The 57,671-nt window shown below is 46.2% G+C and carries 46 protein-coding genes (1 of these 46 cut by a window edge); 32 read left to right on the top strand and 14 right to left on the bottom strand.

What is annotated here, in order from left to right:
- Positions 1 to 138 precede the first annotated feature (138 nt).
- The 11 genes from citZ to LOZ80_RS22010 all read left to right on the top strand — a co-directional run bounded on the left by citZ (position 139) and on the right by LOZ80_RS22010 (position 12,463).
- A complete protein-coding gene (gene citZ / locus LOZ80_RS22060) occupies positions 139 to 1,251 on the top strand; it encodes a citrate synthase (RefSeq protein WP_238166723.1) in 1,113 nt (370 codons plus the stop codon).
- A gap of 253 nt (positions 1,252 to 1,504) precedes the next feature.
- Entirely contained in the window at positions 1,505 to 2,803 is a 1,299-nt protein-coding gene (gene icd, locus LOZ80_RS22055) for an NADP-dependent isocitrate dehydrogenase (RefSeq protein ID WP_238166722.1), read from the top strand.
- Between the two features lie 52 nt (positions 2,804 to 2,855).
- A complete protein-coding gene (gene mdh, locus LOZ80_RS22050; RefSeq protein ID WP_238166721.1) occupies positions 2,856 to 3,797 on the top strand; it encodes a malate dehydrogenase in 942 nt (313 codons plus the stop codon).
- A 184-nt stretch (positions 3,798 to 3,981) separates the two neighbouring features.
- Positions 3,982 to 5,553, top strand: coding sequence for a DNA-binding protein (locus tag LOZ80_RS22045; protein ID WP_238166720.1), 1,572 nt, complete (start codon positions 3,982 to 3,984; stop codon positions 5,551 to 5,553).
- Positions 5,554 to 5,708: 155 nt separating this feature from the next.
- On the top strand, positions 5,709 to 7,025 hold the full coding sequence (locus LOZ80_RS22040; RefSeq protein WP_238166719.1) for an ATP-binding protein: 1,317 nt from the start codon (positions 5,709 to 5,711) through the stop codon (positions 7,023 to 7,025).
- Positions 6,997 to 7,890 (top strand): response regulator, encoded by an 894-nt coding sequence (locus tag LOZ80_RS22035; protein WP_238166718.1) that lies wholly within the window; start codon positions 6,997 to 6,999, stop codon positions 7,888 to 7,890. Before LOZ80_RS22040 ends, LOZ80_RS22035 begins: the two co-directional genes overlap by 29 nt.
- 286 nt (positions 7,891 to 8,176) lie before the next feature.
- The gene (locus LOZ80_RS22030; protein WP_238166717.1) at positions 8,177 to 8,980 is read left to right on the top strand and encodes a transporter substrate-binding domain-containing protein; all 804 of its coding nucleotides are present in this window, start codon (positions 8,177 to 8,179) and stop codon (positions 8,978 to 8,980) included.
- A 98-nt stretch (positions 8,981 to 9,078) separates the two neighbouring features.
- Positions 9,079 to 9,735 (top strand): amino acid ABC transporter permease, encoded by a 657-nt coding sequence (locus LOZ80_RS22025; protein WP_238166716.1) that lies wholly within the window; start codon positions 9,079 to 9,081, stop codon positions 9,733 to 9,735.
- Positions 9,732 to 10,454, top strand: a complete 723-nt coding sequence (locus LOZ80_RS22020; protein ID WP_238166715.1) for an amino acid ABC transporter ATP-binding protein — start codon at positions 9,732 to 9,734, stop codon at positions 10,452 to 10,454. The genes LOZ80_RS22025 and LOZ80_RS22020 overlap by 4 nt, the downstream gene beginning before the upstream one ends.
- 51 nt (positions 10,455 to 10,505) lie before the next feature.
- Entirely contained in the window at positions 10,506 to 11,876 is a 1,371-nt protein-coding gene (locus LOZ80_RS22015; RefSeq protein WP_238166714.1) for a sodium-dependent transporter, read from the top strand.
- Between the two features lie 152 nt (positions 11,877 to 12,028).
- Positions 12,029 to 12,463, top strand: coding sequence for a hypothetical protein (locus LOZ80_RS22010; protein WP_238166713.1), 435 nt, complete (start codon positions 12,029 to 12,031; stop codon positions 12,461 to 12,463).
- A 113-nt stretch (positions 12,464 to 12,576) separates the two neighbouring features.
- Here LOZ80_RS22010 and yfbR read toward each other — a convergent pair whose 3' ends face one another.
- Positions 12,577 to 13,179 carry a 5'-deoxynucleotidase gene (gene yfbR / locus LOZ80_RS22005; protein WP_238166712.1) on the bottom strand — a complete coding sequence of 201 codons (603 nt, stop codon included), beginning with the start codon at positions 13,177 to 13,179 and terminating at the stop codon, positions 12,577 to 12,579.
- 25 nt (positions 13,180 to 13,204) lie between these two features.
- Positions 13,205 to 14,344 (bottom strand): polysaccharide deacetylase family protein, encoded by a 1,140-nt coding sequence (locus LOZ80_RS22000; protein ID WP_238166711.1) that lies wholly within the window; start codon positions 14,342 to 14,344, stop codon positions 13,205 to 13,207.
- A gap of 76 nt (positions 14,345 to 14,420) precedes the next feature.
- Between LOZ80_RS22000 and LOZ80_RS21995 the strand changes: the two genes are divergently transcribed.
- From LOZ80_RS21995 to LOZ80_RS21985, 3 genes are all read left to right on the top strand, one after another.
- The gene (locus LOZ80_RS21995; protein WP_189007610.1) at positions 14,421 to 15,971 is read left to right on the top strand and encodes a fumarate hydratase; all 1,551 of its coding nucleotides are present in this window, start codon (positions 14,421 to 14,423) and stop codon (positions 15,969 to 15,971) included.
- Positions 15,972 to 16,092: 121 nt separating this feature from the next.
- Positions 16,093 to 17,889: a two-component system histidine kinase PnpS gene (gene pnpS / locus LOZ80_RS21990; protein ID WP_238166710.1), complete on the top strand. Its 1,797-nt coding sequence runs from the start codon at positions 16,093 to 16,095 to the stop codon at positions 17,887 to 17,889.
- A 96-nt stretch (positions 17,890 to 17,985) separates the two neighbouring features.
- Positions 17,986 to 18,702: a response regulator transcription factor gene (locus LOZ80_RS21985; protein ID WP_189007616.1), complete on the top strand. Its 717-nt coding sequence runs from the start codon at positions 17,986 to 17,988 to the stop codon at positions 18,700 to 18,702.
- A 35-nt stretch (positions 18,703 to 18,737) separates the two neighbouring features.
- Here LOZ80_RS21985 and LOZ80_RS21980 read toward each other — a convergent pair whose 3' ends face one another.
- Entirely contained in the window at positions 18,738 to 19,829 is a 1,092-nt protein-coding gene (locus tag LOZ80_RS21980; RefSeq protein ID WP_238166709.1) for a MerR family transcriptional regulator, read from the bottom strand.
- Positions 19,830 to 19,973: 144 nt separating this feature from the next.
- On the opposite strand from LOZ80_RS21980, the gene LOZ80_RS21975 reads away from it, so the two are divergent.
- On the top strand, positions 19,974 to 21,056 hold the full coding sequence (locus tag LOZ80_RS21975; RefSeq protein ID WP_238166708.1) for a Gfo/Idh/MocA family protein: 1,083 nt from the start codon (positions 19,974 to 19,976) through the stop codon (positions 21,054 to 21,056).
- Between the two features lie 107 nt (positions 21,057 to 21,163).
- On the opposite strand, the gene LOZ80_RS21970 is transcribed toward LOZ80_RS21975, so the two are convergent.
- Positions 21,164 to 22,039 carry an AraC family transcriptional regulator gene (locus tag LOZ80_RS21970; protein ID WP_238166707.1) on the bottom strand — a complete coding sequence of 292 codons (876 nt, stop codon included), beginning with the start codon at positions 22,037 to 22,039 and terminating at the stop codon, positions 21,164 to 21,166.
- A gap of 138 nt (positions 22,040 to 22,177) precedes the next feature.
- Between LOZ80_RS21970 and LOZ80_RS21965 the strand changes: the two genes are divergently transcribed.
- On the top strand, positions 22,178 to 22,951 hold the full coding sequence (locus tag LOZ80_RS21965) for a phytanoyl-CoA dioxygenase family protein (protein WP_238166706.1): 774 nt from the start codon (positions 22,178 to 22,180) through the stop codon (positions 22,949 to 22,951).
- A 105-nt stretch (positions 22,952 to 23,056) separates the two neighbouring features.
- Here LOZ80_RS21965 and LOZ80_RS21960 read toward each other — a convergent pair whose 3' ends face one another.
- Entirely contained in the window at positions 23,057 to 23,980 is a 924-nt protein-coding gene (locus LOZ80_RS21960) for a ketopantoate reductase family protein (protein ID WP_238166705.1), read from the bottom strand.
- 147 nt (positions 23,981 to 24,127) lie between these two features.
- Here LOZ80_RS21960 and LOZ80_RS21955 point away from each other — a divergent pair, with 147 nt between their 5' ends.
- Both LOZ80_RS21955 and LOZ80_RS21950 read left to right on the top strand, forming a co-directional pair.
- Complete coding sequence (locus LOZ80_RS21955; protein WP_238166704.1) at positions 24,128 to 24,679, top strand: TetR/AcrR family transcriptional regulator; 552 nt, start codon at positions 24,128 to 24,130, stop codon at positions 24,677 to 24,679.
- Positions 24,680 to 24,791: 112 nt separating this feature from the next.
- Positions 24,792 to 25,547, top strand: a complete 756-nt coding sequence (locus LOZ80_RS21950; RefSeq protein ID WP_238166703.1) for a DUF975 family protein — start codon at positions 24,792 to 24,794, stop codon at positions 25,545 to 25,547.
- Positions 25,548 to 25,623: 76 nt separating this feature from the next.
- On the opposite strand, the gene LOZ80_RS21945 is transcribed toward LOZ80_RS21950, so the two are convergent.
- A complete protein-coding gene (locus tag LOZ80_RS21945; RefSeq protein ID WP_238166702.1) occupies positions 25,624 to 26,415 on the bottom strand; it encodes an HAD family hydrolase in 792 nt (263 codons plus the stop codon).
- Positions 26,416 to 26,666: 251 nt separating this feature from the next.
- On the opposite strand from LOZ80_RS21945, the gene phnX reads away from it, so the two are divergent.
- From phnX to LOZ80_RS21910, 7 genes are all read left to right on the top strand, one after another.
- A complete protein-coding gene (gene phnX, locus LOZ80_RS21940) occupies positions 26,667 to 27,464 on the top strand; it encodes a phosphonoacetaldehyde hydrolase (protein WP_283214798.1) in 798 nt (265 codons plus the stop codon).
- A 2-nt stretch (positions 27,465 to 27,466) separates the two neighbouring features.
- On the top strand, positions 27,467 to 28,588 hold the full coding sequence (phnW, locus tag LOZ80_RS21935) for a 2-aminoethylphosphonate--pyruvate transaminase (RefSeq protein ID WP_443147077.1): 1,122 nt from the start codon (positions 27,467 to 27,469) through the stop codon (positions 28,586 to 28,588).
- A gap of 131 nt (positions 28,589 to 28,719) precedes the next feature.
- On the top strand, positions 28,720 to 29,826 hold the full coding sequence (locus LOZ80_RS21930; protein WP_238166699.1) for a putative 2-aminoethylphosphonate ABC transporter substrate-binding protein: 1,107 nt from the start codon (positions 28,720 to 28,722) through the stop codon (positions 29,824 to 29,826).
- A 128-nt stretch (positions 29,827 to 29,954) separates the two neighbouring features.
- A complete protein-coding gene (locus tag LOZ80_RS21925; protein WP_238166698.1) occupies positions 29,955 to 30,998 on the top strand; it encodes a putative 2-aminoethylphosphonate ABC transporter ATP-binding protein in 1,044 nt (347 codons plus the stop codon).
- Positions 30,998 to 32,719, top strand: a complete 1,722-nt coding sequence (locus LOZ80_RS21920) for a putative 2-aminoethylphosphonate ABC transporter permease subunit (RefSeq protein ID WP_443146970.1) — start codon at positions 30,998 to 31,000, stop codon at positions 32,717 to 32,719. The genes LOZ80_RS21925 and LOZ80_RS21920 overlap by 1 nt, the downstream gene beginning before the upstream one ends.
- Before the next feature lie 51 nt (positions 32,720 to 32,770).
- On the top strand, positions 32,771 to 33,556 hold the full coding sequence (locus tag LOZ80_RS21915; protein WP_238166697.1) for a DeoR/GlpR family DNA-binding transcription regulator: 786 nt from the start codon (positions 32,771 to 32,773) through the stop codon (positions 33,554 to 33,556).
- A gap of 407 nt (positions 33,557 to 33,963) precedes the next feature.
- Complete coding sequence (locus tag LOZ80_RS21910) at positions 33,964 to 34,299, top strand: hypothetical protein (RefSeq protein WP_238166696.1); 336 nt, start codon at positions 33,964 to 33,966, stop codon at positions 34,297 to 34,299.
- Between the two features lie 645 nt (positions 34,300 to 34,944).
- On the opposite strand, the gene LOZ80_RS21905 is transcribed toward LOZ80_RS21910, so the two are convergent.
- On the bottom strand, positions 34,945 to 35,502 hold the full coding sequence (locus LOZ80_RS21905) for a hypothetical protein (RefSeq protein WP_238166695.1): 558 nt from the start codon (positions 35,500 to 35,502) through the stop codon (positions 34,945 to 34,947).
- Between the two features lie 275 nt (positions 35,503 to 35,777).
- Between LOZ80_RS21905 and LOZ80_RS21900 the strand changes: the two genes are divergently transcribed.
- The 5 genes from LOZ80_RS21900 to LOZ80_RS21880 are packed head-to-tail and all read left to right on the top strand — an operon-like array spanning position 35,778 to position 39,975.
- Positions 35,778 to 36,419: a Crp/Fnr family transcriptional regulator gene (locus LOZ80_RS21900; protein WP_189007653.1), complete on the top strand. Its 642-nt coding sequence runs from the start codon at positions 35,778 to 35,780 to the stop codon at positions 36,417 to 36,419.
- A gap of 25 nt (positions 36,420 to 36,444) precedes the next feature.
- Complete coding sequence (locus tag LOZ80_RS21895) at positions 36,445 to 37,284, top strand: ABC transporter ATP-binding protein (protein ID WP_238166694.1); 840 nt, start codon at positions 36,445 to 36,447, stop codon at positions 37,282 to 37,284.
- Positions 37,217 to 37,972: an ABC transporter permease gene (locus LOZ80_RS21890; protein WP_238166693.1), complete on the top strand. Its 756-nt coding sequence runs from the start codon at positions 37,217 to 37,219 to the stop codon at positions 37,970 to 37,972. Before LOZ80_RS21895 ends, LOZ80_RS21890 begins: the two co-directional genes overlap by 68 nt.
- 17 nt (positions 37,973 to 37,989) lie before the next feature.
- Positions 37,990 to 39,027 carry an ABC transporter substrate-binding protein gene (locus tag LOZ80_RS21885; RefSeq protein WP_238166692.1) on the top strand — a complete coding sequence of 346 codons (1,038 nt, stop codon included), beginning with the start codon at positions 37,990 to 37,992 and terminating at the stop codon, positions 39,025 to 39,027.
- A 33-nt stretch (positions 39,028 to 39,060) separates the two neighbouring features.
- Positions 39,061 to 39,975 carry an MBL fold metallo-hydrolase gene (locus tag LOZ80_RS21880; RefSeq protein ID WP_238173073.1) on the top strand — a complete coding sequence of 305 codons (915 nt, stop codon included), beginning with the start codon at positions 39,061 to 39,063 and terminating at the stop codon, positions 39,973 to 39,975.
- Between the two features lie 77 nt (positions 39,976 to 40,052).
- Here the strand turns inward: LOZ80_RS21880 and LOZ80_RS21875 are convergent, their stop codons facing one another.
- Positions 40,053 to 41,747: a DUF2339 domain-containing protein gene (locus tag LOZ80_RS21875; protein ID WP_238166691.1), complete on the bottom strand. Its 1,695-nt coding sequence runs from the start codon at positions 41,745 to 41,747 to the stop codon at positions 40,053 to 40,055.
- Positions 41,748 to 41,902: 155 nt separating this feature from the next.
- On the opposite strand from LOZ80_RS21875, the gene LOZ80_RS21870 reads away from it, so the two are divergent.
- Together LOZ80_RS21870 and LOZ80_RS21865 are read left to right on the top strand one after the other, a co-directional pair.
- Complete coding sequence (locus LOZ80_RS21870; protein WP_238166690.1) at positions 41,903 to 42,181, top strand: hypothetical protein; 279 nt, start codon at positions 41,903 to 41,905, stop codon at positions 42,179 to 42,181.
- 830 nt (positions 42,182 to 43,011) lie between these two features.
- On the top strand, positions 43,012 to 44,769 hold the full coding sequence (locus tag LOZ80_RS21865) for a glycoside hydrolase family 2 protein (protein WP_238166689.1): 1,758 nt from the start codon (positions 43,012 to 43,014) through the stop codon (positions 44,767 to 44,769).
- Between the two features lie 62 nt (positions 44,770 to 44,831).
- On the opposite strand, the gene LOZ80_RS21860 is transcribed toward LOZ80_RS21865, so the two are convergent.
- From LOZ80_RS21860 to LOZ80_RS21835, 6 genes are all read right to left on the bottom strand, one after another.
- Positions 44,832 to 46,517 (bottom strand): DUF11 domain-containing protein, encoded by a 1,686-nt coding sequence (locus tag LOZ80_RS21860; protein ID WP_238166688.1) that lies wholly within the window; start codon positions 46,515 to 46,517, stop codon positions 44,832 to 44,834.
- Positions 46,514 to 53,224: a DUF7507 domain-containing protein gene (locus LOZ80_RS21855; RefSeq protein WP_443147076.1), complete on the bottom strand. Its 6,711-nt coding sequence runs from the start codon at positions 53,222 to 53,224 to the stop codon at positions 46,514 to 46,516. The genes LOZ80_RS21860 and LOZ80_RS21855 overlap by 4 nt, the downstream gene beginning before the upstream one ends.
- 107 nt (positions 53,225 to 53,331) lie before the next feature.
- Entirely contained in the window at positions 53,332 to 54,087 is a 756-nt protein-coding gene (locus LOZ80_RS21850) for a class I SAM-dependent methyltransferase (RefSeq protein ID WP_238166686.1), read from the bottom strand.
- A gap of 179 nt (positions 54,088 to 54,266) precedes the next feature.
- Positions 54,267 to 55,085, bottom strand: coding sequence for a carbohydrate ABC transporter permease (locus tag LOZ80_RS21845; protein ID WP_238173072.1), 819 nt, complete (start codon positions 55,083 to 55,085; stop codon positions 54,267 to 54,269).
- A gap of 73 nt (positions 55,086 to 55,158) precedes the next feature.
- Positions 55,159 to 56,088: an ABC transporter permease gene (locus LOZ80_RS21840; protein WP_238166685.1), complete on the bottom strand. Its 930-nt coding sequence runs from the start codon at positions 56,086 to 56,088 to the stop codon at positions 55,159 to 55,161.
- 63 nt (positions 56,089 to 56,151) lie between these two features.
- Positions 56,152 to 57,671 carry the 3' portion of an extracellular solute-binding protein gene (locus LOZ80_RS21835; protein WP_238166684.1) on the bottom strand. It continues 124 nt past the right edge of the window, so 1,520 of the gene's 1,644 nt are visible here — the last part of the coding sequence; its start codon lies beyond the right edge, outside the window — the gene reads right to left on this strand; its stop codon occupies positions 56,152 to 56,154.

The following is a 57,671-nucleotide window of genomic DNA, read 5'->3' as shown; positions in this document are numbered from 1 at the left end:
CAGGTAGATAGCATATCTTTATGATAGTGATAATGAAGTTTTATGTGTGCTTTTGTTCACTTACTAAGCAAAATACTTTATTATTAAGTTAGGAAAAAAGCAATTTTTTGCTAATAGAGTAGCTAAGGAGAGATTCCCATGTCTGCAACCAAAGGTTTAGAAGGAATTGTAGCCACGACCTCGTCGATTAGTTCCATTGTGGATGGAGTACTAACGTACCGAGGGATTGATATTGATGACCTCGCAGAAAATGCGACTTTTGAAGAAGTTATTTATTTGCTTTGGTTCGGCAAACTGCCAACGCAAACTGAGCTTGAGAAACTGCAAAGCGACCTGAACGCTTACAGCAAGGTGCCTGACGCGGTTATCGCTCAGTTAAAAGCATTCCCGAAAGATGTTAATTCGATGGCAGCTCTTCGCACAGCTGTATCTGCTCTTGCTCTGTATGATGACGAAGCTAATGACTTGAACCAAGAATCCAACGTGCGTAAAGCGATCAAGCTGCAAGCGCAAATTCCTGGTATCATCGCAGCATTCGCTCGTATCCGTGAAGGCAAAGAACCTGTAGCGTCCCCAGGGTATTCTTCCGTAGCTGCGAACTTTCTGTACCAACTTACTGGCAAAGAGCCGGATAAAGTGGCAATCGAAGCATTGGACAAAGCATTGGTTCTGCATGCTGACCACGAGCTGAACGCTTCCACATTCGCGGCGCGTGTTACTGTTGCTACATTGACTGATATCTATTCCGGTATTACGTCTGCTATCGGCACGCTCAAAGGACCTCTTCACGGTGGAGCGAACGAAGCGGTTATGGCGATGCTTGAAGAAATCGGTACTGTAGAGAACGTTGTTCCTTACATCAACGATAAATTAGAGCGTAAAGATAAAATCATGGGCTTTGGTCACCGTGTATACAAAAACGGCGATCCGCGTGCGAAGCACTTGCAAAAAATGTCCTATGAGCTTGGTAAATTGACGGGCAACCTGAAATGGTACGAAATGTCCATTAAAGCAGACGAGTTGGTATCAGGCCTTAAAGGTTTGAAACCAAATGTTGACTTTTACTCAGCATCTGTCTATACAACATTGGAAATCCCTCGCGACCTGTTCACGCCTATCTTCGCGATCAGCCGTACATCCGGTTGGGCTGCCCACATTTTGGAGCAGTACGAAAACAACCGCTTGATCCGTCCTCGTGCAGAGTACACAGGTCCGGTTAACCAAAAATATATCCCAATTAGCCAGCGCTAATTAGATCTTCACGGAAGCTCAAGGTGCGGGCAGTTCGGTACCCAACTCAGGTCGATTCTGGGGAGTACCGCGACTCCCGTCACTTTTTGTGTGCCTATGACTCTTCATATCTCTCTACGATGACGAGTTGCATTTGTGAAAAGGGTACTCGTTGTAGTAATGTAACTAGTGGACTGCTAAAAGAACGATGGCGTTTTGCACCAAAGTTTATTCATTTGTATTATTCTAAACAAATCCAAGGAGGAACTATTTCATGCCACAATTCGAATCCTACTCACTTCCAACTGAAGGTCAAAAAATCACCATTGAGAACGGTGTACTTCAAGTACCTAACAACCCAATCATCCCTTACATCGAAGGTGACGGTACGGGCCCTGACATCTGGGCGGCTTCCGTTCGCGTTCTAGATGCTGCTGTTGAAAAAGCATACAAAGGCGAGAAGAAAATCGCTTGGTACGAAGTTTTTGCAGGTGAGAAAGCTTTCAATAAATTCAACAACTGGTTGCCTAACGATACGTTAACAGCTATGCGCGAATACATCGTGTCCATCAAAGGACCTCTTACTACGCCAATCGGCGGTGGTATTCGTTCCCTGAACGTTGCACTTCGTCAAGAATTGGATCTTTATGTATGTTCCCGTCCAGTTCGTTATTTCGACGGTGTTCCATCCCCAGTTAAACGTCCTGAGTTGGTTGACATGGTTATTTTCCGTGAAAATACAGAAGATATCTACGCGGGCATCGAGTGGGAAGCTGGTTCCGACGCTGTTAAAAAAGTCATCAAATTCCTTCAAGACGAAATGGGCGTTAACAAAATTCGTTTCCCAGAAACTTCAGGGATCGGTGTTAAACCAGTATCTTCCGAAGGTACAGAGCGTTTGGTACGCGCTGCAATCGAATATGCAATCAAGCATGGCCGTAAAACATTAACATTGGTTCACAAAGGCAACATCATGAAGTTCACAGAAGGCGCGTTCAAAAACTGGGGTTACGAGTTGGCTGAGCGTGAGTTTGGTGACAAAACATTTACATGGGCACAATACGATCGTATCAAAGAAGCTGAAGGCGCTGAAGCAGCGAACAAAGCTCAAAAAGATGCTGAAGCAGCTGGCAAAATCATCGTTAAAGATGCAATTGCTGACATCGCTTTGCAACAAGTATTGACTCGTCCTACTGACTTCGACGTTATCGCTACATTGAACTTGAACGGTGACTACCTGTCTGATGCACTTGCTGCACAAGTTGGCGGTATCGGTATCGCTCCAGGAGCAAACATCAACTACATCACAGGTCACGCGATCTTCGAAGCTACGCATGGTACAGCTCCTAAATATGCTGGTCTTGACGTAGTTAACCCAGGTTCCGTTATCCTTTCCGGTGTAATGTTGCTTGAGCACCTTGGCTGGTTGGAAGCGGCTGAACTGATCTACAAAGGTTTGGAAACATCCATCAACAACAAAACCGTTACTTATGACTTTGCTCGTTTGATGGAAGGCGCGAAAGAAATCAAATGTTCTGAGTTCGCGAACGAAATCATCAAAAACATGGCTTAATCCTTTTCCACGAAGCGTATAACCAACCAAACTATTAGGAGGCACATCTCAAATGGCGATCCGTCGTAGTAAAATTACTGTCGTTGGTGCTGGGTTCACGGGTGCAACAACTGCTCTTATGCTAGCTCAAAAAGAACTCGGTGACGTTGTTCTTCTTGATATTCCACAATTGGAAAACCCTACAAAAGGGAAAGCACTTGATATGCTGGAAGCAGGTCCGGTTCAAGGCTTTGATGCTCAAATTACTGGTACTTCCAACTATGCGGATGCTGCTGATTCCGACATCGTAATCATCACAGCGGGTATTGCTCGTAAACCGGGGATGAGCCGCGATGATTTGGTTAACACGAATGCAGGTATCGTGAAATCCGTTTGTGAGAATGTAAAAGCAGTTGCTCCTAACTCCATCGTTATCATTTTGAGCAATCCGGTTGATGCTATGACTTATGTGGCATTCCAAGCTCTTGGCTTCCCTAAAAACCGTGTAATCGGCCAATCCGGTGTACTGGATACAGCTCGTTACTTGACATTCATCTCGCAAGAATTGAATGTATCCGTTGAGGATGTTAAAGGGGTAGTTATCGGTGGTCACGGCGATGACATGGTTCCTTTGGTTCGTTACACATACGCTGGCGGTGTTCCAATTGAGAAATTGATTCCAGCTGATCGCATCGAAGCTATTGTTCAACGTACACGTACTGGCGGCGGCGAAATCGTTAACTTGCTTGGTAACGGTAGTGCTTACTACGCACCAGCTGCGTCTCTTGTCCAAATGACAGAAGCGATTCTCAAGGATAAAAAGCGTATCATCCCTACAATTGCTTTGCTCGAAGGCGAGTACGGCTATGATAATTTGTTCATGGGCGTTCTTACGGTTCTTGGCGCTAACGGTATCGAGAGAATTCTTGACATCGAGTTGACTGCCGAAGAGAAAGCCGCTTTGGACAAAACAGCAGAGTCCGTTCGCAACGTAATTAAAGTTGTAGCGGGCTAATGAAGAAATCAAAGAAGAGTTGATCTCCTATTTACTAGGGGGTCGGCTCTTTTTTTGATTGAATGCATCGACATTTGTTTCTTTTGTAAAATCACGCAAAGGGGGTATTGCTAAGTCCACGACCTGTGCTACGATACAACTAAGCCTAATATTGGCTAAATATTCCATGTGATGGAGGGATTTGATGTTGAGAAGTTTGTTCGGAACTAAGAGTTGGAAAAGTCTCGCTTTAACAGTAACCTTGTCGGTGTCCTTGTTAGGGGCTGTTCCTCAGGCTTTCGCCGAAGGACCGAGTGATCCAGCGCCATCCATTACGCCGACTACGGCGAATGGCAAGAAAGTGCTTTTTGACAACACACACGGTCAAACGGCAGGTGCGGCGGATTGGGTCATTGACGGCGGTTTCTCAGATTTCGCCAATGCATTAGGAAATGCGGGTTACTATGTCAAAGAGCTGCGCAAAAGTACGCCAATCACGCTCTCTGATCTAACGGCTTATGATGTATTTGTAATTGGCGAAGCGAACATCCCTTACAAAACATCGGAGCAAAGCGCCATGCTGCAATATGTACAAGGTGGCGGCAGTATCTTTTTCATTGGTGATCACTATAATGCGGATCGGAACAAGAATCGTTGGGATGCTTCCGAAGTATTCAACGGCTATCGCCGCGGCGGCTGGGCGAATCCAGCAGTTGGTATGAGCACAGCAGAAGCGAACTCAGCGGCGATGTCAGGAGTGGCAAGCTCAGACTGGCTATCTACGAACTTCGGGGTTAGATTCCGCTACAATGCGTTAGGTGATATAACGGCTAATAATATCATCGCACCTGCGCAAGCTTTCAACATTACAAGCGGCGTGTCGACAGTCGCCATGCATGCTGGCTCTACACTCGCGATTACCGACCCTAATAAGGCCAAAGGGATTGTTTATTTACCAGCAACGACAACTAGTTGGTCAAATGCTGTGGATCAAGGTGTTTATAACGGTGGAGGCGTGGCGGAAGGACCTTTCGTCGCTGTTTCCAAAGTAAGCGCAGGGAAAGCGGGCTTCATCGGTGACTCCTCGCCTGTGGAAGATGCAACGCCGAAATATTTGAAAGAAGAAACAGGCGGTACCAAAACGACATATGCCGGTTTCCAAGAGCAAAATGATGCTGCCTTGCTAGTCAATATGGTAAACTGGCTGGCAACCAAAGAAAGCTATACAAGTTTAACGCAAGTATCGGGATTAACATTAAGCACTGCAACGACCCTATATACGTGGGAGCAGCCTGCCAATACGACGGAGCCGCAAACAGAGCCGTGGGCAACGCCTGCAGCAGGATACAAATGGTATGATAGTTCCACGTTCAAAGCGGGTTCATACGGTTATTCTTCCTCTACCAATACAACGGATCCTTTTGCTTTTGTTCATCAAGCTCAATTGCCGAATCAAGCTACGTTTCAGGTGAAGATAATTGTTAATGGATTAGCCGCTAATGGAACGACAACAGGCTATAATCTAGGCATTTACAACGGCTCAGGGACGCAAGTCGCGAAAATTCAAAACAGTGATGGCTCCTGGCCGGCCTCCTACGGATACAGCACTAGCTTTTCGCTAACTGCTGACAGCAGTGGTCATGCGGAGAAGATTGTCAGTATCCAAATCAACTCAACAGCTTCAGGCGCAGCCAACATGCGTTTGAGACAGAACACGACGGCTAAGTTCACAGAGGCGGTTACGATTGCCAATGTACCGGCGCAGCCGCTCCCTTAAAGGCTCTGCTTAAGAGCAGGCTGTAAAAAATATACCCTTGCGAATTCTGTTTAAGACAGAGGACGTAAGGGTATTTTGCTATAGGCTGCCTTTGAAGTTTCAAAGAGGTATGTTACTATAAGGCATTAGAATTTTAAAATAGGTGAAAAGCCAAGATGCAGAATGTCGTTAAAAGTGAAAGATTACAAATGTTGATTATCGCTATGGCGACGGCCATTAGCGCTCAATTCAAGATAAATCCGTTCAGCCATGATTTCTTTCGCATTGGGCTAGGCGTAAGTATTTTTTTGTTTTTTTTATTGCTCATGCCGCATTTGCCATATGTGAAAACGGGTATACTGACGGGGATTGCAAGTATGATCGTGCAGTCGGGGGATTGGATTACGCATGTTCATTCTTTCACACTTATGGAGAGTTTGCGCAATAATGTTGCTGCAGGATGCTACTATGTTGTTTTTGCAATTGGAATGAGCAAGGTTCAAGGGAGAACTAACGAACTTCAACCACTTATATTGGGTGGATATATTGCTGTCATCGACTTCTTTTCAAATGAAACGGAGCTCTTATTACGTGGCGTATTCATCGGCACCAATGCGTTCTATTTGAAAGAATGGTTCCTTATCTTGGGCATTGCTGTGGTTCGCAGCTATTTTGTAATTGGGCTGTATAACAGTATTGCCATCAATCAGATGCGGTCTCTTCACGCTGAGCAGGAAAAGCGGATGGAGCAGATGCTTAACATCAACTCAGGTCTGTACGGGGAAGTCTTTTATTTGAAAAAAGCAATGGATACGATAGAAGGCATTACCGCGGACAGCTATGATCTTTATCGGAATTTGAAGCGGGATCAATTGGATAGCTATGGTTTGCGTACGCTGCGGATCGCTCAGCAAATCCATGAAGTAAAGAAGGATTCCCAACGCATTCTGGCTGGTTTACTGAAGTTATTCGACAGTGAGGTAGCGGTCAATATGAGTCTTTCGGAGATACTGCACTTCGTTGTTAAGGGAAATCAAGAATATAGTGAGATGTTGAAGAAAAAGATCAGGATTGAAACAGAACTGACCGTTCATTTGGAAACTTCCGAATATGTGCCTTTGCTGACGATTATGAATAACTTGGTGGCGAATGCCGTTGAGGCAATCGAGAAGTACGGAACTATAGGCATTCAGATGTTTGAAAAAGATGATGATATGTATTTGATTATTACGGACTCGGGAAAAGGTATTCCCGATACGAAGAAGGAGCTTATTTTTGAACCGGGGTATACGACGAAATACAATGAAGAAGGGATCGCGGCAACGGGGATTGGACTTTCGCATGTACGCGATATTGTTCATTCCATGGGGGGAACTATCACGATTGCTGTATCTGAGCAAGCTAAGGAGACTCAATTTATTGTTCGTCTTCCCCAAACAATTCTAATAAAAGAGGGCAGAGTGGATGGCACTTTCGATCATAATCGTAGATGATGATCTCGTCTGCAGGAGTATGCTGCAAGATATTATTGAGGAATGCGGCATTGGCGAAGTAATAGGAATGGCAGAAGGCGGCATTGAGGGAGTTCATATGATCCTTAAATCGAAGCCGGATGTTGTATTGATTGATCTATTAATGCCCGATCAGGACGGTATTGAGACCATCAAACGCTTGAAAAGCATGGATTACAACGGAAAATTTATTATGATTTCGCAAATTGAAAACAAAGACATGGTCGGAGAGGCTTATCAAAAGGGGATTGAATTTTTTATCCATAAGCCGATTAACCGAGTAGAAGTAGAACATGTATTAAGTAAAGTAAATGATCAGTGGAAGTACGAGCGCTATATTACAGAGATCAAGCAGTCATTGGCCAAATTGGATATCACTGAATTAACGACTGTCCGGAAAGTGCGCAAAGTTCGTGATGTTGTGAAGCCGATTCTGATGGATTTAGGCATTATCGGGGAGATTGGCAGTAAGGATATTGTGGCCGTTATGGAGTATGCGATCGAACAGAGACAGGTAACCAGCTTCCCTCCATTAAAAGAATTGTACGAGTCAGTTGCTCATACCTATAAGCAAAGCCAGAAAGAAGTTGACAAAGAAAGCAAGGCGATTGAACAGCGCATTCGGCGAACGATTATGTCTGCTCTCAATCATATGGCGTCCATTGGACTTACGGATTACAGTAATCCTAAGTTTGAATATTATGCCCCGCTGTACTTCGATTTCCAGGATGTTCGGATGCGGATGAAAGTGATGGACGAAGAACAATCTCCCGAAAAAGGAAAAATAAACATCAAAAAGTTTTTACAAGTTTTTTATATGGAGACGTTGGAGAAGGTAAATCATTAAGAATGGAATTCATCTTTCGAGTCTGGAGGCAGTGGACTAGGAGGGGGAATTCCTTTTTTATTTCACTGTGATATATCATCACATCAAAAACATATCGGATAGAAATGTAATCGGATACAAATTTATGTAGATGGAATGAGACGATTTTCATGTAAACTATATTTTCATGTCGTGTGATTAGTTTTGTAGGATTCTGTATGTTGCTGTAGAGCAGGGGGTAGAGTGTATTTAGCAAGTGATCCAATCATTCGTACTTACAAATTAATTAGGGAAAAGGGGTTCTTATATGAAAAAAGGTTTATCAGTCTTATTGGGGACGGTTATCATTATATCTCTTACTGCATGTGGAAATAGTGCAACTACAGCTAATCCATCTAAGGAATCCTCGCAACCTGTTTCAACAACGGTAAAAAAATACACGTTTGGTACGGATGCGACATATCCCCCCTTTGAGTTCCAAAAAGATGGCAAGTACATCGGAATCGATATTGATTTACTGAATGCAATTGCCAAAGAAGAAGGTTTCGAAGTTGAAATCAAACCAATGAATTTCAAAGGAATTATTCCTGCAATTACGGCTAAGCAATTGGATGGCGCTGTAGCCGGTATCAGTATTACAGACGAACGCAAACAGGTTGTAGGACTTTCGGATTCCTATTATCAAGCGGGGCTTTCGCTAATTGTTCGTGAAGATAATACAACGATTAAGACACCTGAGGACCTCAAGGGAAAAGTCATTGCGATAAAAAAAGGAACTGCTGGATCTAAGCTTGCCGATGAATATGGCAAAAAATATGGTGCCCAAGTGAAATATTTCGATGATAGCCCGTCCATGTATCAAGAAGTAGCGAACAAAAATGCAGATGTTACTATAGAAGACTATCCGGTGATCTCCTACAAGATTGCCATTGATCCCAATTCCAAGCTGAAAATTGTAGGTGATCGTCTGAACGGTGACAACTATGGTATCGCGGTGAGTAAAGAGAATGAGGAATTGCTGAAAAAAATCAATGATGGACTCAAGAAGCTGAAAGACAACGGGAAATATGATCAGATCATCAACACATATATGGGGAAATCCACAAAATAGATCACACATGCGCTAACTTTCAGGCAACCTAAGTTTTTCCATTGGGTGGCAGAAGGTTAGCGCCATGATGAATTCAATCAAGGAAGGTTGGGGATCCGGTGACTTCATCGTTGCAGGTTATTGTAGATGCACTACCTATGTTGTTGAAAGGCGCTCTAATTACTTTCAAAATTGTTGTCATCTCGTTGCCGATAGCTTTTTTAATAGGCTTGATTACGGGATTGATGAATGTATCATCAAGTAAAATTCTACGAACGATAGCTACTTTTTATGTGGATATCATTCGGGGGACCCCCTTGTTAGTACAGGTCTTCTTTGAATATTTTGGCATTCCGGCTTTCTTAGGGATTCGAATACCCGCAGAGACCGCAGGCATAATTGCCATCAGTTTAAATGCGGGCGCCTATATCTCGGAAATTTTTCGTGCTGGAATTATCTCTATCAGCAAGGGACAGATGGAGGCGGCTCGCTCCTTGGGATTAAGCAAATGGTTAACGATGCGGTTGGTCATTTTGCCGCAAGCTATTCGCCGAATGATGCCTGCTTTTGTCAATCAATTCATTGTAAGTATTAAGGATACATCGCTATTGTCGGTCATTGGAATTAACGAATTGACACAGAGCGGGGAAATCATTATTTCATCTAATTATCGTGCTTTTGAAATATGGGGTGCTGTTGGCATCATCTACTTCGTCATTATCTATCTGTTATCCCGCTTATCCCGCGCATTCGAGAGGAGGTTCGCATCCCAATGATCGTCGTACAGCATTTGAAAAAGAAATTCGGGACGAATGAAGTGCTGAAAGATATTTCAACAACGATTCGAGAAAAAGAAGTGGTTTGTGTGATTGGACCCTCCGGATCAGGCAAGAGTACCTTTCTGCGATGCTTGAACCTGCTTGAGGATGTGACATCCGGTAACGTGGTAATCGGCGATGTCGAAGTGACTTCACCCTTAACGAATATTGATCAATTGCGCGAGAATGTAGGGATGGTGTTCCAACTCTTTCATTTATTCCCACACCTGACCGTTCTGGAAAACATCATGCTGGCTCCTAAACATATTAAAAAGAAAAATAAGCAGGAAAATGAGCAACAGGCATTGGGACTGCTTAAAAAGGTTGGATTGGCTGCGAAAAGGGATGTTTACCCTGATCAATTATCTGGTGGACAGCAGCAGCGTGTAGCGATTGCCCGGGCCTTGGCGATGAATCCGCGTGTCCTGCTATTCGATGAACCGACTTCCGCGCTTGATCCCGAGATGGTCGGCGAAGTGCTGCAGGTTATGAAGGATTTGGCTCTAGAAGGGATCACAATGATTGTCGTCACACATGAAATGGGCTTCGCTCGCGAAGTGGCAGACCGCGTTATCTTCATGGATGGGGGGTACATTGTAGAAGAAGGAACACCTTCCGAATTGTTCGATTCACCCAAGCATGAACGTACGCAAGCCTTTCTGAGCAAAATTCTTTAGATTTGAATGAATGACAATGTATCCAATAACGTTAGGAGTTTATTATTCATCATGAGCAACAATCATACAGCGGGACAAGTTGAGAGCAAGAAAAAAGGAACAGTCGAGCGCTTCACGAAATCTGGTTTTATTTTGGCTGCGATTGGCAGTTCGGTAGGGTTAGGCAACATGTGGAAGTTTCCCTATATTACAGGGAAGCACGGCGGGGCAGCCTTTTTCCTGTTGTTTATTATTTGTTTAATTATTGTAGGGTTACCCATATTGCTTGCGGAGATGACAATTGGCCGCGGAGGCAGAGGCAATGCTTCGGTATCTTTTTTTAATCTGACTGGTAAAAAATATTGGGGGGCATTCGGACTGCTGTCCATCCTCACTGCATTCATGATCATGTCCTACTATGCCGTAGTCGCGGGTTGGACGTTGCATTATACAGTGGAGTCTTTCAGCGGCCTGCTATTTCAAGAAGGCTCCGACTATAAAACCAAGTTTGTGTCCTTTGCTTCAGGCTACTGGCCGATCTTCTGGCAGGCTGTGGTTATGCTGATTACAGGCTGGATTCTAGCCAAAGGGGTTTCTGGTGGTATTGAGAAATTCAATAAAATTTTGATTCCCGGTTTTCTTGTCATCTTGTTGATTCTCATGGTTCGTTCGCTTACGCTCCCAGGGGCAGCAGAAGGTGTGTCCTTTTTCTTGAAACCGGACTTTTCCAAGCTGGATGCAGAATCTGCCCTAGTTGCTTTGGGACATGCGTTCTTTTCCCTATCCCTCGGGATGGGCTGTATGTTAACTTACGGTTCCTATGTAGAAAAAAGACAGTCGCTTGGCGCAGCGACGCTAGCTATTGGTTTCGGTGATCTGGTGTATGCCTTCATCGCAGGTCTTGTTATTTTCCCTACTGTGTTTTCCTACGGGCTTGAGCCAGGCGAAGGCGTAGGTTTGGCGTTCATGGCGCTGCCTGCAGCATTCTCACAAATGCCGTTTGGCTTCTTCTTCGGCGGTTTATTCTTCTTGTTGCTTGCTATTGCAGCGTTAACTTCCGCCATTTCCATTCTGGAAGTGCCCGTCGCGTATGCGATGTATAAATGGCAGTGGAGCCGCAAAAAATCAGCTATTATCTTATCAGTCGTTTGCTTCTGCGTGGGGGTTCCGGCAGGACTATCGGTTGGCGGCGTGCTGGGGGACTTTCATCCAGGAGGCAAAAGTATTTTTGATTGGATGGATTTTATAACGTCCTATGTGCTGATGCCATTCGGTGGTTTAGTCGTTACTTTATTTACAGGCTATGCATGGAAGAAAGCTGGCGAAGAAGCAGGATTGAAAGGCTTTTGGTATGCCGCCTGGATTTTCCTGCTTCGTGTGGTAGCTCCAATCCTGATCGTTTGCGTGTTCTTGCATTCGGTAGGGATAATCAAGTTTTCATAATCTCGAACATTCCTTATTCACTATAAATAGACACATTTATGTGTAGTTATCGTGAATTTGGTTTATTCATGGGATCGCTTTCTTGTGGTGAACATTCCAATTCGGGTATACTGAAAAGGAAAACATTTCATTACTATTGCGGAGGGTGTTTCATGTTTCAGACTATGATCTTTTTGCATGTTGTCAGCGCTCTATTGCTTGGCGCTTATGTGGTGTTCCCTTTCATCGTAGGACGTGCATCTGCGCTGTCCGGAGCAGCACAAGAGAGTTTTGCGGGCTTGCTTTCCACGTTTAACCGGGTTGGCCAGTTCTCACTGATTGTCAGTTTCCTTACAGGTGGCGCGATGATCAGTCAAATCGATCCTAGACCGTCTGTGCTTTGGATGATCTTGGCTGTCGTTCTTCTTCTGATTGTCGGAGCAGTAACAGGAATGATTGGTGGAAGAATTAAGAAACTAATCGCCAACGCCAAAGCTGGCAAGAGCACAGCAGCCGATGCTGCAAAAATTAAGACTTTCAGCTGGATCGCGGCTGTAGCGGTTATCCTGGCTGTTTTGTTTATGACAAATCCACAATTGCTGTCTTAAAAGACAGGGCTGTCCTTGAGCGCGTATTTCGGCTTGGTGGGCGGCTTTTTCTTCGGGTCGGTGCAAAAAACCTCAATTCCACAAAGAAGAGTGGAATTGAGGTTTTTCTGATGTTAGGTTTCATTGTTTGTTGGGGGATTCAGGGTGATCTCGTCCAGTGTTTTCTCGAAGGAGGCGCTCATATGCTCAAGGAAGTAGTCGACTTCCGGCATGTTCATGTTGCGCAAGCTTTCCAGGACTTGCTGTTTGGCGACGACGAATTCGCGATTGCCAGTAGAAAGTTCGGTTAAGCATTTGATATAGGCTTCGATCAAGTCAGCAGCTTTCACCCAACGATATAGTTCAGGATCAGGATCCTGGATTAAACTCCGATACGTACCGCTGATTTCCGGTGGGATAGTCTGGATTAAACGTTCGACCGCAACATCTTCAATTTCACGGAAGTTTCGTAGAATTTGCTCATTGTTATGCTTCACAGGTTGTGGAATATCTCCGGTCAGAACCTCGGAGGCGTCGTGGAACAAAGCGATGGAAACCACGCGATCTGTAGGCACATTGCGGCCGTAAACTTCATTGGCAATCGTACAGAGCATATGAGCGATTGTGGAGACGTAGAAAGAATGCTCAGCTACATTTTCTCTGCGCATGTTCCACATGAGACTCCACCGATCAATATATTTGAGACGGTATAAATAAGCAAAAAAATGATGATCCATTCCGTTTGTTGCACTCCTTTTGTTTCTATGATTTGACGTTCGGCGCCACCCGCGCTGCCACCTTGCCGGTGGCTGGGGTGTAGACGAGCGGCTGCCCGATCAGCGCGGCGAGATCGTCCAGCGCGATCGTGATCTGCCCGTGCTCACGCAGCACGGGCTCACGCAACTGCACGCGCGCGTCGCCGCGCGTTGCCTTGGTCGCATTCACCTGCAGGGTGAATGCCTCTTGCCCCAGGCGGAAGCGGAGCGTTCCGCCTTCGGCACTTGCGCTGCCGCCGAGCTGCGAGGCAGCGGCAGCCGCATCCACGCGCTGCTCGGCGCTGCCGGGCTGCGCGGTAACCCTGCGCTGGATCGAGCGGTGCAGCAGCTCCGGCGTGATGCCGGGGCTGCCCGCGTTGATCCGCGGGATAAGCAGATGATCGGCGCTGCGCGTCGCCATCTCCGGCGAGATCGTGAAGGCGTAGCGGATGCCCGCCTGCTGGATCAGTGCCGTCGCCGCAGGCGTCGTGATGCCGTACGGGTACGCCATCGCGTCGAGCGGTGCGTCCGTCAAGCCCGCAAGCTTGCCGACGCAAGCTTGCGTATCGGTCAGAACACGCTGCTGATAAGCGCTATCGCTTTCAGCATCCAACCGACCTACCAGAGCTGCCTCTCCGCTCGGCAGCTTATGGTGGAGATTATTGGTGTGACACCCAATATCGATAAAGTTCGTCGCGTGTGTCATCTCGCTGACTTGAGCTTTGGACATGGAAGGAATATAGGATCCCATCGGATTGGCGAGATCATTGGTTATCACGAAATTGACCGCAGGAATTCGCAGGCTTTTCAGAATCGGATAAGCGGCCGTATAAAAGCTCTGGTATCCGTCATCAAACGTAACCAGAACCGCATTGGAAGGAACCGATGCACCATCCATGTACATCTTGAATTCATTTAGTGAAATAAAATGATAGCCTTTGCTTAACAGGGATTGCAGCTGCCTCTCAAAAAGCGCAGTCGTGATCGTGCTGGAGCTGGTATCTTGATCATGAATGTGATGATACATGAGGACAGCAACCTGATCTTGATAATAGATATCTTGAGATCGCTTCGCCTGCAGCGGCGTAAGCAAGAGCGAGAGGCCAATAAGGCTGAGCAGAATCGTAATTGCGATTCTTTTGGACATGTCAGGGTATCTCCTTGTATGGTATAATAGTTTGTAATAATTATTAATTGCAAGTTGAGAGGAGTCATTTTCAGTCATGCAGCATTTCTATCAAAGCGTCTACGATTTAATTGTCGAAACGTCAACAAACCTTCCGGGTGATGTGCGCCGTGCCGTGCAAGCGGCTCAAGAGAATGAGGACAAAGGAACTCGCTCTGCATTATCCCTTTCCCGAATTGCCGATAACATTCATATGGCGGAATGCAATGTATCTCCGATTTGCCAGGATACAGGCATGCCAACGTTTATTATACACTGTCCGGTTGGAGCAAACCAAATTATTATGAAGAAGCAAATTCTCGAAGCTGTCGCCAATGCTACCAAAGCAAGCAAGCTTCGCACGAACTCCGTGGATTCCTTGACAGGAGCTAATAGTGGAGACAATCTAGGACCTGGTACCCCGGTTGTTCATTTCGAGCAATGGGAACGCGAAGACGTAGAAGTTAAGCTGATCCTCAAGGGCGGCGGTTGTGAGAATAAAAATATTCAATACAGCCTGCCAGCTGAGCTTGAGGGCTTAGGCAAGGCTGGGCGCGATCTGGACGGCATCCGCAAATGCGTAATGCATGCTGTATATCAAGCACAAGGTCAAGGCTGCAGCGCTGGATTCATTGGCGTAGGCATCGGGGGAGACCGAACTAGCGGTTACGAATTAGCCAAGCATCAATTGTTCCGTCATGTTGACGATGTGAACCCGCATCCAGAGCTTCGCAAAGTAGAAGAGTATGTCATGGAGCATGCGAACACGCTTGGTATTGGCACAATGGGCTTCGGTGGTCAAGTGACTTTGCTAGGTTGCAAAGTTGGCGTTATGAATCGTTTGCCAGCCAGCTTCTTCGTTTCTGTAGCTTACAACTGTTGGGCTTTCCGCCGTCAAGGCGTGATTTTGAACGCAGAGACAGGCGAAATTAATGGCTGGTCATACCCAAGAGGCGTGGAAGTTTCTTTCCAGGAAGCGTTCGAAGCAAGTGCAGAGGAAGCTAGAAATGTACCGCAAGATGAGCGTCGTGAAATTGTCTTGACAACACCGATTTCCGAAGAGCAGATCCGTAGTCTCAAAGTCGGGGATGTTGTCGTGATTAATGGAACGATGCATACAGGGCGTGATGCGCTGCACAGTTATTTGATGACCCATGATGCTCCGGTTGATTTGAACGGAGCGGCGATTTACCACTGTGGGCCTGTTATGAGCAAAGATGAATCCGGTGAATGGCACGTCAAGGCGGCAGGTCCGACCACAAGCATTCGGGAGGAGCCTTATCAAGGCGAAATTATTAAGAAGTTCGGTATTCGCGCTGTTATCGGCAAAGGCGGTATGGGTCCGAAAACATTGGCTGCTCTCAAAGAACACGGCGGTGTTTACTTAAATGCAATCGGTGGTGCTGCCCAGTACTACGCGCAATGCTTTAAGAAGGTAGAAGGCGTTGACTATATGGAATTCGGCATTCCTGAAGCTATGTGGCATTTGGAAACAGAAGGTTTCGCTGCAATAGTAACGATGGATTCTCACGGAAATAGCTTGCATGCAGAAGTAGAGAAGAACTCTCTTGAGAAGCTGTCTGCTTTGAAAGAACCTGTTTTCAAATAGAATAGCACGTCACCTTTACTTTATCTTTACAAAAAAATAACTGGATTAGGCACGAAGAAAAGGGTTACTATGAAGAGTAGCCCTTTTCTTTTTATTTCCTACTCCGGAGGTTAGCAGACAAATGACCAAGTTCCGTGCCAAACTTACCTTTATTCTGATTATGTTAATCGGCTGTTCGATGCTTATTGCCGGTATCTTCATGGCCAAAGTGCTGGAGGATTCACACGTCAAGTCTCTCCAAGACAATATGGAACGTGAGCTGCAGGTTATTCGAGTCACATCGGACTGGAACCGGATGGGATCCGAAAGCGATTTGGTCGCTTCTTACTCCGCACAAATTAAACGCATTAAAGAAGCCACCTACGAGCGTTTGACCTATGTTCGGGCGGACGGTAAAGTTTTGGGCGACTCGGATCAACAACCCGAGCAAATGGATAATCACTTAAATCGACCGGAAATTGCCGATGCGGCGATCCATGGAGTCGGTTATACAACACGCTATAGCGACACCCTCAAAGAGAAAATGCTGTATGCAGCCATAGCGGTCAAGAATGATGCCAAGGAGACCATCGGTTATTTGCGTATTTCTATGAGCCTCAGTCAAGTGGAGAAGTCGGTTCGCAGTTTGTGGTATTTCCTTGGGATTGGACTACTCTTATTGTTCCTCATAGCGGGTCTGGTCAGCTATCGGATTGCCAGAGGCATGACGCGTCCAATTGAAAGGATGACCAAGGTTGCGCAGCAAATTACGAATATGAACTATGAATCCCGGGTGCCGGCATACAGTAATGATGAGGTAGGACAACTCGGGCAAGCCATCAATCGGATGTCAGAGAGCCTGCAGCAGCAGATGGCGCGGATACAAGAGAATGAGCGCAGATTGCAAGGCGTCATGGAAAATATGATGAGCGGCATTATGATGATTGACCGGGATGAGCGAATCACGCTCCTGAATCCTTCGGCGGAATATATATTGGGTTTTTCATCCCAAGAATTGCTGGGCAAACGGTATAACGAAGCCAAACAGCAGATTGATTTCACGAAGCTTATTCAGGAATGCATTGAAACCCAGGATCCTATCCGTGATGAAATGATTTTTTATTACCCTGCTGAACGAATATTGGACATTCATTTAAGTCCGATTGCTCATGAAGATGAGGAATGGTCAGGTGTTCTTATTGTGATTCATGATATTACGGCTGTTCGTAGACTAGAGCGAATGCGCAGCGAGTTCGTAGCGAATGTTTCACATGAATTGAAGACACCGATTGCAGCAGTCAAAGGGTTTGCAGAGACGCTTCTTGCAGGCGCCCTCAATGATAAAGAAACAGCGGTTTCCTTTCTGCAAATTATTTTCGATGAAAGCGAACGGTTAAATCGACTGATTGGTGATATTCTGGAATTGTCCAAGATTGAATCCAAGCGGATTCCCATGAATTTTTCGCCGATTTACTTGCCGGAATTTCTCGATAGATCCTGCAGCGTTTTACGAAAAGAAGCCGAGAAGAAGCATATTGAGCTGACCTTGCAGGTCGACGATGATATGTATATTGAGGCAGATGAAGATCGGCTGCGGCAAATTGTCATTAATCTGCTTTCCAACGGGATTTCCTATACCCAGGATGGGGGCAAGGTCAAAGTCCGCGTAGAACCGCTGGATATGAATGCTGATGGCGACTATGAACGGCTGCGTTTGATCGTTTCGGATACTGGAATGGGAATTCCCAAGAAAGATCTGCCGCGTATTTTTGAACGGTTCTATCGGGTGGATAAAGCGCGTTCGAGAAGTTCAGGCGGCACAGGCTTGGGCTTATCGATTGTCAAACATTTAGTGGAACTGCACAAAGGGACAATACGGGTCGACAGCGAGGTCGGTATCGGGACGAAGTTCACGATTGAATTGCCTGTAATTCACTAATTTACGTAGGGATGATGAAACATTTACATTCTCTTTACAAAATTGTGGTACAGTAAGGGAGTGCAATGTTAATAAACTGTAAATGCGGGGGATCCCATGGCACAAAACATACTAGTCATTGAAGACGAGCCGACTTTGGCCCGATTGCTTTCGTACAACCTTTCCCAGGAAGGGTATCACACGAAGGTAGTCGATCATGGCGGCGACGGGCTTCAAGAAGCGATGCAGCAGTCCTATGATTTAATCATTTTGGATATTATGCTGCCAGGACTGAACGGATTCGAAGTATTAGCGAAACTAAGACAAAAGGGAAACAGCACACCCGTTATCATTCTAACGGCACGCAACGCAGAAGATGAAGTGGTACAAGGCCTTAAACATGGCGCTGATGATTATATAACGAAGCCCTTCGGAGTGGCGGAATTGCTGGCCCGAGTCTCTGCGGTGCTGCGAAGAACCCAGTCTGAGGAAGCAGCTGCGGATAAATTGAAATCCAATGAGAAAGTGATTCAAGCCGGTGAGTTGTTCATCTATCCGGAGAAGTATGAAGTGGTGCTGAAGGGGGAGTCCATTCCTCTGAGACCCAAGGAGTTTGAGGTTCTGCTCTATCTCGTACAGCGTCCAGGGGTAGTCGTAACGAGAGACGATTTGATGAATATCGTATGGGGTTTCGATTACATTGGCGGTCAGAGAACCGTAGACGTGCATGTGAGCTCGCTTCGCAAGAAGCTGGAAATGAATCAACAGTCGGTCCAGATCGATTCCATTCGTGGAGTGGGTTACAAGCTGGTAGCAAGTATGGTGAAAAAATAATGAGCCTAGGGTGCTGATCAAACAGCAACCCAGGCTCATTTTTGTGCTGTGACGACGTAGACATCTTGGCCAACTTGCTGTGAAATGGCATCCGTCGCATGCTGCTGCAGCCATGCCATCAACTCTGAATGAACCATGTAGAGTTCAACCTGTTCATGCATCATCGGCAGTTGAGCGGCTTGGGAGGAGATCAGATTACGGAGGAAAATCTCTTCGCTCTCAGGAGCTTCAAGCATATAGTCGGTAAGGCAGATGATGCCGCCAGGTTTTAATACACGCAGCATCTCTCGCCAAGCGAGCTCTCTTTGGGGTTCGGTGAGATGATGGAGAGCAAACGAGCTGACGACGACGTCAAATTCAGCATCCATGTACGGAATAGCGAGCACATTCCCGAGTTTAAGCTGGATGTCTGCAAATTTAGCCGCGCAAAGCTTGAGCATTTGCTGCGATTGATCGATTGCTGCCATAGTTAAGCCTGCTTGCTGCAGCTTGCCTGCTAAGTTGCCTGTACCCGTTCCAATATCAAGTCCTTTGCGGCCCGCATAAGGGGCTATCAGCTCGACAACTTTGGTTTGAGCTGCATCATAGGCTGTTGTCATAAGCGGATTTACACTAGCAATTGTGGAATCCGCACCTTTCATTTCTGAGGCCGGCACGGAGAGCAACTGCTCATCGAATTGTGAAGCTTTATGGTCGAAATCCCAATGATCGCGCCAGCTGGAGCGCAGCTCTCTGAGTTCTTTATTATGTTTGGCTAATTCATATAATAGCTCGGTAGGCAGCTGATCGCTGCTATCGGCGGCTTCAATCATCTGATCCATTGTTGCAATGATTTGCTTCATTTCTGACCATTGCTGGAATAGCATAGAGCGCTGTAACTGCAGCGCATTAAGGACTTCTTCCTGTCGGTTCAAATCGGTTTTCGCCAAGGTAAGACGTATATCTTCCAGCGTCATTCCTACCTCTCGCAGTGAGATGATCGTCTGCAGACGCCAGGCATCGTGATCCGTGTAAATCCGGTAGCCATTCTCCTTCTGTTTGGCCGGGGCGAGCAGCCCTTTCTGTTCATAGAATCGAATAGCTCTGGGTGTGATCCCCAGCTTACGGGAAATCTCGTTAATCAACATGAGTTGTCCTCCATCATGGCACAATCGGATACATTTTTCACCAGATCAGAAATATTATTTTTACTGATTTTTGGTATACTCTTATATAGTACTAGCTATAAGATGATGTGAAAAGGATCGAAGTATTACATTAGGAGGATCATCATGTCCAAAACGTATCGGATTGCCATTATTGGCTGTGGAGGTATTGCCAATGGCAAGCACATGCCGAGTTTAAGCAAGCTTAACAATGTAGAAATGGTCGCTTTCTGCGATATCATTTCCGAGAAAGCGCAAGAAGCCGCTGAGAAGTACGGAAAAGGCGAAGCACGTGTATATGAAGATTATCGTGAAGTATTGAAAGATAGCTCCATTGATATCGTTCATGTCTGTACGCCAAATGATTCCCATGCAGAAATTACGATTGCGGCACTGGAAGCGGGCAAGCATGTCATGTCCGAAAAACCGATGGCCAAAACAGCGGCTGATGCACGCAGAATGGTAGAAGCGGCTAAACGTACAGGCAAAAAATTGACGGTAGGCTACAATAACCGTTTCCGTACGGATAGCCAGCACTTGTATCAAGTTTGCGCTGATGGCGAACTTGGTGAGATTTACTTCGCTAAAGCCCATGCGATTCGTCGCCGCGCTGTTCCAACTTGGGGAGTATTCCTTGATGAAGAGAAGCAAGGCGGTGGCCCATTAATCGATATCGGTACGCATGCGTTGGATCTTACCCTGTGGATGATGAATAACTACGAGCCTAAAGTCGTTCTTGGTACGTCTTATCATAAATTATCGCAACGTGAAAACGCAGCGAATGCATGGGGCCCTTGGGATCCCTCCAAGTTCACAGTGGAAGACTCTGCTTTCGGTATGATCACAATGAAGAATGGCGCAACGATTATTCTTGAATCCAGTTGGGCATTAAACACGCTGGAAGTGGATGAGGCCAAATGTACGCTTAGCGGTACAGAGGGCGGCGCTGACATGAAGAATGGCTTGCGCATTAATGGTGAGAAACACAGCCGCTTGTTCACGACTGAAGTTGAACTGCAAGCTGGAGGCGTTGCTTTCTATGATGGCAAAGCTGAGCAGCCATCGGATTTGGAAATGCGTCTATGGATCGACGCGATTGAGAATGATACAGATCCGGTAGTTACACCGGAGCAAGCTTGTGTCGTTTCAGAGATTTTGGAAGCGATCTATGAATCAGCCAAAACAGGTAAAGCGGTCTATTTCGACTAATTTAGACGGACTTAGACTATTTCCTAGGAAATAAATAATCCCCTTTCTTTGATGAGGTTTCTCACATAGGAAGGGGCTTTTTCTGTTACTCTATGGTTTTAATTATGTCATAATGATCTTCCTTGCCATTCCTGATGACGGAATTTGCCAGGTGGCAGCTTTTTTTCTTCCATAAAAGTCCGAGAAAAATAATGAACAGAAGAAAAGCCGGTCCTCTCGGCAATTTCTTTAATGGAAAGCTCACTTGTCAGCAGCAAGTGGGCTGCTTGTCGTACCCGCTCACTGCGAATGAAATCGGTATAGGTTTCATGGATACCTGCTGAGAACAAACGGGAGAGATGACGCTCAGACACGTTGAGATAATTGGCGACATGACCTAGATGCAGAGGCTGCGATAAATTGTCGCGGATATATAATTTAGCTCGTTGTAGAAGCATACTCGTATTTTTGCGAGCAATGAAAGGTATACGATATTCCCTGCCAAATAAGCTCAGGAAAGAGATCAACAGTGCATAGGCAGTAGAACTAACAGCAGAAGAAGGAAGACTGTTCCTATCATTCCGCAGGAGGAGCGACTTCCATAATAGGGCTGTAGGATGATCATTCCCCTCATGGATGCAGACTTCGGCATGATCCATGAGATGACGGTAAGCCTCTCCCATAGCTTCGTTACTTTGTGAATCATCCAATTCAAAAGCTACAAAAACAATGGAGAGTCCTAGTTGTGTACGAATTTGATGTTGAATGCCTGGCCTTGAACAAAAGAGCGTGCCTGCTTGCAAGGCAAAATGTTGGTCCGCATCCGTGTACTCACCTTCCCCGCCGAGAATGTAGCAAACTTCAAAGAAGGAGTGTTTATGAGGTTGGTTTTCGAGCAAACACTCATCCACACCCCAGTATTGAATGTTGAAACAAGCGTCAGAGCCAGTTAGGAGCGCAGCCGTTTCATTCAACATGGAAGCCGTTTCTTTCCAACGATACATAGCTATCATCCTTCTTTGATAATGTCCTTATTTTACAAAAACTCGTCCTTTGGTGAGAAAGACGGCAGACTGCCAATTCCCTATAATTATAAATGTGAAAGCGCGTTATAAGCAATCAGGATGAAGGAGGAAAGGGATATGATCACACCGAAAGATGTACAATTTTATAAAGATAATGGCTACTTGCTAGTGAAAGGTGTATTCAATCAGCAAGAAGTGGAAGAGATGAGAAAAGCCGTAGAAGGAATCATTTTACGTGCTGCGCAGTCAAAAGCCGATTATAATTCAGCATGGCAAGGGGACTTCCTGCCTCCTCAAGAGCTGAAGAAGCTTGTCTTAAAAGGTTTTCATGATGTACATTATCATGATGCGTCCTTCATGCGAGCCGTCATTCATCCGAATATGACCGCTGTGCTGACGCAGATTATTGGACCTAATGTCCAATTGCACCATTCCAAGATGCTGGTAAAGCCACCGGAAAACGGCGCTGCATTCCCGATGCATCAAGATTATCCTTACTTTCCGCATGAGAAGCATACGATGCTCGCGGCAAGTGTGCATCTGGACCATGCAGATGAGGAGAACGGATGTTTACGCGTTATTCCGGGCTCGCATCAGGTAGGGTCCCTGCCGCACGTCGGTTCTTATTTTTTGAATCATAAGGAATATCCGATTACAGAGGGGAAGCCGTGTGTTGCTGAAGCTGGGGACGTGTTGTTTTTTAATTATTTGACGATTCATGGTTCTGAGGTCAATCGAAGTACAAGAACAAGAAGGAACGTTCTATTCCAATATCGGGAAGCAAGTGATTTTCCGACAGAAAATACGCATTTTGATTGGGGAATGGGATTAATGGTCAGCGGAGAGAATCCAAATTTCACGAAAGTGAAGCCTGATTTTAAAATTATTTAAGCAGACGAGTGTTCTGTGAAAATAAAGTCTTAGACTGGGTCCAATAAATAAAGCAGCGACAGAACAAGACTTGATAAATAAAGTCTTAGACTGCCGCTGTTGTTGTTACTTAACATGTATTTCCGATTTGATATCACTTTGACTTAAAAATTTCATTAAATCATTGCTCAGCTGCACAATCTCATTGTTAGCATTATTCGCATAATCCGGCAACATCATATCCCTAACCATTTTAGTTCGCAGCCATGTCATAAAGAAAAGATCCAAAAATAAGTTTGGGAATTTAAGCACCATTTTAAGCATTGGCGGATCAATTGAAACGCCAGCTTTTTGTATTGCCTTTAGATACGCTTTTAAAGTGACTGTTATTTTGCGTGCCGTCGTTCTGGTTCTGGCTGTTTTATTGTCAATTATCGTATTCTCAGCATACAAAACGCTCAACATGGCAATGTCTGATACGGAATGTGTGATAAGATACGCTTGCATATCCTTTTTAATAACGTAGGGAAGCTTTGCTGTTTTAAATAATTTTGCGAGGTTTTCTACGCGTTCTGTCACTACACCATTAATTTCTCCAAATGCAGTTGCCACTATAATCTTTGGTAGAGATCGAGCATGCAATACTCCGTCTTTAATCTGTCCGCCGAAGCCGGGAAAAGCCGGTATAAGTCTATCCCCTACGATATCCAGCCACGCAGAAAATCCAATTGAATTACTAGTCATCGTAACTATATGTTTGCTTTGATTATCTTTTAGCGCTAACAACGCTGATTCGGACCGATCATAACGAACGGTAACGAAAATAAAATCGTATACATCGTCATTTTCGAGCGTATCAATGACATTCACTTGTATCGATCTAACTGTGCCTTTTTCTTTATATTGCAGGCCATTTTCTCTTAATGATTTATATCTATTAGAATGTGCAAACAAGCTAACGTCAAACCCTGCTTCAATAAGCTTGATTGCGTAAATGCTCCCGATGACACCTGCACCAAAAATTAAAATTCTATCTTGTTTTGCTGACATTAAACCACCCCTACGTAGCAACTTTTCCTTTTGAATATCCGACAACATGTTGTATGATGTGATTATAAATCTTCATTATTCCTTGATCAACCATCAGTTTTTTATTATTTGTCGGATGATATTCATATTCGCTAGTAGGAGGGAAACATGAAAAAGCAACCCCAAATAACGGAGAAAACAAGACAAAGGCTTGTAGAAGTTTTTTGTGAGTTATATAGCCAAAAGCCGATTGAGAAAATTTCGATTCAGGAAATTGCGAATATGTCAGGATATAACCGCAGCACCTTTTATCAATATTTTACGGACATATACGAATTGTTAGACTCTGTTGAAAATGACTTATTGAATGACATGAAAAAAGAATTGGCGAATAAAGAGCTATCGATGCATACGGTTCAAGATTCGCTCTATTGTCTGGACAAAAGAGAACATCTCCTGGTTCTTAATGCCCTTTTGGGTGATTATGGAAGTGCCCGTTTTTTAAAACGCTTAAAAAAAGAAATCACTTTGGATCAATTAGAATTAAACGTTCCGCAAAACCATTCCTTAACGCCATACTTCATTGAGTTTTACCTGACAACTTCCCTTTCTTTATTTCGTCTTTGGCTCCAGCGTCAACAGGATTTATCGTCAGAAGAATTTTTTAAGTTAGTTGAGAACCTATATTCAAGAGGGATTACACCCTATTTTGAAGAGTGAGTCTGTCATTCAAACCAAATCCATATGTTTCTCCTTACAACAAGGACTTCTAATATTTCCCTTAGTGCAGTACGATAGATAGTGATGATGGTATCGTTAAGGGGGATGTTAGGTGTATTGGACTCGGAAAGAGCTAAAAACGCGGGCAAAGGATGTACTTCGAACAACGTACTGGAAAGCATTTCTGGTCAGCTTAGTTCTAGCTGTACTTAGTGGTGGCGTTTCCAGCTGCTCGTTTAATTCAAGTGGCGGTACATCTTTAAGTGTGCCGGGTATTACTGAGTCATGGAGCGATGTCGCGGAGAGCTCCGTACTGGCAATGGTGATTATTGGCTTTATCGTTTTGGCACTTATTATTGGATTATTGAGTATAGCTTTTCAGATTTTTGTAGTGGCTCCATTCGAAGTGGGGGTAAAGCAGTATTTTAAACAGGCTGCGCAGGGCGATGTCAATATGAATTACCTTATTTATTCGTTTAGCAAAGGGAACTATCTGGCTGTCGTCAAAGCGATGCTGTGGAAAAACTTCCTTACCTTTCTGTGGTACTTGCTGCTCATCATTCCGGGAATTGTCAAGACGTATGCGTACGAAATGGTTCCCTATCTGCTTGGCGATAATCCTCAGATTGGTACGAAAAGAGCCGTACAGTTAAGCAATCAGATGATGAAAGGTCACAAATGGAAGATGTTCGTTCTGGATGTTTCATTCATTGGCTGGTACTTACTCGGCACGCTGGCTTTAGGCATCGGTGTACTGTTCGTAATGCCATACTACAACGCGACTAAGGCAGAACTATACTTGGTTCTTCGCCAGCAAGCCTTACATGATGGGTTGACTACGGATAAGGAATTGAATGCATTTGTATAAAAGGGAAAGAGCAGTCTCCTATGTAGATTTATCTACTTAGAAGGCTGCTCTTTTTTTGTTAGCTAAGCCTCATCTGCTACGCCTGAAGGATGGCCAGCAATTCGCGCAAGGAGGAAATTTCATGAGTCGGAATTTGGTGAGCAGGCGCTATCCGTTGATGATGATTGATCCAAACGCTGCGCAAGCCTGCCTGCAAAGCGCCTATAATATCAGTGTTCAAATTATCACCGACCATCAGCGCTTCTGCTGAGGTAACATTCAGCAGCTTCAGGGCATGTTCGAAAATAGCAGGCGCCGGCTTTCCTTGACCAAACGTGCCTGAAATGAGGATATGATCGAAATAATCCGCTAATCCAGGAATACTATCTACTTTCTCCTGCTGTAGGTCAGGCGCTCCATTGGTAAGCAGCAGGAGTTTGTAGTTTGGATGCAAAGCATCCAGCACCTCGAAAGTAGCCTCGTACACCAGTGGACGCTCTCTGCGCTCTTGAGCGAAGCGCACAGCAAGCACTTGTCCTAATGCTGGATCATCAATACCTTGTTGGAGCAAGCTTTGAGTCCAGACATTTCTCTGGTAGAGAGGAGCAAGCTCTTCCAGTTCCCTGAAAGTCGGATGCTGGCTTGCATCAAAGCGTCCCCACAGTGCTTCCAAATGTGTGACTTCAATCATTTTGGCAAATTCATAACAGGTCATTTGAGCGAACAGTTGCTCGGAAATTTCGTGAACGGCATATTCAAGAGAAAGGGCATCCACGCCCACCCTTTCGTTGGCTAACAAGCAGGTAGCTTGAAAGGCTTCTTGAATGCTTTGCTCATCCCAAAGTAACGTATTGTCTAGATCGAAAATAATGGCTTTGATGGGTTCCATACAGGTTGTTCCTCTCATGTGTAGTATCCCTAATTTGCTTGAAAAACAAAAGGAAGTCAACAAATTTTAATAGAAAAGTAGTAAAAATTATGTAAATTAACACCTATAAAACAATTAAAACAAATTAAAAGAATATAAATACACAAAATTTACATGGATTTAATCCTGCGATTACATTTCTTTTATAAGATGGATTTAGTGGTAAGCAAGTCAGCGTGCACAGGCAAATCAGTCAAACAGGAGGATTCATGATGATTCAAGCAGTTGTTTTTGATTGGGCTGGAACAATGGTAGATTATGGTTGCTTTGCGCCTTTAAATGTTTTCATGGAAGTTTTTCGGAGGAAAGAGATCGCGATTACAATCGAAGAAGCAAGGGCGCCAATGGGGCTGCTCAAGCGGGATCATATTCGCGAAATCTTACGTATGGAACGCGTAGCTGGGTTGTGGCTGGCACGTTATGGCCAGCTTCCACAGGAAATGGATATAGATGAACTTTATGCGGATTTCGAACCGATGATGTTAGCCGTTGTACATGAATATGCGGAGCCAATTCCCGGCTCTCTCGCACTTGTAGATCGCTTGCGCCAAGCAGGTATCCGAATAGGCTCAACGACAGGCTATACGGCCGAGATGATGGCGATTGTAACCGTCGAGGCTAAGAAGAGAGGGTATGCGCCAGATCATGTTGTAACGCCGAATGATGTGCCAGCAGGCAGACCTTATCCATGGATGATGTATGAGAATGCAGCAGCGTTGAACGTGTATCCTACGTATAACATGATCAAAGTTGGGGACACCGTCAGTGATATTCAGGAGGGTGTTAACGCCAGGGCGTGGACGGTAGGTGTCATCCAGGGGGGCAGTGAATTGGGCATGAGCGAGGAAGAAGTTGCCGCTTGTGATCCCGAACAACTGCTTATGCGTATGGCTGCAGTAGCTGAGACATTCCGAGCGCATGGGGCTCACTATGTGATAGATACCATTGGAGAACTGGATACGCTACTTCCGCTTATTAACGAGAGACTACTTAAAGGAGACCGTCCATAATGATTAATTTGAATCAACTCCCCGATAATCCTTACTTGCTGTTAACCCCTGGTCCCCTTTCGACTAGTAAAAAAGTAAAGGCAGCCATGCTGCGCGACTGGTGTACATGGGATCAAGATTATAATCAACTAGTACAGTCTATCCGCAGTCGTCTTGTGACAATGGCTTCTAGTAAGCCAGATGATTATACAACAGTGCTTATGCAAGGCAGCGGCTCATTTTGTGTAGAGTCCGTCATTGGTTCTGTTATTCCCCGCGACGGTAAATTGCTTGTTCTGAGCAATGGTGCGTATGGGAAACGAGTGGCAGAAATGGCAGGGATTCTGGGGATTTACTCCATCGTTCTGGATTCGGGTGAAACGAATCCTGTGAGTACGAAGCAGCTCGAGGAAGTTCTGAAGGTCGATGCCTCCATCACGCATGTGGCTGTGGTGCATGTTGAAACGACTACAGGCATGATCAATCCGATTGCGGATGTAGCACGTATTGCCAAGTCCTATGGCAAAACGGTTATTGTGGACGCGATGAGCTCCTTTGGAGGAATTCCGATCGATATCGCAGAGCTTGATGTTGATTATTTAATCAGCAGCGCTAATAAATGTATTCAAGGTGTGCCTGGCTTTGGCTTTATCCTTGCACGTAAAGAGGCTTTGTTGACCTGTAAAGGGCTTGCACGTTCCTTATCACTGGATCTTTACGATCAATGGGAAACGATGGAACTTGGGAATGGCAAATGGCGCTTTACGTCACCGACGCATACCGTTCGTGCTTTTGACCAAGCCTTGCAAGAATTAGAGGAAGAAGGCGGCGTTGCCAGCAGATACAAGCGGTATAAAACCAATCAAGAGACGTTGGTTGCAGGCATGCAGCGCATGGGATTCGAAACGCTTTTGACTGCCGATCTTCAGTCGCCAATCATCACTTCCTTCTTGTATCCAGATTCGGCTGTGTTTTCTTTTGATGCGTTTTACTCGCGGATGAAACAAGAGGGCTTTGTCATCTATCCAGGTAAAATAACGGCTGCCGCTACGTTCCGTATTGGAAATATCGGAGATGTGCATCTTGTGGATATTGAACGTTTGTTAGCAGGTATGGAAAACCAGTTATTTTGGAAAACAACTTAAAAACAACTAAAAGAATATAAAAACAATTTCTTAACGTGCATTTAATACTGATTTTACAAAACTAATTTATAATCGAGTTATCAGGAAGCAAGAACCAACTGATACACATTAAAGGAGTGGGATGAGAAACGATGAAAAGATCTATTGGAAGTACAGCAGCTCTGCTAACAGTTGTATTCACGCTAGCGGCTTGTGGCGGTAAAGCGACAAGTACAGAAGGTGCTAAAGCAAGCACAGCGCCAGTAGCAAGTACAAGTGTAGAAGCAACGGTAGACACGAAAAGCAAAGATTTAACCGTCTATACAGCACTGGAAGATGATCAAATCAAAACGTACCTGACGACTTTTAAAGCTAAATATCCAGATGTGAAAGTAAATATTGTTCGGGATTCAACGGGGATCGTTACAGCTAAGTTATTAGCCGAGAAAGATAACACACAAGCAGACGTTGTATGGGGATTGGCTGCAACAAGCTTATTAGTCCTTGATCAAAATACGATGCTGGAGCCATACGCGCCCAAAGGGGTGGATCGTATTCTCCCGGATTTCAAAGACAAGAATGCCGTAACCCACTGGGTTGGTATCGATGCTTGGGAAACGGCCTTTATTGTCAACAAAGTAGAAATGGAGAAACGCAAGTTGGCGATTCCTCAATCTTATGAGGATCTGGCGAAGCCGGAATACAAAGGTCTGATTACGATGCCGAATCCATCTTCATCTGGTACAGGCTTTCTAACCGTATCTGGTCTCGTTCAATTGAAAGGCAAAGATGCTGCTTGGGATTATATGAATAAACTGCATGACAACATTGCGATGTATGTACATTCCGGTTCCAAACCGGCTAAATTAGCTGGTACGGGCGAGTACCCAATTGGTATTTCCTTCGGATACCGCGGTATTCAAGAGAAGAAAGCTGGTTCCCCCGTGGAAGTCGTATTCCCTAAAGAGGGTTCCGGTTGGGATGTAGAAGCCAATGCCTTGATGAAGAAGAAAGTTGTTAAACAAGTTGCGAAAGACTTCTTGGATTGGGCAATTACGGATGATGTCATGAAAGAATACAACAAGAACTATGCCATTCTGGCGATTAAAACAGATTCAGCCAAAGTGCCGGATGGTTACACCGTTGATCCAATCAAACAATTAATCAAAAATGATTTAAATGATGCAGCGAAAAATCGCGATGGTATTTTAGCTGAGTGGGACAAGCGCTTTAACGCAAAAAGCGAACCGAAAAAATAGAACGAAAACTATAAAACGGCTGACTGCGAACCAAGCTTTGCAGCCAGTCGTTTTCTTGCTTAACTTAACAAAACGATAACAATCGAGGCTTATACTTATCATATCCAGAAGAAGGAGGCTGCTTGACGATGACACAAGCGTACCTGTCCATTCAAGGTGTAAACAAATCATTCGGCTCTTTCAGCGCTTTGAAAGAGATCAATATTGATATCCAAAAGAATGAGTTCATTTGCCTGCTAGGTCCGAGCGGCTGCGGGAAGACTACGCTGCTTCGCATTATTGCCGGATTGGAGAAGCCGACTCAGGGGCGTATTACGGTTGGAGGCAAAGACATTACTCAACTGCCGCCAGCCAAAAGAAACTTTGGGATGGTGTTCCAATCTTATGCTTTATTTCCTAATTTGACCGCCTATCAGAATGTAGCTTATGGGCTTCAAGGCAAGAAGTTTTCGAAGAAGGAAATCGACGAGAAGGTCAAAGAAGTGCTCTCTTTAGTCGATCTGCTGCATCTCCATGACCGATACCCCGCACAGCTTTCCGGTGGGCAACAGCAGCGAATTGCTTTGGCCCGCGCAATCGTCCTTTCGCCGGATTTTCTTCTTTTGGACGAGCCGTTATCAGCTCTGGATGCTAAGGTACGTGTAAAGCTTAGGGAGCAAATCTGCGAATTGCAAGAGAAACTGGGCATCACAACGGTTATGGTTACGCATGATCAAGAGGAAGCTCTCACGATGGCGGATCGAATTGTCGTAATGAAGAATGCCGAAGTCGTACAAATCGGAACACCCGAACAAGTGTATGATGAGCCTAGTACTCCGTTTGTTGCTGATTTTATTGGATCTATTAATTTCTTGAAAGACGAGCAGCAAGCAGGCTCATCTCTGCGAACGAATCTTGCTGTTCGGCCAGAACATATTCGGATAGCAGCAGCAGGCTCGCAAAGCGGTATGCACGCAGTTGTTAAGCATGTTGAGTTCAGGGGAGCGTTCTACCGATTGCAACTTCAACCTGTGGTTGGGAGCGGAAATGCTTATAAGGATATATTGTTAACCGTTGATGTCTCCGCACATATTGCCCAACATCTCGCGCTTGCGAAGCATACGGTGGTATCGGTTGAATTTCCGCAAGAGAAAATGATTTCCTTCTCACCGGATGCGATGGTAGGTGCCTAATGGATAAGCCAACAGTCATCATGAATCCGCCTTACCGTCGTAACCTGGGATCTTTCATTACATTGCAAAATGGTTTGATTGTGCTGCTCGTACTTATTTTAACGACGAGCACTCTAATTCCATTGATTCTATTGTTCAGTAAAGCGTTTCTCAACAAAGAGGCAGAGTTTATAGGATTCGCCAATTTTGTACACTACTTCTCAACGCCTTCCCTCATTCAATCGTTAACGAATACGATCTGGATTTCCGTGCTTTCAACTGTTATCGCGGTTACTCTCGCTTTCGCCTATGCGTATGGCATAAGCCGAACAGCGATTCGCTTCAAAAGTTATTTTCACTATGTGGCTTTATTGCCGCTCTTTGAACCAACGATGATGCATGGTATTGCTTTAACCTATCTATTCGGAAATCAAGGTGTAATCACGAACGGATTCTTTGGTCTCTTGCCAGGATTGCGCATCGAGATTTATGGACCCATCGGGATTGTCATCTCTGAGGTCATATATGTTTTTCCCCAGGCTTTTCTTATCTTTATCACAGCGTTGTCGATGGCTGATCAGCGGCTGTATGAAGCGGCAGAAACACTTGGCGCTAGTAAAATCAAAACATTCCTTACGGTGACATTGCCTTCTGTCAAATATGGATTAATCAGCGCGATTTTTGTTTGTTTTACAGCTTGTTTTACAGATTTCGGGGCGCCTCAGGCGATCGGCGGCAAGTTTAACGTCCTGGCAACCGATATCTACAAACAAGTTATCGGTCAGCAGAACTTGTCCATGGGTGCAACAGTGGGCATTCTCCTAACGATCCCTGCTGTCATTGCCTTCGTCGTGGACCGCATTGTGGATAGGAAGCAGCGCAACATGCTATCATCCAAATCAATGCCTTATCGTGTGCCTGATGGACGGGTAAGGGACAATCTGTATCGTGTTCTGTGCTGGATGATTTCATCGGCGATTTTGATACCTTTGATTACCATTGTTTTCGCCTCGCTGATTAAAGTTTGGCCGTATAATTTAACGTTTAGCACCAAACATTATGATTTCTCGAGTGTCGCGGGATCAGGTTTAGAACCATTTTGGAATTCCCTTCAAGTCTCGTTGATTACGGCAATCGTGGGCACTATGATGACTTTCGTGTTCGCTTATCTGATTGAAAAGTCAAGATCGATGAACGGGCTGCGGCAAGTCGGCTATTTTCTATCGATTCTTCCGCTTGCACTCCCAGGTATGGTCATTGGACTAGCTTATATTTTCTTCTTTAATAATCCGAGTAATCCGTTTAATTGGATTTATGGGACCATGGTAATTGTAGTGCTTGCCAATATCACGCATTTCTATTCCGTTCCTTTCATTACGGCCACGACCGCACTCAAGAAGCTGGATAAAGAATTCGAACTCGTCTCGGAATCCATGCGTGTTCCTTTTTACAAAACATTTCTGAAAGTTACCGTTCCTATGTCGTTGCCGGCAATCGTGGAAATCGCGATGTATTTCTTCGTTAATTCGATGGTTACCGTTTCAGCGGTTGTATTTTTGCGTTCAGCTGATATGAATTTGGCCGCAGTCGCGTTAGTGAATATGGAGGATGCCGGGGACGTGGCCGCCGCTGCGGCGATGGCAACGCTCATTGTTGCTACGAACATTATTGTGCGCTTCGTGTACGAGCTCATTTTGAATAAAGTGAAAAAGCGAACAGCTGCTTGGCAAATGCCTAAGTAAGATCATATAATTAGTGTTAATAACTAAGTATACACAGGGGGCTAGCACAAGATGTCGTTGATAGGTGAAGAGCGGAAGGATTACATTCTCAACCAGTTGAACTTGGAAGGCAAAGTTAAGACGAATGATTTGGTCGACACGTTGAATGTGTCTTCCGAAACGATTCGGCGTTATCTGGAGGAGCTTGAAGAGGAGAATAAACTGAAGCGGGTCTACGGCGGCGCCGTCAAAATTAATTTATCCCGGGAAGAGCCTTCCCATCTGAAAAGAGAAGTGCTGCATGCCGAGGCGAAGCGCAAAATTGGCCGAGCGGCTGCGACACTAGTCGAGGACAATGATGTTATCTTTATAGACGACGGTACAACAACCCTTCATATGATTGATTATTTGTTGAACAAAAAGAACCTTACCGTTCTGACTATATCGATTCCCGTGCTCTATTTACTTATCGATTATAAGAATAAAGAACTGTTTTCGGGAGAAATCTATTTCCTTGGCGGCAAAGTAAATGCTGTACATTCTCGTGTAGCCGGTTCATTGGCCGAGCAGATGGTCGAACATTTCTACGCCGATAAAGCCTTTCTTTCCGTGGACGGCATGATGCTGGATAGAGGCATTACGGGGTTTGATGAAAGTAAAGGTCGGATGACTCAGCAGTTCATGAGGCATGCCAAGCAAAATATTGCCTTGTCGGATCAATCCAAATTTGGCTCTGTGCAATTTTATAAGATTGCTGATCTCAAAGTGCTGGACATCATTGTGAGCGACGTTCCAGCACCCAAAGAGTGGGAAGCCCATTTGGCGGAGAAGAATGTCACTTGGATTGCGGCGAATTAACTGGCTGCCAGGGACAAAATGTGATTAAGAGGCTGGTCTTCAGGTTTTCAACCTTGAGAGACGGCCTCTTTTTTGTATGGAATGTACACGCTACTTTCTAGCGTGAGGGATAAGTGCGGTAAGACCCGCGATTCTTGGGCGCTTTAAGCGCGAAAAACAGCGTTAACGCGGGTCGCTCAGCCGAAACGGCCTCCGTCGCGATGAAAAACACGCTTAACGCCCTGAGAATGAGCGGAATCCGTCGGAATCCGCCATTTATTGGACTCACAGTTTAGAGAGGAATTAAGATCGTCAACTCGAATAAATTAATTAACCTTAAATTATTTTGAAATGAGTGGATAGTACTGGGAATGAGGAAGAGTTCTGGGAGAACATAGTTGAGCATATAGAATAAGGAGGTTAATTAGGTGGAGAGCAAGCAAAGTTTGAAACAAAAAAGACTGCAAGAACGTGAACTACTTGATGATTACCACCAATTTGTAACTGAAGAAGCGCTGGAGCCATTGTATCAATCGTTTGTGGAATGGAAACAAGGGACTTTGCCATATGTCGAACTTACGGATCAAATCCACGTATTCCATAAAAAGAACCAGGAGATCTATAGAGATTTTCAATACGCAGCTTACTCCGAGCTCTTACTGCTTGCAAAAATGAAATTGGACCGATTAACGGAAGAGGATATTATAGCAAATAGACGGATTTTGGAACTTTGGGGTTATGAAGACATTAATTTGAAAGATTAAATTGATCTATATCCATGAGTTCAGGTAGTCGTAAGGGGATTTTTATAGGTGGTCGTCTGCGGTACTGGACTGGCTGGGCAGAACTGTCATACGATTGATTAATTTGTAATCAAAAAGAAATATGTTCTTCATCTGGCATTAATGAAAGGGGATTATAATAAAACTCGACCCCCTTTAAAATAGAATTACTTTAAGACCCGCAGCCCGTTGCTGTGGGTCTCTTTTTTTACTTAGCGTCCACCAGGCAGACTTCTACGCGATAGTAGTTTTCGGTTTCAAAGGGCATCTAATGAACCGTATGATGCTTATATACGAAAAAATGGCTACTTTGGAGATTTAATGAACTGAATTGGCGCTATCGAGCAGATTTAAGGCGGAAAGGTGTTTGTTTGCTTGGAATAGCGCGTCTGGAATTCATTAGATTTTCAGAATGAGCGATTTTGAGCGAATAAAGGGTACTGGGTTCGTAAGGGGATTACCCAACCAAGCTGCAGCGGAGTCTCTTTTTTTGTAGATGACCAAGCCGCCGCGGGGTCTTTTTTTTGTAGATGACCAAACCGCCGCGGGGCCTCTTTTTTTTGTAGATGACCAAGCCGCCGCGGGGTCTCTTTTTTGTAGATAACCAAGCCGCCGCGGGGTCTTTTTTTATTTCTTCACAGCGTCTGCGAGCACAAATGTATCGTTCACTTTTTTCGTCGTGAAGGTGACGCCATCTTTGGTTGTGAAGCTGACTTGATCTTTCGTATTGGCTGCATCGTAGGTGATGTCTTCTTTTTTGGTAGCCAGCAAATTGGTTGGGAAGAAAGGCTGGGTATTCGTGACAATTGCGTTGTCGGCTTTCTGATCTGTCAAATAGTGTGTCGCTACTTTATCGGCCATCGCGGCATCGTAGTAGCTCGTAAGGAACTTGACGGTTTTGTCTTTGCTGTCAGCCGCTACAGGATTGAGGATCAGTTTGCCGTCTTTGGACTTGACTTCCGCGAAGAGGAAGTCGGCTTTCTCTTGGGCGATTCTCGCGGCAATATAGCCTTTCAAGTTGATCGCATCTTGACTTTGAGCAGCTGCGGTCGTTTGCGGTGCAGTGGTTGTTGCAGCGGTCGGAGCTGGGCTTGAAGTCGATGCTTTGGGTTCGGAGGAGCATGCTGCTCCAGTTACCATCAGTGTAAGCAGGAGGATGCCTGCTGCTGTTTTGTTCATTATCATCGTGGGACACCTCATTATTAGGAATGTATTTATTTGTTAAGATTTCTAAAATTAGATAAATGATAAACGCGCAAGTCTAGAATATAACGTATTTAATCCATGAAATCAATGCTTTCAAAGAACGTTCACATTCGATTAGCAGATAATTATTTTTCGAATTTGTCGGGTATCCGACATTTTAACCTAGTTTCGTGTGATAATATATGTATAACTCATCGGAATACTCAACATTAAAGTTGAGCTCATGAGGAACAAGTTAAAAGGGGACTCATCGGATGGAGAGAGAACAAGATTCAACCAAAGAAAGCATGGTAGAAGCCTTTCGCCAACATGGCACGATTCAAAGCTATAAGAAGAATGAGTATATTTTTCAAGAGAATGATGCGCCGAGCGGAGCCTATTATGTGGAAGCCGGATTAATTAAAATATCCCAATCCTCCGAGGAGGGGCAGGGAATCACTTTATTTCTTCGCTATGAGGGTGAAATCTTCGGTAATGCGGAAATCCTGACCCAGATGCCCCGGAAAAGGTATGCCAGATGCTTGGTGGACAGTCAAATTATTACGCTCGATAGCCGTAAATTTCTGGAGTTGGCCAAGGAGAATGCCGAATTTGCTTATTCCTTGGCAGTCCTAGGCGCTAGGCGCCTTTTGCAGACGCAGAAAATGGTGGAGACGCTGATTTGCCGTCCGGTAGCTTGGCGATTGGCTTGGTTCCTGATGCAGCTTGGCAAACCAACCAATGAACAACTGGAGATTAATGTGCCGCTCAGTCATGAAGAAATATCCTATGTCATAGGTTGCAGCAGGCAAACGGTCACGGAAACACTTAATAAATGGCGAGATCAGGCACTAATTGATTATTCCAAAAAGAAAATTGTTATCTATCGTCCGAACCAATTCTTCACTCAGGTATAGACGCATGACGGATAGGAGGTAATTCATGATTGCCATTCATAAGGTGAGCAAAATCTTTTCACAGCGCAAGGGAAGCACGTATACAGCTCTGGATGAAGTTTCTCTCACGATACATAGAGGAGAATTCGTCTCTGTCGTAGGGCCGTCAGGTTGTGGAAAGTCAACCCTGCTGAACCTGATTGCGGGCTTTGAAAGAGCGAGCAGCGGGACGATTACGGTAAATGGGCAAAAAATTACGGCGCCAGGCGCTGATCGCATCGTTGTCTTCCAAGAGCACGGCTTGTTCCCATGGCTGACGGTGCTGGATAATGTGGCCTTTGGTCTCAAGCAAAAGGGCATGTCGAAGAAAGTGCGGTATGATCTTGCGCTTGAGCAGATCAAAGCAGTTCATTTGAGCAAGTTTGTGGATCGGTATCCTCATGAACTGTCTGGAGGGATGAAACAGCGAGTCGCGATCGCGAGAGCCCTTGTTATGGATCCGGATATTTTGCTGATGGATGAGCCTTTTGCCGCTTTGGATGAGCAGACGCGCATTATTTTGCTGAAAGATTTGGAAGACATCTGGTTACAGACAGGGAAAACCATTCTGTTCATTACCCATAACATTCGCGAAGCCGTCATGTTGTCGGACCGAGTTATTGTGATGGCGACACAGCCTGGCAAGGTGAAAAAGGAGTTTGCCGTTCAGGCGGCAAGGCCTCATCAAATGAGTGATCCGCTCATCCATGCTCTGGAGAACAAGATTATGGAAGCCCTGACAGATGAGCTTGAGAAGGTAGTCAGAGAGGAGTTAGGTCATGAATACAGCCTTAAGAAGAACGCTGTTTCTAATTCTTCTGCTGATCATATGGGAGTTGGGATTTAGAATTTTTCAGTGGGGGTGGAAATTTCCTTCGCCGCTGCAAACATTTCAAGCTTTCTATGACGGGATAACGCAGGGGCATCTCCTTGGAGCAATTGGCGCGAGTCTGCGCCGCTTGTTGATCTCATTTGCCATCTCGATCGGAATCGGCACGGTACTCGGTTATGGATTCGCACGCTATCGTTATTTGGACGAAACCTTTGGCTTTCTCGTGGTGGCTCTCCAAACCGTGCCGAGCATTGCCTGGCTGCCCTTCGCCATCATCTGGTTCGGGCTGAGTGACACGGCTGTCATCTTCATTACGACAATTGGGGCAACGTGGACGATGGCGATGGCGAGCCGCACAGGAATTATGAACATTTCGCCGATTCACTTGCGTGCTGCGCAAATGCTGGGGACAGGCAGCGGCTATCGCTTGTTTTTTCAAGTGCAGCTGCCAGCCGCATTCCCGCATTGGATCACAGGGATAAGAGTTGCTTGGGCTTTTGCCTGGCGAGCTCTAGTCGCAGGGGAGTTGATTGCCAAAGGCGTTGGATTAGGACAAATGCTGCAGGATGGGCGCGGGCTTGGGGATACGGCGACGATTCTATGTGTGGTCATTATTATAGCGGTCATTGGTACGATATCGGATCATTTTTGTTTTAAACAGTTGGAGGACAGAATTGTTCTTCGCTTTCAGTTAAAGAAATAATCTAAGGGGGATTTGGGATGAAAAGAGTAGGTTGGGTCTTGAGTTTGGTTATGATGGTCACGTTGGTGGTATCGGCCTGCGGACAAAGTAAAGAAACAGCGGCGGTATCTACAACGGCTGCCAGTACGACTGTGAAAATCGGTATTTTGAAAAATGTCACGCACGCTCCAGGATTTGTCGCCTTGCAAAATAATTATTTTCAACAAGCTTTCGGGCCCAATGCCAAGATCGAAGTCACGCCCTTCGACAATGGAGCTGATTTCGCCACAGCGATAGCAACGGATCAAATTGACATGGGCTATGTCGGCCCAGGACCAGTGATCAATCAATATTTGAAAAGCAAAAATATCCGGGTAATCTCAGGCGTGAACAATGGCGGCGCTGTCTTGGTGGCTCGGAAGGATGCCGGCATTCAATCAGTGAAGGATCTCGTTGGCAAAACGGTGGCCGTCGCGGCCAAAGGCGGCACGCCGGATCTCTCGCTTCGTGTGCTGCTGCAGCAGCAAGGCTTGAAAGTGACGACGGATACGTCCGGCGTGCAGATTGTGACACGGGCCCCGGCGGATACGCTGGTGGCGATTCGTCAGAAAGAAGTGGATGCAACGTTAATTGCAGAACCTTGGGGAACGCAAATGATTCAGGAAGGTTCCGGAACGATCCTCGTGGATTGGAACAAAATTCCGCCTAAGGATGGGAATTATCCGTTGACGATTCTTGTTGCCAGCGACAAGTTTCTGAAGGAGCACCGCGATTTGGCCAAAAAAGCAGTGAAAGCAAATAAACAAGCCATCGATTTCATCGGGCAAAATCCGGATAAATCCTACGAGCTAATCAGCAGCGAATTGAAAGTGCTGACAGGAAAAGGTATGGAGCCAGCGCTGATTAAAGCAGCAATCGATCATTTGAAGCTTACGCAAGACATTGCGCTTGAGGATATTAATGAACAAGCCAAAATATCCTTCGATGCCGGTTATTTGAAAGTAAAAGCCGAGGAACTGGATTTCAGCAAATTTCTGGATACCTCGCTGTTGGATGAAGTGAAAAAAGAAAAATAATCGTTCAGGAACGAAGGAGGCTTTCCCTTGTATATGCAACCCCAAGAAAACCTATTGCCTGATTTTCATGAGCATATCAAAGCAGTGATCCTCGGCACAGGCACACCGAGAGCATTTTATGGCAGGGCCAAAGCAGGCGTTGCGATCCTTGCCGGAGACAAGACCTTTCTATTCGATTGCGGCGGAGCGACCGTGGATCAATTGATCAAGGCGGGGATCATGCCGCAGCGTATATCCGATGTCTTCTTCACCCATCATCACAGTGACCATAATTCCGGGTTCTTCGATGTGTTCATTACGAGTTGGCGTACCCATGTGATCGCGGACCGTGTTTTTGAGGGGCGCAAAGGCCCCATGCAGGTATACGGACCTACGACGACCAAGGCGATTATTGGCAAAATGCGGGAGTCATTCGACTTCGACGTGAATCTTCGCGTGAATTACAATTTCTCGGCAGGCGATGGGGCCGATATTCAGTATCATGAAAGCAATGAAGGCGTCGTGTATGAGCAGGACGGTGTGAAAATTACGGCTTTCGAAGTCGATCATCGCCCTGTTTATCCGGCAATTGCCTATAAGATCGAGTACAACGGCAAGGCGGTTGTCATTTCGGGTGATACGATTCCGGTTGACAGCATGGTAGAGCATAGCCGAGGAATCGACCTGCTCATCCATGAATCGTACAACAAATCGTGGCTGGACGCGCTCATTGCCAAATTCCCTGAGCAAAAGATCGGTTTGTCCAACCCAGCCAAATACCATTCGACAACGTTGGAAGTAGCCGAAATAGCCCGCAAAGCCGGCGTTGCCCATCTGGTGCTGACGCACCACATCCCGGCTCCCGCCGCGAATGAAGAGGCGGAAGCCGCTTATGCGGCAGGGATGGATGAGATTTTCCAAGGAAAAATTACCATGGCCAGAGATTTGATGGCGTTTGATCTTGGTTAAAAGCAAGGCCCGCCCCAGAAGGCTGTTAAGCTTCTGGGGCGGGCCTTTGTTGCGCTTATTTCGCGCACTCGTCGCGCCTATTCCTTACGTTTATAGAACAGCCGTGAAATCCCCACGCCCACAGCACCAAGGCCAATAAATAGCACGGCACGTATGGCTGTTGATACATCGGGCAAGTCGATGAAAATGATTTTGAGCAGCGTTATGAATAAGAAAATGATACCTACGAGTTTGGCTTTTGGCTTTTGACTCATGAAGCCAAGCACGATAAGCAGAATGGCATAGACCGCCCAGACGGCAGAGAGGATCAGATGCTGATAATCATAATCCAGTGCTCGTGTTAGCGCATTCGTGAGCTGAGTGAGATAGACGAGGAGCAGGATTAACTCCAACCACATGAATAATAGATGGGGTTTCAGTCCGTTAACCCCGTCTTGAAGTTTGGAACGGAAGAAGACATATAAGCCAGATAGGGATGCAACCATTATCAGCCAGGCAAAAGATTCTTTGGACAATACCTCATGCAGCGGGTGAGCGAATACAAACAGACTGCCTATGAAATAAGTGAAGGCACCGCTGATTTGTTGGAGCTTGCTTTTGAAAATGGCTCCCAGACATAGCGCAAGGGCGCCTTCGACAAGAATGGCAGAACCCGCTTCATCGCCCTGAAGCACATAAATGAGCCATAGAAATAGGCTTAGAGTAGCGATGGACACCTGTACGGAGAAGGTCCGCTTTTGCCGATACAGCCAGACAGAAGTGCCGCTATACAGCAGCGTTGCCAGGATAAGCATTCCTTCATACAGCCGTTGATCGTTGGAATGACCATACAGGGCATAGACCCAGGCCGTAAGCAGTCCAAAGCTTAAAAACAGAAGTATTCGCTGCCCAATTCGACTGTCTGTGGACCTGACCACGGCGATAGCAAAGAGAAGAAGATGCTGCAGCACAACAATAGTCAAGATCGCCGGACGGTCGTTGGTGACATTCTCAAAAAGCATCGAGATCAGTAAAGGGAGGTGCAAGACGCCAAAGGCCGTGTAATAAGCACCTCGAAAGGAGTAACGCAGCGATAAAATCATCATGGACATGGAGAATAATCCTTCATAACCAGCGAAAACCCATATATTCGGGTGCGATGAATCAACGAGAAACGGAACCAGATATCCAGCCAATAAGGTGATGATCATCAATGCCTGAGAACGGTGTCGGATGGCTAGGTAGACACTGAGCGCAATGGTTGCTATATAAAGTATAAACGCCAGTGTTGGAGGCAGTAGCGAAAATAACATATGAGCCGCGAACAGGGATAAAATCAGAACACCCGTGGCTCCACCCAAAAGGACTTGCCCAAGCGCTGGGCGTTTACGGCGAATTTGCCGTTCTCCTTGCCAGTACATAAAGGCGGCTGCAAAGACACCGAGTAGACAGCGTATGGGTTCAGTTATGATTCCGGCGCTTACGGCCGCCGTAAATCCCCATAATACGCCTAACAGGAATACGACGATGAAGATCCGCGGCAACCAGACGCGAGCAATGAGATGCTCCCAATCTCTGGGCGGTGTTGGTTGTTTAACTGCTATATGAGGCGCCTGCGGGAGGTGCTGCTCGGTAGCTGTTGGTTCTGGAACGGGAAGAGGTGCTGTCGCTTGACTTGCCTGAGTCCTGTCTAGATTGCGGGCACCTGCATCACGTGTGAGGAACTGCTCCATCTGTTGTTCAAGCTCTCGAATCTTCTTTTCCAATGCGGCAACGCGGTTTTCTAATTCCATAGAGGCCTCCTTATGCACATGATGTGGAAGGGATGTTTTTCCATTACACCTATGTTACCATTTGTCTGGGCAGATGTGGCGGGATTTGAAAAATTATAAATGGCGCAAGTATGCTACAATAGGAAGATATCAGATGCAGGAGTTGACCCATTCACATGAATAAGCCATTAAACGAAGATGACATGCTGCAATTCATTACGGAGAAAACGAAGGCGGATCCTAAGCAAATTCAACTGGTTTTGAAATATGAGAAAGCCTATATTACCAAAGCCGAACAATCGTCCAAAGGACAAGCTGACATTGACATTGACGATCTGATTGATCATATTTTGAGCAGACCCGATGTGTTGTTGACGGAATTGGCCGTGGATACGATTTTGGAAGTCGAGATGGATTACTTAATGAAAAATGGATTCGCCGGATATATCGATTAACTTTAGGAAATGGACACCTCTGTGAAGAGGTGTTTTTGTTTACATATTTGGAGTGAACGCGTAGTTATTCCAACTGCCTCTCGCGGAGGGAACTACAGTACGCTATTCTAGCCAAAAGTGTCATTATCGGGAGGTTGGGGGAACTGCAGTACGTTATTTTGCCGTTTTATGGGAATTTTCAACGTTTTCGTGGAAATAAGACCCTGTAGTTCCGCTATTACCCACGCATCCCTACTTTTTGCCTAATTAGCGTCCTCTAGTTCCCTTCCAAGGTTTTGCCGCTAAGATGAAACTGATCTATCAGGGCGGCGAAGCCGTTTTTCTTAACGTTTTTGGGTTTGGGGTGAGCGAAGCTTTCCCCCTTTCTTACTGATGTCCACCACAGACTTCTTTGCTTTAGGGGGTTCGGTCTCAGAGGGCATCTAATGAACTGTAGGATGCTTATAGACCTGGAAATGGCTACTTTGGCGATATAATGAACTGGATTAACGCTATCGATCAAATTTTAGGCGGAAAGGTGATCATTTGCTTGAAATAGGGCATCAGGAATTCATTACAATTTCAGAATGAGCGATTTTGGCCGAATAAAGGGTATTGAGTTCGTTAGGGGGCTTGGGTTTGCCCTCTTATCCCTGATATATGCCAAAATAGAGGATCTACGATCCCTCCGGAGTAGTGGAACGCATCTGCCATGCCTACTATTACATTCACTTTTAAGTTAATTAAATAACATGTATTGACAGCTGATGCGTCTGACATCATAATAATATTAATTAAGTTGAACTTATTTAATTAACTTTTAAATTAATATTATGGAGGTCGTATCTATCATGACTAATCAACCCCGAGCAGACTACCCCAGGCCGCAGTTCGTCCGTGACAGTTGGCTGAATCTCAATGGCGAATGGGAATTTGACTTTGACGATGAGCGCGTTGGCAGCAAGGAGAAATGGCATTTGGGCAACAAGCCTTTGTCCCAGAAAATTCAGGTGCCCTTCGCCTTTCAAAGTCAATTAAGCGGAATCGGCAGCAACGAATTTCACGATGTTGTCTGGTATCGCCGAGACTTGGAAATCCCCGGTACATGGCAGAATAAGCGGATTATCCTGCATTTTGGCGCAGTGGACTATGAGGCATCTGTTTGGGTCAATGGCGTTCTCGTAGCCACTCATGAAGGTGGACATACACCGTTTCATGCGGACATTACGGATGCCTTGCAGAAGGAGTCGAATCGTTTGGTCGTCAAAGCCGTCGACTACAGCCAAGATGTCACGCTGCCAAGAGGCAAGCAATATTGGAAAACGGACTCGGCCAGTATTTTTTATACGAGGACGACGGGAATTTGGCAAACAGTCTGGATGGAAGCGGTAGCGGCAGAGGCTTATTTGGATAAAGTAAAAATCACCCCGGATATCGATGAAAAACAAGTGGAATTTCAATTCTATATCGAGGGCCAGGAGCCGCAAGGCAAGCAGCAGGTGAAGGTCGGGATTTCATACAAAGGGGAGCTGGTCTGCGAAGATACTTACTTACTGAAGTCGAATACGGGCGCGCGGAAAGTTCGCTTGAACGATTTTAACGATCATGGGCTGGGTGCTTGGTGGACACCTGAGCATCCTAATTTATATGATGTCACATTTACGCTGCTGATTAATGAGCAAGTCGTGGATGAGGTTTCGAGCTATTTTGGCATGCGCAAAGTTTCTATTGAAGATGGGAAGTTATGTTTAAATAATCGCCCGTATTTCTTGAAAATGGTGCTGGACCAAGGCTATTTCCCAGATGGGAATTTGACGCCTCCGAGTGATGAGGCGATCAGACAAGATGTTGAGCTTACGAAGGCGATGGGCTTTAATGGCGCGCGCAAGCATCAAAAGCTGGAAGATCCGCGATATTTGTATTGGTGTGATCAGTTAGGTCTGGTCGTTTGGAGTGAAGCAGCCAATGCTTATGAATATTCCGAGAAGTATGTAGGACGCTTTACGAAAGAATGGCTGGCTTCGATCGAGCGGGATTACAATCATCCATCGATTATCGCTTGGGTGCCGCTGAATGAGAGTTGGGGCGTGCCGAATATTCAGATAGATAAGCAGCAGCAGCAGCATGCGCTCAGCATGTATCATCTGACGAAATCGCTGGATCCGATGCGTCCTGTCATTTCCAACGATGGCTGGGAGCTTGTGGCAACTGACTTATTCGCCATTCATGATTATGAGTGGCGGGAAGAAGTACTGACGGAGCGTTACAGCTCGGCAGATAAAGCAGTGCATGCGATGCCGGCGAACCGTCGCCTATTTGTTGAAGGCTACCCCTATGAAGGCCAGCCAATTCTGGTCACCGAATTCGGCGGTATCGCCTACAAGAAGAGTGAGTGGGAAGGCTGGGGCTACTCTGGCGCGGATAATGATGAGGATTACGAACAGAAGCTGCGCGCAGTCATTCGACCGCTGCTGAACTCCGGTGTAGTTCAAGGTTATTGTTATACGCAGTTAACAGATGTGGAACAAGAGATTAACGGACTGTTGACTTATGATCGGAAGCCTAAGGTTCCGGTTGAGGTTATCAAAGCGATTAATAATCGGAACTAATGCAAGAGGCTGTTCTCCAGGTGCGAAAACCGTGGAGACAGCCTCTTCGTCGTTTCCAGCGGCTACTCATCCGCATGCTCAAGCAGTACCACAACCTCATTCGATAAAACGGTACCGGAATGGATAGGCGCATTAACTTGAAAAATATAGCGGGCTGCAGCACGAAGCGGGATGCGCCTTGTATTGGAGTGATGCACGATAGCAGCCAGATACGTAAGTTCAACCGTGGTATCCGGCAGAACGACGCCAAGTTGGAGAGGTTGGTCGACGTTCAATAGGCTAATGACAGAACTGTTGATACGCAAAGAACCGGGGACAAGGTTCACGAGCTGTGAGATCCAGTCGTATAAAAGGACGTTCGTAGCGGCCAGATTCCCTGTGTTGGAGACACGGATGCGATAGGTAATGATGGATCCGGGTTCTGCGCGCTGTGGGGAAGCCGTGATCATGACATCCATAATAGGACGCAATAATTCGACGCTTACGAGATTAGAGAGAAGTCGGTTGGAAATGGTTTGTTCGTCCGGCAAACGGAAGACATAGAGTGCGGTTGCTTGACTGATCAGCAGTTGTTGGTTAACCGAGAGACCAACGGAATTTACGGTGGCCAAATACGTAACCACATACTCTTCACGTGGCTGAAGGACCCCTAAGTAGATCCCACTGGAAATGTACGCTTGGTCGTAAGGAACCCCATCGACGGTCATGCTGCCCACTTCGTAGGAGCTGCCTTCAGGAACGAAGTCAGACAAGCGTATTTCGGCGGCAATATTGCCTTGATTGGCAACGATCATGGTGAACGTTAGCGTATCACCCAAAGTGGCTCTTGGCTGAAGGACGGATTCTACCAAGGAAATCGCAGGATCATAAACATCCAATGTCGATGTATTGGAATTCGTGCGAACGGAATAGTCGCCGTCCATGAAGGTTAGGACGGCATAATTCGAAATCATTCCAGTAGAAGGAACGCTCAAAATACTCACTTGAAATTGAAGGATATCCTCCGCACCAGGAGAGATGCTTCCCAAAGGGATGCCATCCATTGGGGAAGCAGAAGGGTAGCTGACATATCCAATCTTGACACTGCCTGGAACGAAGACCGTATTGGATGGCAGTTCATCCTTGAATACGGTTTTATTTATTGGCTGTTCTCCTTCATTTTTAATTCTAAATTCGAATGTAACGGTATCTCCCACAAAGGTATAGGATTTATTAGCTTGTTTGATGAATCTGATTTTTGTACCGCCAAAAGGAATGTTGACCGTATTGGATCTGGAACTTCCCGTGACCTCTCTGCCTCCGGGCGTTTGGAAGAAGTAGGTGGTTGTTGCCTGGTTTTTCAATTGCATGGTGGGAGGAACTTCCAGAACGATAATCTGAAAAATGACGCCAACGGTTTGATTCACTTGCAGCGTGCCTATCGCAATGCCGACATCAGGCCGTGACATAGGGACAGGAACACCTGCAACAATGACACTGTTAGGAACAAAGGAGGTGCCTTCGGGCAGGGTATCCAAAAGGGTAACTTGTGCATCCAAGTTACCCTTATTGGAGATGGATATTTCATAAGTAATGATTTGACCGATGGCAGCTTCGGTCGTATTTGCCTTTTTGAGCATCATAATAATCGGACCAACCACAGGAGTATCGACGATGTTGGAGTATGCGTGGCTGGTCATTTGACCGGAACTGAATCTTACGACGGACTGGTTAAGCAGGTGATTGGTTGGCTCAGACCCGGCCGTCATACGACCGTCACCTCAAAGGTAACTGTGACAGATCCAGCAACTGGAATAGTACCGATTGGAATACCTGTACCTGGATTATAGGTTGGTCGTGAGATACCATTGACAACGACGCTTCCAGCGATAAAGAGCGTACCGTTCGGAATTGGATCCGTTACGACGACATTGTTAACCGCTTCAATCCCTGCATTCGTTACAACGACTGTGTACGTAATGGTATCGCCAGCAATAGCATCGATAACATTGGTGCTCTTCACCACGGTAACGTTCGGCGAAGAGACAGGAATGACCAGAATATTGGAGGAAACGGAGCCTGATAATTGGCGGCCATCCGGTGGTGAGTAGGTATAGACGGCTGTTGCTTGGTTGGACAATTGCTGTGGATTCGGCAAGGAGTCAACGGTTACATTGAGTGTTATCTGCACGGTGACTGAACCGCCAGGTGCGATTGTTCCCGCGTTGATTCCTGTCGCTGGATCTACCCCTGGCTGGAGAACCCCATTGACCAGCACGCTGTTCGGAACGAAGGATGCTCCTGTCGGAATGGGATCCGTTACCGTGGCAATAGCAGGCAGATTGCCGGAATTGCTCAGGGTTAAATTGTACACAATCGTATCACCGACTGTTGCGTTTGAAGTGTTCGCGCCTTTCAGCAAAGCAATAATAGGCTGGTACACAGGGATAACGACGGTGTTGGAGAACGTAGATGTACCGAAAACACCGGTTGTGAAGCTGACGGATGATTGATTGCTAAGCTGCTGGGAAGGTGGCAGCGCTGTGACAGTGACACTAAACAAGATGGTGACGGTGCCGGTTGCTATAATGGAGCCAAGCGAAATGCCGGTTGTCGGATTTGCATTCGGAGCCACGATGCCGTTGATCGTCACACTGCCAGGAACAAAGGCAGTGAAAGCGGGCAGTTGATCAAAAAATTGAACGTTATTAACGGTTTCTATCCCGCTGTTCGTAATAACAGCGGAGTACGTGACGGTATCGCCAACAACTGCATCCGTTTGTGGGGATGATTTGACGATTACTACGTTTGGCGCAGAGACAGGAATGGTGACCGTATTGGAAACAGATGTACCAGGGATAACTCGGCCGTCCGGCGGAATGAAGGTATAGTTGGCTGTTGCTGTGTTAGCCAAGACTTGCGGATTAGGCAATGTGGTAATGGTTACGCCGAATGTGACAACGTCCGTTGCTCCGGCTTGAGACGTGAACGGGATGCCGACTGTAGGATCGGCGCCAGGTTGTGTAGTTCCGTTAATGACGACACTGTTGGGAGCAAATACCGCACCGTTCGGAATTGTGTCTACGAGCGATATGGATGCGGGATAATTGCCTGTGTTTGAAATCGTTAATGTATAGATGAGCATATCGCCGATTGTGGCATTGGAAGAGCTTGAGCTTTTGACCGTGCCGATAATCGGTTGATAGACAGGCGTTGTTAACGTGTTGGAGAAGGTTACGGCAGAGAAGGCACCTGATGTAAAACTGACAGTTCCTTGATTATTAAGCTGAGCTGGATTCGGTAATGCCGTCACTCTGACATTGAAAGTGATTGTGACAGTTGCGCCAGCAGCAATTGAACCCAGACCAATCCCGGAGACCGGATTTGGCGGTACTGGTGGTGTAGGAGCTCCGGTTATGACCACACTGCCTGGTATGAAGGCCTCTCCCGAGGGCAGTGGATCTGAGAATACAACATTGCTGATTGGCGCAATCCCGTTATTCGTGATAATGAAGGTATAAGGAATAATATCATTCACTACAGCATCTACAACTGTCGTGCTTTTGACGATACTGACATCAGGTGCCGACACAGGAATGGTCAGTATGTTCGACTGCACGGATCGATTGAACGTCCGATTATCCGGAAGAATGAACGTAAGTGCGGCAGTAGCGACGTTGGTCAATAGTTGTGGATTTGGCAGCGAATCGACAATAATGGCGAAAGAAACGGGAAGGGTAATCCCCGGATTCACCGTGCCAACTTGAATACCAATGGCAGGATCAGCACCAGGAGCAGGTGTATTTCCAACGAAAACACTGTTGACTTGAAAGCTCGTATTCGCTGGAATGATATCAGTTAGCACAATGTAAGCAGGATAATTGCCTGAGTTCGTTACATTTAGCGTATAGACAACGGTATCTCCCACCGTAGCATTGATTGTGTTTGCCGTCTTGACTACAGAAATGTTAGGTTGATAGACCGGAGTCGTAATCGTATTGGAAGTCGTTGTGCTAGAGAGCGCTCCGGATGTGAAGTTAACCGAGGATTGGTTGCTTAATTGTGCAGGATTCGGCAATGAAGTAACAACAACTTTGAAGGAAACCGTGACAGATGCGCTGGCTGCTATGGTGCCCAGAGAGATACCTGTTGCGGGATTGGGTGGAACCAGGAACGTAGGGCCGTTGATAATGACGACACTTCCCGGGACGAAAGTTCCTCCGGCAGGAATCTGATCGGAAAATAAGACATTCGTAACGGCAGCAATCCCATTATTCGTTATCACAGTGGTGTATGTGATTGTATCTCCGATCGTTAATGCTGTAGATAGTGTGCTTTTGACCACCGCAACGTTCGGAGCAGAAACAGGGAATGTTACCGTATTGGAAGTAACGGCTTGCGTAATAACACGGCTATCCGGCGGAATGAACGTATAAGTGGCCGTAGCAATATTGCTGAGTACTTGTGGACTAGGCAATGTGTTAATAAGAACAGAGAAGCTCACCGTTGTAGTTCCGCCTGCTGCCAAGGTTCCTGCATTGATCCCTGAGACAGGATCAGCGCCTGGTTGCGGCGTGCCATTCACGATGGCACTGTTCGAAACGAATGAAGTACCTACCGGGATCGTGTCGGTCACGATAACATCAGCTTGCAAATTTCCTGTATTGGTTAGGACAACCGAATACAGGACAGTATCGCCGACAGTGGCATTACTCGTATTGGCTGATTTAACAGCAGCAATTTTCGGCTGAATGACCGGAGTAATGACATTATTGGAGGCCGAGGAACCAGAGAATGTTCCCGATGTAAAACTGACGGCTGATTGGTTAACGATTTGTGACGTTGGCATTGTGATTTTCACCTCAAAAGTCACGGTAACCGAGGCATTAGGAGCCAGTGTACCGATTGGAATACCGGTGGACGGATCGACGTTCGGCATGGGGATGCCATTCACGATCACGCTGCCGGGAAGGAATGAAGTGCTCACATCGGGAATACTGGTCAGCACCACGTTATTGACATTCTCGACACCTAGGTTAGTGACGACGGTGGTATAGGTGACTGTATCGCCTTGAACTGCTGTACTGACATTGCTCGTAGTCATTACGGAAACGTTAGGAGCGGAGACAGGAATGATTACCGCATTTGAAAGTGATGATCCGGCGAGCGACCGTCCATCCGTGAGAGTGAACGTGTAGCCGACAACAGCCATATCGAATAATTGCTGAGGAGTAGGCAAGGAAGTCACGGTCACTTCGAATGTGACGGTGCGCTTAACACCAGCGGCTATCGTTCCGATGAGCACGCCATCAACGGGATTGTATCCCGGAAAAGGCATATTATCGACGATGATGCTGTTGACGATGAAGGTGGAGCCGACAGGAATATTATCATAGAACGTGGCTGTCGCCGCTGCGCTGCCCGAATTGGTGATGTCCACCGTATAGGTGATGATATCGCCGAGCACCGCCAGTGCGGAGCTAGGGCTTTTGACAAGTGTAAGAACGGGCTGCTGCACGACCGTTGTTATGGTATTGGAGAAAGCGGCTCCAGAGAAAGAGCCGGACGTGAAGCTAAGGCTGGCTCTGTTCGTAAGCAGTGGCGGTGAAGGAATCGAAGAGATAGCAGCCTGAAAAACAACTTGTGTCGTAACACCGGCATTTAGAGAACCAATGAGAAAACCGCTCGTTGGATTGGCGGAGGGCTTTGATACCCCATCTATGGTTACACTGCCTGCTTGAAAAGTAAGACCTGTTGGGAGCGAATCATTCAAGACAAGATTGCTGACTTGCACAGGACTGCTGTTCGATATATTAAGCGTATAGATGAGAACTTCACCGAGAGCAGCGTATAAAAGGTTAACCGTTTTCGTTACGACAACATTAGGGGATGAGGCAGGAATATCCGTTGTATTCGAAAGGGAACTTCCTGATAACGTCCGGCCATCCGGCGGTTGATAGGTAAAGTTCGCGGTTGCCTGGTTCGTTAGCCTTGGTGGCGAAGGCAAATTTTGCAGCACAATTTGGAACGTGACCGTTCTTGTTCCTGAAGGCGCAAGAGAACCTAGTGCGATGCCTGTTGTTGGATTAGCAGACGGGCTCGCCACCCCATCTATCTTCACGCTGCCTGCCACGAATGACGTTGTGGATGTTAAGGTATCTACAATCGTGGGCTGAACAGCGATGTTGCCTTGATTATTAACAACGATCGTGTAAGTTAATGTTTGCCCGACGGTCGCATTGGCACTGTTAATGCTTTTGCTTACCGAGACGATAGCTTGATAGATCGGCGTTGTGATGGTATTGGATAAGGTCGTTCCGCTGAAAGTACCGGACGAGTAGGAGACTGTAGCTTGGTTGGATAGTTGTGCAGGAGACGGCAGTGATACAACGGTTACTTGGAAAGTGACGGTCACTGAGCTTCCGGCAGTGATGGTCCCAACGGCAATCCCGCCGCCTGGAGCCGCACTAGGCTTCGCAACACCGCCTACGATGACGCTATTCGGAACGAATGTGGCTCCTGTTGGCAGGGGATCGGTCAAGATGACATTGGTTACACTTGCTACACCAGAATTCTTAATCACGGTACTGTATGTAAATGTATCTCCAATAACGGCGTCTATAACGGAGGCGCTTTTGACGGCACTTACACTTGGAAGAGTGACTGGGATCGTTACGGTATTAGAAGCGGCGCTTCCAGAAATCGTTCGACCGTCCGGCACCTGGAAAGTATAGGTACTGTTCGCTTGGTTAACCAACTGGGGCGGGGAGGGCAGCGAGTTGACCAAAACATCGAAAGTAACCGTTGAACTGCCGCTCGCGGCAACCGTTCCAATGTTCACTCCCGTGACTGGATTGGCATTCGAAATGGTGACTCCATTGACCTTAAAGCTATTGGCGACAAAAGACGTACCTGCTGGAATATTATCGGTGACATTCAAGACGGCGCCAATATTGCCTGTGTTGGAAATTTGCAGCGTATAAGTGACGGTACTCCCAACAGATCCGTTAGCCGTGCTCGCTGATTTTACTATTCCTATGATCGGCGTATATACGGGAGTTGTTACTGTGTTCGAGGGAATAACCCCCGAGATGATATCCCCGCCGGCTACACTTTGGAAGGTAAAAGCAGCCTTTGCCTGATTGGCAACGGAGAAAGAAGCGGGCACGCTGGTCACCGTAGCTTTGTAAGTGACTGTAAAGGAGCTGCCGAAAGCCAAAGAACCAAGAGGCGCGCCTGATGTAATATCATAGGTCGGCTTTGCGACCCCGTTCTGAATCACACTCCCAGTGACGAACGTTGTACCGGTAGGCAGCGCATCAGACAATACAATGCTGGCCGCGCTAGCTGTTCCTGTGTTGCTGATCGTGACGGTGTATGTAATCACATCTCCGACGATAGATCCGCTTGCGCTGGCACTTTTGGTAACGCTAATTTTGGGCGCATTAATATCAACCTGAATGGCATTGGCGTTAACAACATACGCATCTCCTGAGGTTGTCAACTGCAAGATGGCGGATGATTGGTTGTTCACGAGCCGGGCGGACACGTCGATGTTCGTAATGTCCCAGCCTTGCCGGCCTCCGATAATATTGGTGCCGGGTGCACCATTGGTTTGATTCAGGTTGCCGAAGGTCCCGGTTGTGTTAAGCGCACCAGTATCATTATTGATCTGCGAGGCGAAGAAGTTATTGGCAAAATTGTTCGGTCCTGATAATGCTGTGATTGTTGCCAGAGTTGGGCCGAATAACGCCTGATCACCGGTTCTGTTGGCATCTCCTTCCTGAGCGCTGAACAGCGCTCTCCCGCCCAGAGCGCCGGTTACCGGCGTAGCAAATCCGGTAATCGTCGTATTCACTGCAGCGGATGTCGCTTGCACGAGCACACCGCCTACACGGAGCGACATATTGCGGAATGGCAGGCTTGGGTTCTGATAAATGACAGCCAGTGTCCAGCCGGCATGATTCGCTGTAGCATCACCGGCAATGACGATCGTACCCACTACGCCGCCGACCGTATATGTGCCCGCCATCCCTGTTTGGATAAGGGACGTCACATTCGCTGTACGTACGTAACAGAAGGCGTCATTGCCTAGGTTGAACTCGTTTCTTGTAGCTGTATCGGGCGTAATGCTGGACGTTCCGGCTGGGGTTGTGAAGGAGATGGCATTATTGATGGAAGCACTCAAGTCCACGTTGCCATTAATATAAGAGCCGCCCCAGATCAGCTCTGCATATAAGACGGTGCTGCCAGCAGGAACGGTTAGAATGGCTGATGAACTGTTCTGCGTATACAGGCTCGTTGTTCCTGACGGATAAGTCCCATACTTCAAGGCTGTATTGATCGTAGTAAATGCCCCGATGCTGTCTTGGGTCCCTGGTACGGCTATCGTGTCCGAACGGCTCAGGCCGAGTGTGTTTCCGGTGAACGTAATCGCGCCAGTTGCATTGGTTGAGGCCCTGACGACGAAAGCGATGATCTTCACCCCCTAGCATTTATTACCGCTGTCCGTTGACTGTGAGAGGAAACGGTGTGGTGATGGAAGAAATCAAATAGGCCAATGGTTTCAATGTATGTGCCGGCTTAAAGAAACTTGCGTGGTATTTTTTTCCTGTTGTGAAATGTCTTTGGGGTTCTCGGAGGTTTTGTCAGCTGCTCCTTCGTGACTGCTGCTGGGATTATCACCTTATCCTGTTCAATTAGGGGCTCCTCAGAGGGGCGTGCAGGTCTCAGAGAGGGAACCCATAGGGGTTCAGGATAGGATTGTTTGCTCATCCAGTCCCATTCAACAAGAGGCAGATCTTTCTTGATGACCACGAAATGGTACATGATTTCACTAACGACATTCGGCTGCAAATGTTTAAGCATATCGAGTTCATCCGGTTCATACATCGGAGAAACAAATGGCTGCTCATAGAACAACTCCATGCGAAGCAAGCGGAAATCAAAAGGTACGGAGTAGCCAGTGTAGCTGGGTACCGGAGGACAGATTGGACTATCCGGCGGCTGCAGGAAATGATTGGTGAGATAACGGGGCGTATATTCATCAAACTTTTGTTTGAGATAAGGATTAGACATGTGCCGGTAATGATGGGCATAGGGCGCTAAGATACAGATGATGGCTTTGTGGATGCTGACGCGGTACAGATCGGACATGATCGAGAAAAGGTCGCTTGCATAAGGCAGGCTTCGACTTGCCATGATGAATTCAACTGAATTCTCTGGCAAGCGAATCCCGTAATTGAAATCACAAACGAGATCAACGTCAGTTCCGCCAACACGGTCGATGCCAAAAAAACCTGTATGCTTATGATCGCCACATCCTAAATCGAGTTTCATCGGGTTCCCTCCCTGCTAGAGCGTGGTACGCTGTTCTACAGTGTATGGTCAAGGTTTCTCCCAGACCCTGCTTGTGCCTATGCAATCAAAACTTCCTCGAAAGCAAGAATCATAGATGCGTGTGACAGAAAAAAGGAGTTAAGCAGGTTGTAAGTGCTTAACTCCTTTGTGAACCTTATTTATCCCTTGACGGCGCCAATCATAACGCCTTTGACGAAATACTTTTGCACGAATGGATATAAGATCAGAATCGGCACTGAAGCTACCATGATGGTCGCATATTTAATGGTTTCTCCAATCTGGAATTGATCGGCCGCATTCGCTCCTGCTGACATTCCGTCGGTATTGTTCGCAATCAGAATTTCGCGCAAGGTCAGTTGGAGCGGGTAAAGTTCGCGATCGCGTATGAAGATAGAGGCATAGAACCAGCCATTCCACTTCTCAACGGCATAGTACAGAATCATTACGGCAATGACAGGCATGGAAAGCGGGATGATGATCCGAAACAAGATGACCAAATGGTTGGCTCCATCTATTTTGGCAGATTCCTCTAGACTTTCAGGAACAGCCATGAAGGCAGTTCGCATAATAATCAAATTGAAAGTATTAATGGTGAAAGGCAGAATGGTAGCCCACAGGGAGTCAAGCAAACCGACGCCTTTGACGACGAGATAAAGTGGAATCAGTCCCCCGCTGAAAAACATGGTTAGTACCACGATGAAAATGAAGACACGGTTCCACATCACATTTTTACGTGAGAGCACATAAGCCCCTAAAGCCGTTACAGTCAAATTCGTAAAGACGCCGAATACAAGGATAAACAGCGTATTGCGGTAACCTTTGAGGATAGCTGGGTTATGAAACACACTTTTGTAGGCTTCCAGACTAAAGCCAAGTGGTTTAAAGAGGAATCCTTTGTGCGTAATCAGCAGGCTGCCGTCGCTTATTGAAGCGAATGTGACATAAAGCAGTGGATATAACGTAATGATAACTAGCATGAGCAGCAAAATATGAATCAATAAGACGAATGTTTTGTCTGATGCACTTGTTTTCACTTTAGCACCTCCTTTCTTACCAGAGACTGTTTTCACTGATCTTTTTGCTGATTTTATTTGCTGTGATGAGCAAAGCCAGATTGATGACGGAGTTGAAGAGGCCGACAGCGGAGCTGTAGCTCCACCCGAATTCCAGCAAACCTTTGCGATAGACGAAAGAGGAGATAACATCCGCCGTATCGTAGGTGCTGGGATTATAAAGCAAAATAATTTTCTCGAAGCCAACGTTGAGCAAATTCCCCATCCGCAGAATGAACATGATGGCGATGGTCGGCAGAATGCCAGGCAGCGTCACATGCCAAATTTGTTTCCAACGGTTGGCGCCATCAATTTTGGCCGCTTCGTACTGCTCCTGATCAATACTCATTAATGCGGCCAGATAAATAATGGATTCCCACCCGATTTTCTGCCAAATCTCCGATAAAATATAGATGGATCTGAACATCTCGGGCTTTTGCAGCATCGCTGTGTCGTTGAAGCCAATATATGTGAACAGCGTATTGATCAACCCGCCGCTATTCGTGAAATCCTTTACCATACCTGCGATAACGATTAAGGAAATGAAATACGGCATGTAAGTAACCGTTTGCACAAAACGTTGAAACTTCTTATTGGCAAGTTCATTGATCATAATCGCCAAAATAATCGGAGCTGGGAATTCAAAGATAAGCGAGTAAAGGGAGATAATGACGGTATTTTTGAGAATTCGCCAGAAATAGTAGCTGCCAAAAAACTCCTGAAAGTGCTGGAAACCAACCCATTCACTGCCCAAAATTCCTTTGATCGGCGAATATTCCTTAAAAGCGATTAAGGCGCCATACATCGGTGCATAATGAAAAACCAAATAGTACGCGAGCACAGGCACCATCATGAGATATAAGTACTTATTCAGCAAAAAATCGCGCCTGAAGCGTGCTTGGAAGGTGGCTTCTGTTCCTTTGCGCATAATATCTCTCCTTTCGCCGTTCTTTGGGAAGAGGGAGAGCTTACGCTCTCCCTTGTGGTGCCTCTATCTTTTGTTAAAACGGTCCAAGGAGGCTTTTTTAATTTCCAGTGCGCGGCTAAGCTTCACGGAATTGAACTTTTCTACATATTTATCGAAGCTGTCTACGGGCTCTGTGCCTAAAATGATTTTGAGTGTCATTTCATCCACTAAAGTATTGAGATCTGTCATGATTTTGGCTAGTTCTGTGCTTTCTTCCGGTGTCGCTGTGATTGGTGGCAGCTTGTGCTTATCGACATCGGTTTTGGACCAAGTCGTTACCGCATCGCGCTGGGTTTGGAGCGCCAAATACTGTTCGATATAGCGTTTATCCTGTACGAAAGGACCGTTGTAATTACCGCGGATATATAGGGACAAGGCTTGTGCAGGCGCCAGTTTATCCGGATTTTTCATCAGAAGATCGGTGTATTTCGGATAGCCATTTTCCATTTTGTAAGAGGTGCCTTCTGTGCCAAAGTTGAAATACATATGGCCCTCATCGGAGTAGCCGTAGTCAAGCAGTTTGGTCGCGGTTTCGATGTTTTTGGAATTAGCTGTAATGGCAACTGAGCCGCCTGGCGAAAAGGCTGGATCTTTCTGGCCATACATCGCCGTATCGCCTTTCTTTAAGACCGGATAAGGGGCGCCGATAAGTACAGCCTTGGGGTCCTTGGCAACAACGAGCGGCTGCCATTTTCCAATGCCGCCGCCTGCATTTTGAACCGTAACCCCTGTTGCGCCTGAAGCCATGTTGGCATCCAGCGCTTTGCTGTCAGCTGTCGCGAAGTTTTTATCGATCAACCCTTCTTCATACCATTTGTGGAACGTAGCCAGGAAGTCTTTGTAGCCTTTCTCGGCGGGACCGAATTTAATGGTGCCGTTATCGATAAAGAAATCACGGGTTACGCCAAATGCGCTGGCGAAAGCTCCATTGCCCAGTTCATTGAACGGTCGCGGAACACTGACAACGGAGAAGCCAGCCGTCGCGCCTTTTTTCTCCTTGAACGCTTTGAGTGTTGTATACCATTCATCAATGGTCTGAGGAACTGGAAGACCCAGATCATCCAACCAGTCTTTGCGAATAATGGGACCTTGGTAAACACGGAGATAATCGTCCCCGCGAATAAAAGGGAACACATAGTAACTGCCATTATCGGTTTTGGCTTGTTTATCAATCTCGGGATGTTCTTTGAGATATTTCTTCAAATTCGGGGCAAATTTATCAATTGTCTCGTTCAGTTTAAGAATATATCCGTCTTTAATCGCTTTCTCAGGTCCACCTGGGAAAGCGCCTTGCCAATCGAATTCGATCATATCCGGCAGATCGCCGGAAGCGAGCATTACGTTAAGGGATTGAGCGCCCTGGTTCGTTGGAGGTGCAATGAATTTCAAATTGACGCCCGTTTTCTTTTGCCAATCTTGGAAAAATGGGATATCGGCATGAGCGGATTTAACGCCGACCACGTTGCCCGGGAGTTCTCCCCAATAAGTTAATGTTTTGTCCGATTTGATGGGATAAGTGACGGCGGCGCCAGGCGCGGTTGTGC

It is taken from the genome of Paenibacillus sp. HWE-109 (genome assembly GCF_022163125.1).
In the GTDB taxonomy this organism is placed as follows: domain Bacteria; phylum Bacillota; class Bacilli; order Paenibacillales; family NBRC-103111; genus Paenibacillus_E.
This window is presented reverse-complemented; position numbering and strand designations above follow the sequence as displayed.

What these genes read in the sequence shown, in the direction of transcription:
- LOZ80_RS21920 (WP_443146970.1), top strand. Translation starts at nt 30,998, where the DNA reads ATGGATAAGCCAACAGTCATCATGAATCCGCCTTACCGTCGTAACCTG.
- citZ (WP_238166723.1), top strand. Translation starts at nt 139, where the DNA reads ATGTCTGCAACCAAAGGTTTAGAAGGAATTGTAGCCACGACCTCGTCG.
- LOZ80_RS21985 (WP_189007616.1), top strand. Translation starts at nt 17,986, where the DNA reads ATGGCACAAAACATACTAGTCATTGAAGACGAGCCGACTTTGGCCCGA.
- LOZ80_RS21890 (WP_238166693.1), top strand. Translation starts at nt 37,217, where the DNA reads ATGAATACAGCCTTAAGAAGAACGCTGTTTCTAATTCTTCTGCTGATC.
- LOZ80_RS21845 (WP_238173072.1), bottom strand. Translation starts at nt 55,085, where the DNA reads ATGCTAGTTATCATTACGTTATATCCACTGCTTTATGTCACATTCGCT.
- LOZ80_RS22040 (WP_238166719.1), top strand. Translation starts at nt 5,709, where the DNA reads ATGCAGAATGTCGTTAAAAGTGAAAGATTACAAATGTTGATTATCGCT.
- LOZ80_RS21840 (WP_238166685.1), bottom strand. Translation starts at nt 56,088, where the DNA reads ATGCGCAAAGGAACAGAAGCCACCTTCCAAGCACGCTTCAGGCGCGAT.
- LOZ80_RS21850 (WP_238166686.1), bottom strand. Translation starts at nt 54,087, where the DNA reads ATGAAACTCGATTTAGGATGTGGCGATCATAAGCATACAGGTTTTTTT.
- LOZ80_RS22035 (WP_238166718.1), top strand. Translation starts at nt 6,997, where the DNA reads ATGGCACTTTCGATCATAATCGTAGATGATGATCTCGTCTGCAGGAGT.
- LOZ80_RS21925 (WP_238166698.1), top strand. Translation starts at nt 29,955, where the DNA reads ATGACACAAGCGTACCTGTCCATTCAAGGTGTAAACAAATCATTCGGC.
- LOZ80_RS21875 (WP_238166691.1), bottom strand. Translation starts at nt 41,747, where the DNA reads ATGGAATTAGAAAACCGCGTTGCCGCATTGGAAAAGAAGATTCGAGAG.
- LOZ80_RS21995 (WP_189007610.1), top strand. Translation starts at nt 14,421, where the DNA reads ATGCAGCATTTCTATCAAAGCGTCTACGATTTAATTGTCGAAACGTCA.
- LOZ80_RS21870 (WP_238166690.1), top strand. Translation starts at nt 41,903, where the DNA reads ATGAATAAGCCATTAAACGAAGATGACATGCTGCAATTCATTACGGAG.
- LOZ80_RS21975 (WP_238166708.1), top strand. Translation starts at nt 19,974, where the DNA reads ATGTCCAAAACGTATCGGATTGCCATTATTGGCTGTGGAGGTATTGCC.
- pnpS (WP_238166710.1), top strand. Translation starts at nt 16,093, where the DNA reads ATGACCAAGTTCCGTGCCAAACTTACCTTTATTCTGATTATGTTAATC.
- LOZ80_RS21885 (WP_238166692.1), top strand. Translation starts at nt 37,990, where the DNA reads ATGAAAAGAGTAGGTTGGGTCTTGAGTTTGGTTATGATGGTCACGTTG.
- LOZ80_RS21930 (WP_238166699.1), top strand. Translation starts at nt 28,720, where the DNA reads ATGAAAAGATCTATTGGAAGTACAGCAGCTCTGCTAACAGTTGTATTC.
- LOZ80_RS21915 (WP_238166697.1), top strand. Translation starts at nt 32,771, where the DNA reads ATGTCGTTGATAGGTGAAGAGCGGAAGGATTACATTCTCAACCAGTTG.
- LOZ80_RS22000 (WP_238166711.1), bottom strand. Translation starts at nt 14,344, where the DNA reads ATGTCCAAAAGAATCGCAATTACGATTCTGCTCAGCCTTATTGGCCTC.
- LOZ80_RS21945 (WP_238166702.1), bottom strand. Translation starts at nt 26,415, where the DNA reads ATGGAACCCATCAAAGCCATTATTTTCGATCTAGACAATACGTTACTT.
- icd (WP_238166722.1), top strand. Translation starts at nt 1,505, where the DNA reads ATGCCACAATTCGAATCCTACTCACTTCCAACTGAAGGTCAAAAAATC.
- phnX (WP_283214798.1), top strand. Translation starts at nt 26,667, where the DNA reads ATGATTCAAGCAGTTGTTTTTGATTGGGCTGGAACAATGGTAGATTAT.
- mdh (WP_238166721.1), top strand. Translation starts at nt 2,856, where the DNA reads ATGGCGATCCGTCGTAGTAAAATTACTGTCGTTGGTGCTGGGTTCACG.
- LOZ80_RS21955 (WP_238166704.1), top strand. Translation starts at nt 24,128, where the DNA reads ATGAAAAAGCAACCCCAAATAACGGAGAAAACAAGACAAAGGCTTGTA.
- LOZ80_RS21965 (WP_238166706.1), top strand. Translation starts at nt 22,178, where the DNA reads ATGATCACACCGAAAGATGTACAATTTTATAAAGATAATGGCTACTTG.
- LOZ80_RS21895 (WP_238166694.1), top strand. Translation starts at nt 36,445, where the DNA reads ATGATTGCCATTCATAAGGTGAGCAAAATCTTTTCACAGCGCAAGGGA.
- LOZ80_RS21970 (WP_238166707.1), bottom strand. Translation starts at nt 22,039, where the DNA reads ATGTATCGTTGGAAAGAAACGGCTTCCATGTTGAATGAAACGGCTGCG.
- LOZ80_RS22030 (WP_238166717.1), top strand. Translation starts at nt 8,177, where the DNA reads ATGAAAAAAGGTTTATCAGTCTTATTGGGGACGGTTATCATTATATCT.
- LOZ80_RS21880 (WP_238173073.1), top strand. Translation starts at nt 39,061, where the DNA reads ATGCAACCCCAAGAAAACCTATTGCCTGATTTTCATGAGCATATCAAA.
- LOZ80_RS21865 (WP_238166689.1), top strand. Translation starts at nt 43,012, where the DNA reads ATGACTAATCAACCCCGAGCAGACTACCCCAGGCCGCAGTTCGTCCGT.
- LOZ80_RS21860 (WP_238166688.1), bottom strand. Translation starts at nt 46,517, where the DNA reads ATGACGGCCGGGTCTGAGCCAACCAATCACCTGCTTAACCAGTCCGTC.
- yfbR (WP_238166712.1), bottom strand. Translation starts at nt 13,179, where the DNA reads ATGGATCATCATTTTTTTGCTTATTTATACCGTCTCAAATATATTGAT.
- LOZ80_RS22020 (WP_238166715.1), top strand. Translation starts at nt 9,732, where the DNA reads ATGATCGTCGTACAGCATTTGAAAAAGAAATTCGGGACGAATGAAGTG.
- LOZ80_RS21980 (WP_238166709.1), bottom strand. Translation starts at nt 19,829, where the DNA reads ATGTTGATTAACGAGATTTCCCGTAAGCTGGGGATCACACCCAGAGCT.
- LOZ80_RS21905 (WP_238166695.1), bottom strand. Translation starts at nt 35,502, where the DNA reads ATGATAATGAACAAAACAGCAGCAGGCATCCTCCTGCTTACACTGATG.
- LOZ80_RS22045 (WP_238166720.1), top strand. Translation starts at nt 3,982, where the DNA reads ATGTTGAGAAGTTTGTTCGGAACTAAGAGTTGGAAAAGTCTCGCTTTA.
- LOZ80_RS21960 (WP_238166705.1), bottom strand. Translation starts at nt 23,980, where the DNA reads ATGTCAGCAAAACAAGATAGAATTTTAATTTTTGGTGCAGGTGTCATC.
- LOZ80_RS22010 (WP_238166713.1), top strand. Translation starts at nt 12,029, where the DNA reads ATGTTTCAGACTATGATCTTTTTGCATGTTGTCAGCGCTCTATTGCTT.
- LOZ80_RS22015 (WP_238166714.1), top strand. Translation starts at nt 10,506, where the DNA reads ATGAGCAACAATCATACAGCGGGACAAGTTGAGAGCAAGAAAAAAGGA.
- LOZ80_RS21900 (WP_189007653.1), top strand. Translation starts at nt 35,778, where the DNA reads ATGGAGAGAGAACAAGATTCAACCAAAGAAAGCATGGTAGAAGCCTTT.